Consider the following 57,444-nt stretch of genomic DNA (forward strand, 5'->3'; position numbering starts at 1 on the left):
CTGCATGACGTGAAGCCTGAGATATACGACATTGATGTCGCAAGCGAGGCCGCATCACTTGAGCGGCAATTCGACTATTTCGTGCCATCGGGCAGGTATTGGGAGCAAATCGACCGGTTTGAGGCGGATGTCATCGCAAAGATTGATGCAACTTGGCTGCGCGCCTTTGATGAAACTCTCTGAGGGCTCGGCATTTTTTTTCAGTCGCGACTTTCAACCGACAAAGCATAGTCCGCACTTGTCTTTTTGAACGCTAGATGTGTAAACGGGAGAACCTCGTTCGTTAACGCACAGATGTGAGTCAGTTATGAATATAGAAAATTGGGACGAAATCCGCACCGCATTTCAAGTTGCCAAAATGGGCACAGTATCTGGCGCTGCGCAGGTTTTGGGGGTGCATCACGCCACTGTCATTCGTCATATCGACTCGCTGGAACAAACGCTTGGGGTGAAGCTGTTCCAACGTCACGCACGTGGTTACACATCGACCGAAGCTGGTACGGATTTGTTGAAAGTGGCTCAGGCCACTGATGATCAGTTTTCTCAACTGGTCAATCGGATCAAAGGGCGTGGCGAAGATGTGAGCGGCGAGTTGATCATTACATCCTTGCCTCTTATCTCGCGTCTAATTGCGCCTGTTTTGGCTGATTTTCAGGCGCTGCATCCCAAGTTGGTCGTGCGGTATTTGACCGGTGAACGGGTGTTTCGCTTGGAATACGGCGAAGCGCATGTCGCGATCCGCACCGGTGCAGCCCCCCAAGAGCCCGATAATGTTGTGCAACCTTTTGGCACGCAGAAATTTGGGCTTTTCGTCCACACGTCCTATGTAGATCGGTTTGGGATGCCTGCGCCGGAAAACTTGCTGACAGATATGCGGTTTGTTGGATTCGACGACTTGACGCATCGCGCGCCTCACATGGTTTGGATGCGCGACAATGTTTCACCAGAGCAAATCAGTTTTCGTGTCTCTAGCTTAGAGGCAAGCCTAGAGGCTGTCTTGGCTGGGGCCGGCGCAGGGTTCGTCAGTCATGATATTGCAGCAGCAGACGATGATCTTATTCGGATTTTCCCGACGCAAGCAGATTGGCAAGCGCCCAATTGGATTGTGACGCACGTCGATTTGCACCGAACCCCCAAAGTGCAGGCGATGCTGAGCTATCTTAAAGAACGCGCAAAGGAATGGAATTTTGACTGACGCTGCAAGCCGCCTAGAGCGCCGCAACGGACATCTGGCGATGCTCGTTTTTTCCTTTCTTGTCGCGGGCAGTTTCTCGTTGGGCGGCTTAGCTATGAAAACGGACACGATTTCACCGATTGCCTTCAACAGCATGCGGTTCGTGATTGCGACCTGTGCTGTTGGCGTTTTGGCGATGGCCACGGGTGGCATTCCGCGTTTCGCGCTTCGAGCGCCCTGGCGCTACGCTATCTTGGGCGGGTTGTTCGCGCTTTACTTTATTATGATGTTTATCGGTTTGGAAACAGCTGCGCCCATTTCGATTTCCGCGCTGTTCACCTTAACGCCTTTGATGTCAGCGGTCTTTGGCTATTTCATCATGCGCCAAATCACCACCAAGCGCATCGCTTTCGCTTTGGCCGTCGGGGCCTCTGGCGCGCTTTGGGTGATTTTCCGAGCTGACATTTCCGCTCTTTTGGCGTTTGAAGTCGGGCGTGGTGAGATGATCTATTTTATTGGCGTGGTTGGACATGCGCTTTACACGCCGCTTGTGCCGCGTCTGAATAGAGGCGAGCGTACTTTTGTTTTCATCTTCCTTATCTTGATCGCGACCACACTTGTCGCACTCGCCTTTGGTGCATCTGACATTATGACGACGAATTGGACCAGTCTGCCTGGTATCGTTTGGATCGCCATGGGATATACAGCGATTATCGCCACCACCTTTACCGCGACTTTGCTGACATTCGCCTCGGTACGTTTGGACAGCGCTAAGGTTATGGCTTACACGTATCTGACGCCATCATGGGTGATCCTATGGGAAATCGCACTGGGCAACGGCGTGCCGCCTGCTTTGATTTTCGGTGGCATCGGTTTGACGATACTCGCGTTGTATTTGCTGTTGAAGCATGAAGAATAAGACGCGCCAAGCGTGAATTGACGTCTGACCTCACCCGCCTCGCTATGTGGGGTGCGTGTCGTCAGTCTCGTTCAATTCGGCTTCTAAAAACCGCTCAAGCCCATCCAAATCCAGTGCTTCGAACTGACCAAAGCCCTGCATCCAGATCGACGCAGCACGCATGGCGTCGGGTTCAAGTTTGCACCATTTCACCCGCCCACGTTTTTCTTGCGCGATCAGCCCTGCGCGCATCAGTAGCGTCAGATGCTTGCTGACAGCTGCCAAAGACATCTCGAACGGTTCTGCTACATCTGTGACGGCCATGTCGTCTTCCAACAGCATCTCAAGGATCGCGCGCCGTGTGGGGTCGGCGAGGGCAGCAAAGACAAGATCAAGGGATTTGGCGTGATGGGGTTGGGTCATAGCGTCAGCGTTAAAAGGGTGGAGGCCTTTGGTCAACCATTTGGTTGAATATAGTAAAGGGGCTTGAAATGCGCCTCTTGCGCCCAGTTATGGTCAAAGTGTTGCAATGGTAAAAAGTCATTTTCGTTTAATATCAAATTGTTACGTTGTTTTTGAAAAGCCTAATCCCGTATTGACTCACGCAGACCTGCACCATAGTTTGCCGGCAACTGACCAGAGGGGCTTTGACGATGACAGACCCGCATGATCCGAAGCGGCTTAAAGCCTTGGATGAGCGGATCGCGACATTGAAAAAGGCGCAAGAGCCAACAAGCTCCCGCGGTGAAGAACACTTTTCTCAGGCCAATATGGCATGGCGGATGGTGATAGAATTGGTGGCCGGTCTGTTGATCGGTTTCGGCATGGGATGGGGCTTGGATAAGCTTTTTGGCACAACGCCCATCTTTATCGTGCTGATGGTTGGATTTGGACTGGCTGCGGGCGTCAAAACGATGATGCGCACAGCCCAGACGATCCAAGCGGAACAAGAGGCGGAAGCCTCTAAACTGAATGCGCAGGCAACTGCGGTAGATGATAACGCGGCAAAAGCCGCAGGTGACGAGAGGGATTGAACATGGCGACCGAAGCACATGGTACTGAGAGCAGCCTTGCATTCCACCCGATGGATCAGTTCAGAATTACGCCGCTTTTCGGAGATGGCGATGTTCACTGGTACACGGTAACCAACGCGACCCTCTGGATGGGCCTTGCGGTTCTCGGTGTGGTTTTGCTTTTGGTTGTTGGTTCACGCGGCCGGTCAATTGTGCCTTCTAAAGGCCAATCCCTTGCCGAACTCACATACGGTTTCGTTTACAAAATGCTCGAAGATGTGGGCGGCAAAGACTCCGTGCGCTACTTCCCGTACGTGATGACACTGTTTTGCTTCATCGCATTCTCAAACATCTTGGGCCTTTTGCCTTTGTCCTTCACGCCAACGACCCACATCGCGGTCACAGGTGTTCTGGCGCTGCTCGTGTTCGTTTTTGTCACGGTTCTTGGCTTTGTCAAAAATGGTGCGAAATTCCTTGAACTGTTCTGGGTCAAATCCGCGCCGCTCGCGCTGCGTCCTGTTCTGGCCGTGATCGAGCTTATCTCATATTTCGTGCGTCCTGTTAGCCACTCCATTCGTTTGGCTGGCAACATGATGGCTGGTCACGCTGTGATCAAAGTTTTCGCGACATTCGCGGCCATCAAACTTATCGCACCCGTTTCTATCGCGGCCATTACAGCCATGTATGGTCTCGAACTTCTCGTAGCCTTCATTCAGGCCTACGTGTTCACCATTCTAACCTGCGTGTACCTTAAAGACGCGCTGCATCCGTCACACTAATCGGATCAGGTTCGAACTCTAACTACTTTTCAGCCAATTCCAACGTAAGGAGATACCCCCATGGAAGGCAATATCGCAGAACTCGGCAAATACATCGGTGTAGGTCTCACAGCAATCGGCATGGGTGGCGCAGCTATCGGTGTTGGTAATGTTGCTGGCAACTACCTCGCGGGCGCATTGCGCAACCCATCCGCTGCTGCTTCACAAACTGCTACACTCTTCATCGGCATGGCGTTTGCCGAAGCTTTGGGGATTTTCTCTTTCCTCGTTGCTCTCTTGTTGATGTTCGCAGTCTAAGTCAGACTCACACATCCTTACGGCGGGGTGGGTCTTAACTGATCCACCCTAGCGTAATTTGGCTCCTTCCGATCCTCGGAAGGAATTATCCAGAGCCAGGAGGACACCATGGCGACAGAGACACATGGGGCAACTGAAGCAGTGGCGATGCCGCAGCTTGATTTTGCTACTTTCCCGAACCAGATTTTCTGGCTTCTTGTCACGCTCGTCGTGATCTATTTCGTGCTGTCTAAAATTGCACTGCCGCGCATCTCTTCGGTGCTTGCAGAACGCTCTGGCACGATCATGAACGACATTTCTGCTGCTGAAGAGCTCAAGCTCAAGGCCCAAGATGCAGAAAACGCATATAACAAAGCGCTCGCCGAGGCCAAAGCCGAAGCCCAGCGTATTTCAGGCGAAGCCAACGCAGCTATTCAAGCTGATTTGGACGTCGCTTTGGCAAAAGCTGACGCAGAGATCGCAGTGAAAGCTGCTGAATCCGAGGCGATGATCGCAGAGATCCGCGACAATGCCGCAGACAGCGTTAAAGTGGTTGCCAAAGACACGGCCAAAGAACTTGTTGCAGCATTTGGCGGCAAAGCCGATGCTAAGACACTGACCGCCGCGATCAACGCGCGCTTGAAAGGGTAAGATCATGAAAACACTTCTCGCCCTCACCGCCGCTGTTGTTGCGACACCTGCTTTCGCTGCAGATGGTCCATTCTTGTCCTTTAGCAACACGAACTTCATCGTCTTGCTTGGTTTCCTCGTCTTTATCGGTGTTTTGGTTTACGCAAAAGTGCCCTCCATGCTTGGTGGTCTTTTGGATAAACGCGCTGAAGGCATCTCGACCGAGCTTGAAGAAGCCCGTGCACTGCGCGAAGAAGCCCAAACAATTTTGGCATCCTACGAGCGCAAGCAACGCGAAGTTCAAGAGCAAGCTGACGCGATTGTGGCACAAGCCAAAATCGATGCAGAGGCCGCAGCCGTCAAAGCGAAAGAGGTCATCCAGACGTCTATTGCGCGCCGACTTGCTTCTGCTCAAGATCAGATCGCATCTGCGCAAGCTGCAGCCGTCCGTGACGTGCGCAACACTGCGGTCACCGTGGCCGTCGCCGCAGCAAAAGACGTGATTGCAAAACAGATGACCGCAGCAGACGCAAACAAATTGATTGATGACGCGATTGGCGATGTAACTGAAAAGTTGCATTAAGCTTCTGTCTCAAAATCGAATTTTAAAGCCCTGCGGTGACGCGGGGCTTTTTCTTTTGAGCAGCGATGAGATTAAGAGACTGTTACAAATCAAGGCCGTCCGTGCCGAGGTGGGGCCTTAGCGCTTTTGTTCGTGATCAAATCGTAATTGCGCGATTGCCTCGTTCTTTTCGAACTTTTGTTGATCTTTCAGCGCCTGCTCCACATAATTCAGATGCGACACCACAGCAGAGCGGGCTGCTTCTGGATCACGCCTTTGCACTGCATCATTGATAAGCCGATGTTGATCTAGCAAATCGACGCGATTGGTGCGTTGTTTGAACATAACAGAGCGATTGTAGAACACGCCCTCGCGCAGCAAATCAAACATAGATCGCATCATATGCAGCATCACGACGTTGTGGCTGGCTTCAATTATGGACAAATGAAACTCGGCATCTAGGCGGGCTTCGTCCGAAGGGTTGCGTTTTGGATGAGCCGCTTCCATTTTTTCGAAAATCGTATTGATGACCTTAAGGTCTGTTTCAGACCCTAAAGTTGCGGCACGTTCTGCGGCCAAGCCTTCCATATCGCGACGAAAGGCGATGTAGTCGAACACAGCTTCGTCGTGATCGCCAAAGAGTGTCACCAAAGCGGGTGAAAAGGCAGAGCCCAAAACATCGGCGACAAACACTCCAGCTCCAGCGCGCGTTTCCAGCAGGCCTTTGGTGCTCAGCTCACCAATCGCTTCGCGGAGTGACGGGCGCGATACGTTTAGACGTTCGGCCAAATCGCGCTCTGCTGGCAGTCTCTCACCCGGTCTTAGAATCCCGCGTAAAATCAGCAATTCAATTTGCTTGACCACACTTTGTGCCAGCTTTTCAGATTGTATTTTTTGAAAAGGCATGATGTCTCCGCCGGCTGATCGATATGATTGGTCAATTTATATGACCAAGTCGTGCTGCTGGCCATGAAAAAAGGCCGGACAAGGAGCCGGCCTTTTAAAAGAGTAGGAAAGTGACTTACGCAGCGGGCGTGATAATGATCTCAACGCGGCGGTTTTGTGCGCGGCCTTCTGGTGTAAGGTTGGTTGTCACGGGCGCGTCTTCTCCACGTCCGTAAGCGTTCACACGGTAGGCTTCGACGCCGTTTGCCCGCAGAATTGTAGATACGGCTGAGGCGCGACGTGTGGACAGCTCTTGGTTGTAGCCTGCATCGCCCGTGTTATCGGTATGGCCAATGACCTGAACTGTCGTCGATGGGTAATCTTGCAAATTGCGAGCAAGCGCACCGAGATCAGATTGAAGCCCCGCACGCACAACGGCACTGTCGGTGGCGAATAAGATGTCCTGTGGCAAGGTCACAACCAGTTCTGAACCGGTATTGACGATTTGAACGTCATCATTGCCAAGGTCTTGGCGCAGGTCAGCGGCCTGTTGATCAAGCGTACCGCCGATACCAGCGCCGATAGCGCCGCCAATCACGGCGCCCACGGCGGCTTTGCCAAGCTTGCCGTCACTCTGTGATAGGCCAACGATGCCACCGAGAACCGCGCCCGCGACGGCGCCTTGGCGGGCTTTGGAGTCCGGGTCGCTCATATTACTGCTGTCCATACATCCGGCTAAAGCGACGGCTGCGACAAGGGGAAAGGCGATAAGGGTGCGGGTCTTCATGAGACTACCTTTTTGTTAAACTGCTTTTATGCATCTTTTATCTTACGTCTGGCGGGATGCGCAGCGCCATAACGCATGCAGTGAAAAACTGGCGGAAAAGTGCTTATGAGTTTGTCTAAGGCCTGGCCTCAGATCGCACGGTTTCATAGGCCAAGAGAGCGCGTTTGACCGGCGTGCCCCAGTGATACCCTCCCAAATCGCCAGACTTGCGCAACACGCGGTGGCAGGGGATCAGCCAACTGATTGGATTGCGCCCGACGGCTGTCCCAACTGCGCGCACGGCTTTCGGATTTCCGATGGCCGTGGCGATATCGCCATAGGTGGTGACCTCGCCGGATGGGATCGACAACAGCGCTTCCCAGACTTTGATTTGAAACGGGCCACCGATCAATTGAAGCTGCGCTGTGCCACCTGAAAGGGCCGCGTCTACAAAAGGGCGCACTTCGTCGATATTTTCGACAAAGGTTGCATTTGGCCATCGCCCACTCAGATCGGCAAAGCTCGCCGCGCGCCCGATTTCAGATGTAAATCCTAGGCCACATAAGCCCCGTGGTGTGGCCATGGCCAAAGCTTCGCCAAAAGGTGTCTCAAGCCACGCAAAAGAAATGTGTAAGCCTGCGCCCTTGCGAGCATAATCGCCCGGAGACATGGCTTCCCAACGTAAAAACAAATCATGCAGCCTGCCTGTGGACGTCAGGCCAACGTCACTCGCCACGTCTAGCAAAGTGTGACGCGTTTTCATTAATGTTTTGGCATGGTCCAAGGTCAAATATTGCTGATAACGTTTGGGCGAGACGCCAGCCCATTTCGAAAACACTTTTTGAAAATGCTGCGAACTCATTCCTAGATCCGTGGCCAGCCCCTCTAACGTTACAGGGGCTTTCGCCTGATCGATGTGCGAGATTGCACGACGAATGACCTGATAGTGGTAACGATCTTCAACAGTCATTTTGGTCCCCATGTGTTTAAGGGGATACTCACACGAAATGCGGCCGTGAGGCGACCCGAAACTTGATCAAAGAGTAAATGCGCTAAGCCTCCGTGGTCTCAGCCGCGTTTGCTGAGAAGTCTTGTGGCGCGCATGCGGTGAATAGATCAAGGCAGTATTCGCTGCGATAGCTGATTTGGTGTGCATTTTATAAAAACCCGAGCCTTGCCGTTAAGGTCACAAAAAGGCATTAAGCGAACTATGGTTAAACAACTCGATTATCACACGATCTTTGAAATATTTTCACGCTTTCGCGCAGCCGAGGCCGAGCCAAAAGGCGAGCTTGATCATACCAACGCCTATACATTGGTTGTGGCGGTGGCCCTGTCTGCGCAGGCCACTGATGTGGGGGTGAACAAGGCCACCAAAGAGCTGTTCAAGATTGCTGATACTCCGCAAAAGATGCTTGATCTTGGGATCGAAGGGCTGACAGAACATATCAAAACCATTGGGTTGTTTCGCCAAAAAGCCAAGAATGTAATGAAAACTGCACAGATCTTGGTCGATGATTTTGACGGCATCGTGCCCTCGTCGCGCGCCGCTTTGGAAAGCCTTCCGGGTGTGGGACGCAAAACTGCGAATGTCGTGCTGAATATGTGGTGGCATGTGCCAACGCAGGCCGTCGATACGCATATCTTGCGTTTTGGCAATCGCTCTGGTGTGGCTGTCGGCAAAGACGTCGTCGCGGTTGAGCGTGCCATCGAAGACCATATTCCCGCTGAATTTCAACAACACGCACATCACTGGATGATCCTGCACGGTCGTTACACCTGCAAGGCGCGTAAACCTTTGTGTAGCACCTGTCTGATACGAGACATCTGCGCCTTTGAGGAGAAGAATTTTGACTAAAACCTACCAAGTTGTCGGCATCGGCAACGCGATCGTGGATGTGATTACGCAAGCGGATGATAGCTTTTTAGAGCTCATGGGCATCGAAAAGGGCATCATGCAACTGGTGGAACAATCGCGTGGCGAGATGCTGTACGGAGCGATGGAAAACCGTGTGCAAACGCCCGGTGGCTCTGTCGCCAACACTTTGGCAGGCTTGGGCAATCTTGGGTTAATAACAGGTTTCATAGGTCGTGTGCATGACGATGCTTTGGGGCGATTCTATGCGCAAGAGATGGAAAATGATGGCACGGCTTTCGTGAACCCGCCAGTTGCAGGCGGCGAGTTGCCGACATCGCGATCCATGATTTTCGTGTCTCCTGACGGGGAACGCTCTATGAACACCTATCTTGGGATTTCTTCTGAGATTTCGTCAGCCGATGTGAACGCAGATGCTGCCTCTGACACAGAAATTATGTTTCTCGAGGGATATCTTTACGACAAAGACATGGGTAAGGCGGCGTTTGATCAAGCGGCTAAATTGACCCATGCGGCTGGTGGCAAGGTTGGCATTTCTTTGTCTGATCCGTTCTGTGTTGATCGCCATCGTGATGATTTCAGACAGTTCGTCAAAGAGATGGATTTTGTGATCGGCAATGAACACGAATGGGAAAGCCTGTATCAAACCGACCTGTCTTCTGCGCTTGAAATTGCGGCGGCTGAATGCGGCTTGGTGGTTTGTACGCGCGGCGGAGGTGGTGTTGTGCTGGTGCAAGGGGATGAGCAGATTGTCGTGCCTGTCGAACGTGTGCAACCTGTTGATACGACCGGCGCGGGCGACCAGTTTGCGACAGGGTTTTTATACGGCTATGCCACGGGGCAAAGTTTGGAAATCTCTGGCAAAATGGGCTGTGTCGCCGCGGCTGAAGTCATCTCGCATATTGGCCCCCGTCCAGAGGCCGATCTTAAGGCCCTTTTCAAAGACGCTGGGCTGCTCTAGGTTCCCGGTGAACGCGATCAATTAAGATAGGATTATGTGATGGACGGAGCTATGGCAGCCGCATTTTTGTTGTTTGGTAGCCTTGATATGGTCCTGAACGATTGTGGATCTGGATCTGGTTCTGGGTGCTTGGCTCAATCTGACGAAGCCTCACGTCTTTCTATCTCAACAGGATTGGTTGAGTTTAACAAAGACTATGTGTCGCATGAAGCCTATTTTCGGTATGACTTTGGCAAAAAATACGGACCGTTTCAGCCCATCATAGGGGCCTCTTTTACAGGTCAAGGTGCGGTTTGGGCCGGTGCTGGCGCCGCTTATACCAAAGAGCTGGCTGACACAGGCATTTATGCCCAACTTCACTTGATGGGTGGCCTTTTTGACAAGGGCGATGGCGTAGACATTGGCGGTAATATCCATTTCCGCTCAGGTGTTGAGCTTGGTTATGAGGCGGACAATGGATGGCGCTACGCCCTGTCCTATGACCACCGCTCAAATGCAGAGCTGTTGGAGGTGAACCCCGGCCTTGAGACGTTGCAATTTCGCGTGTCTGTGCCGTTTAACTAAGCCTGCAAATAGACATTAAAAAAGGCGCGTTGAGATCAGTCTCACGCGCCTTTTCCTATATGCCTTGAGGCTAAGTTGACGCTAATGCGCCTCTGCCCAGTTGTTGCCAATGCCTGCATCAACTTCAATCGGTACATCCAGTTTCACAGCGGGTTCCGAGGCGTTTTCCATCACGTCTTTCACGGCTTCAATCACTGGATCGCAGGCGTCTTCATCCACTTCAAAGATCAATTCATCGTGGACCTGCAACAGCATTTTGGCGGGCAGGTCTTTGATGGCTTCGGGCATTCGGATCATAGCCCGGCGAATGATATCGGCAGCGGTGCCTTGGATCGGCGCATTGATTGCGGCGCGTTTGGCAAAGCCCGCTTGCGGACCTTTGGCGGCAATCTCAGGCGTATGGATTTTGCGACCGAACAGCGTTTGAACGTATTTATGCTCTTTCGCAAAAGCGACCGTTTCATCCATGTATTCTTTGATGCCGGGAAAGCGCTCAAAATAACGATCGATAAAGCCTTGAGCCTCTTTGCGTGGAATGCGCAGATTGCGCGCAAGGCCAAAGCCAGAGATGCCGTAAATGACACCAAAGTTGATGGCTTTCGCTTGACGGCGCACCATCGGGTCCATGCCTTCCATTGGCACATTGAACATCTCAGACGCGGTCATGGCGTGAATGTCGTGACCGTCGCGGAAGGCTTGCTTGAGGCTGTCTATCTTGGCGACATGGGCCAAGATACGCAACTCGATCTGGCTGTAATCCAGTGAGATTAGTTTCTTGCCTGCATCAGCCACGAAGGCCTCGCGAATTTTACGCCCCTCATCTGAACGTACAGGGATATTTTGCAGGTTCGGATCAGACGACGACATGCGGCCAGTGACTGCGCCTGTTTGAATATACGACGTATGCACGCGCCCTGTGTCTGGGTTGATAAAGGTTTGCAGCGCGTCCGTGTAGGTCGATTTCAACTTGGACAATTGACGCCAATCCATCACGCGGGCTGGCAATTCATGGCCCTCGGATGCGAGGTCTTCAAGAATGTCGACACCTGTGGCATAGGCACCGGTTTTGCCTTTTTTACCACCGGGCAATTCCATTTTGTCGAACAGAATTTCACCGAGCTGCTTGGGCGAGCCAACGTTAAACGGCTGACCTGCAAGCTCTTGAATTTCCGCCTCAAGCCCTGCCATTTTTTGGGCAAAGGTGTTTGACATGCGCGATAGGACATCACGGTCAACCTTGATGCCATTGCGTTCCATTTGGGTCAGCACAGGTGACAAGGGGCGTTCCAGCGTCTCATAGACTGTGGTGACCTGTTCGATATGCAGCTTGGGCTTGAACACCTGCCACAGGCGCAGGGTGATATCTGCATCTTCGGCGGCATATTTGATCGCTTTGCTAAGCTCCACTTTGTCAAAGGTGATCATGGATTTGCCTGAGCCCAACAGTTCTTTGGTTGGAATCGGCGTATGGTCGAGATAGCGCTCAGACAGGGCATCCATACCGTGATTGTGCAGCCCTGCGTGCAAGGCGTAAGACATCAACATGGTGTCATCGTAAGGCGCGACAGTGACGCCGTAGCGCGCGAAAATCTTGGCATCGTATTTCATGTTCTGGCCGATTTTCACGATGCTTGGGTCTTGCAACATGGGGCGCAGGGTATCGATCACCAGATCAAGCGGCAGCTGACCCTCGACCAAGCTGTCGCCGCCAAACAGATCGTCATCCCCTGCTTTATGCGCGAGGGGAATGTAGCAGGCTTGGCCCGCCTCGATACATAAAGAGATCCCGACCAGATCGACCTGCATCGCGTCCAAGCCCATGGTCTCGGTGTCGACGGCGACATAGCCACGCTCATAGATGGCCTCGATCCAGCGCTCCAACGCGCCGATGGTGCGGACATGCTCATAGGCATCCAAATCAAACGGTTTGGCCGCAGGTTGCGCTGATTGTTGTATTGCGTTTGCGCTTGTGTTTGCTGAGGCTGGCGCATCCGGTATTGCCGGTGCCTCAACGCCAAAACGCTCGGTCGCGCGTTTGACAATGGTACGAAATTCCATTTTGGCCAAAAATGCGACCAAATCGTCGACATTCGGCTCTTTGACCTCAAGGCTTTCCAGCGAGAAATCCAGCTTCATTTCACAATCCAGTTTTACCAGATCACGTGAAATGCGGATCAGCTCTGCGTTGTTTTGCAGACTTTCGCGGCGTTTGGGCTGTTTGATCTCATCTGTGCGCGACAATAGCGTTTCAAGATCACCGTACTCATTAATCAAAAGCGCGGCCGTTTTGATGCCAATGCCGGGCGCGCCGGGTACGTTATCAACGCTGTCGCCTGCGAGCGCCTGAACATCAACAACGCGGTTGGGGCCAACGCCGAATTTTTCTTCCACGCCCTCGGAATCGATGCGTTTGTTTTTCATCGGGTCGAGCATTTCAACGCCCCCGCCGATCAGCTGCATCAAGTCTTTGTCTGACGAAATAATGGTGACGCGCCCGCCCGCATCGCGCGCATTGCACGCAAGTGTTGCGATGATGTCGTCGGCTTCAAAACCTTCGACCTCGATGCACGCAATATTAAAAGCGCGCGTGGCGTCACGGGTCAGCGAAAACTGGGGGCGCAAATCTTCGGGGGCTGGCGGACGGTTGGCCTTGTATTGCGGGTAGATTTTGTTGCGAAACGTGTCGCCGGAGTGGTCGAAAATCACAGCCGCATGTGTTGGCGCATCGGGGCCAGTGTTGGCCTCGATATAGCGGTACAACATGTTCGAAAAGCCGGACACCGCGCCCACTGGCAGGCCGTCAGATTTGCGTGTCAAAGGTGGCAATGCGTGATAGGCGCGGAAAATAAAGGCGGAGCCGTCAATAAGGTGAAGGTGATGTCCCTTGCCGAAAGTCATATGCATGCCGCCTTTGTGTAAATCTGCCCCGCTTTGATAACACGAAGGGGTCCCCCACCTGCAAGCTGTGATCGTGTTAAAGCGCCAAGCTTGCGCAGTGTTTTTTGGGGTCGATGCGTCATGTGGTCAAACATGACAAAACAGCCGGCGTCAGCGCGGCTGTTTTGAAAAAATCTAACCCATGGTGGAAGGGCGAAAAAGCGTGGCTTAAGCCTCGCTTTCCAATTTCGATGAGGTGTGGACGAATTTTTTATCGCAGTAGCCGCATTCAACGAATCCTGTGTCATGCGGAATCACCAACCAAACACGCGGGTGGCCTAAAGCGCCTTCGGAGCCATCACAGGCCACTTTCCAAGTGGATACGATTTCGGTTTCTGGGGCATCGGTGGTCATGTTTGTCGCTCACTTTTGGCTGAGTGCATTCCTTGTTCTATATGCACAAGGGGTGCGCAGGCGGTCACTGTTGCCGAACTTGTTTAGACGGCTTATGTCAACGACATATGATAGCGATCCGCGCGCCACGGGCAAGGGGGTGCGATAAGATCAGCGCAGGAAACCCCCGCGCGAAAGGGAGAGACGATGACAAGCAATGCTATTGAGATCAGAGGCCTGCGCAAAACCTATCGTGGTCAAGGTGCAGCACCTGCCAAAGAGGCGCTCAAAGGCATCGATCTGGACATTCCCAAAGGGTCTATTTTTGGACTATTGGGGCCAAATGGAGCCGGAAAATCCACTTTGATCAATATTCTGGCCGGGCTTGTGGTCAAAACATCTGGCCAAGCCAAGATTTGGGGCTTTGACCAAGACGTCAATCCGCGTCAATCGCGTGCGGCCATTGGCGTGATGCCGCAAGAATTGAATCTTGATCCGTTTTTCACCCCGCGCGGTGCGTTGGAAGTGCAGGCAGGCCTTTACGGCGTGCCGAAAAAAGATCGCCGATCTGATGAGATTCTCGAGATGGTCGGGTTGAGTGACAAGGCCGAGGCCTATGCGCGCACCTTGTCGGGGGGGATGCGGCGTCGTCTTTTGTTGGGCAAAGCGCTTGTGCACAACCCGCAAGTTTTGGTGCTGGATGAACCGACTGCAGGGGTGGATATCGAGCTGCGTCACATGTTGTGGACCAATGTGCGTCGCTTGAACGAAACTTACGGCACCACGATTATTTTGACGACGCATTACTTGGAAGAAGCACAAGAAATGTGTGACGAAATTGCGATCATCAACCACGGCGAAGTTGTCGCGCGCGATACCACAAAGAACCTGATCGGGGCGATGGATGCAAAGACTTTGGTGATTGAGCCTGAGGGCGGCGTGCCTGAATCGTTTGATTTGCCCGACGGGGTCACCTTGGATCGCAAGGTTGACGGATCTCTGTCCTTTTCCTATTCGCGCTCCAAAACCTCGGCCAACGTGATTTTGGATGCGGTGAAGGCGGCGGGCATTGTCATTGACGATGTGCGCACGGTTGACCCGGATCTAGAGGATGTCTTTGTGGATTTGACCTCTGGAAAGTAACGCGCGAGCACACCCATTTTGAGAGTTGTTCAAGCAAAAGCCCCACTGATCTCAGCGGGGCTTTTGTTTACTTTGGTTGGGTGTGTCTAGCTTGCAGTCAATGGGCCACATGTTTCGCCGCCCAACAGATGCACGTGGAAATGTGGCACTTCTTGGTGACTGTCAGGGCCAGAGTTGGTGATTAAGCGATAGCCATTGCCGCCATGTGCCTCGGATGTGCCTGTCTGCTTGGCGATGAGGGCAACAGATTTGAAAAAATCGAGCTGTTCTGCATCGCTTGCGGTGGTAACGAAGTGGTCATAACAGCGATATGGACCTTTCGGGATCACCAAAATATGTACGCGTTTTTGTGGTGAAATGTCAGGAAAGGCGATGGTGTGATCGCTTTCAAACACAGGTTTGGACGGGATTTCACCGCGCAAAATTTTAGCGAAAATGTTTTGATCATCATAGATATAGGCCATGGGCAGTCCTTTGGCTTAGTCGTAAAATAAATAGTCTGTGTTGGCGATTTTTAAGGCGTCTTCATACGATATTTTCAAGAATCGCGCGATGGGGCCTGCGTTTTCTTCTGGCGTTTTTGTTTGCGAAATACGCTCATGGTTCTCAAAATCTGCGTCGCGAATGCCATCATATTCATGATTGATGTCGGATTTAAGTGTTGGAAGCAGTTTTTCGAGCGCATCATGGGGTGTTTGGTCGCCTGCAAGCCCCACGCGTTTGGCGTGCCCTTCAAGATATTCGTCGGTAAACTCGCATTCGATTTCCAACAATCGCGTGCCAGAACGGTCACTGTAAAAATCTTTGATCAGATCCAACCCGTCAGAATCCAAACACACCACCAAGCGATCAGTTTCAAAGTAATCGAACAACATGCGCACCCACGCGCGCCGGTGGCGTGTGCGTTTTTCAAGACTTTTCTCGATCCCACCTAAATCGGGCAGGGGGGTGCTTTCTTCATTAAACAGATATTCGATGCAGGGCACATCGCTGTGTTCTTTGATTTCGGCCACAAGCCGTTTGGCAACATGCCATTTCTTGCAGACAATCATCAACAATTCGCGGTCACGCCCGAGCGAACTTTCGGTTTCCCAAAATCGCTGTGCGAAACGTCGACCATTGCGTCCCCGTCCGGTGAGAAACTTATACAAAGAACGCCCTTCACCAGATATTTGAAACTCCACGCCTTTGGCCGCGAACAAATCGCCAAGCCTCTTTTTGAGTTCAGTGGCTTCTGGGGAAATTTTACGTGCGAATAGAAAGTCTTGTGTGACCAGTAAATCATAATGGTCATTGTAGAAAACCACGGGCATGCCGTAATCGGTAAACATCAAAAAGGTCAGCGTGCGCGCCTGAATTTCGGTTTCGGGCACCAAATGCCTGACCAAAGTTTGAAAGAATGTCTCGTCGGGAATCCATGTGGTGCGGAAGAACCTCATCACATCGGTACGTTTGCGAGTGAATTCTAAGATCCACTCAATCGTCCGTCTGCGCAAGCACCACCACTGCGATCCGATTTGAACTTGAATGTCGGCAGGGATCTCGCGTTGAAGCCCAAGACGGCGCTGCAGCCAAAAGCTTTGGTAGAAGAGCCATTTTTGTGTGCGTTCATTGAACCAGTGACGAAAAATAAGGCGCTCTTCTTTGATCCCCGTTTTGATCCATTCTGATTCGAAGAAATCAAAACTCTCAATATAGTCCACGTCCTCTTGGTCCAAAAAGTTATGCATGTATTCTGCTGTTTTCACAGACATGCAGTCTCCAGAGACCATATAAAAATGCGTCGCGCGTGGAAATGCCTTTTCTGCGGCCTCGACCGCGTACAAGGACGCTTGAACAAGAGACCATTCGCCCCAACCACATTTGATGCGTTTGGTGGCATATGCGACGTTTGGGTTGTCTTTTAAACCTTCGCGAATCTTCTCAAAAGGAGCACGGCCACTGCGAGCATCAAAGTGGATTGAGATGTAATCCCCTGCCGCAGTCAGTCTGCGGGCTTGATCTATGATCGCTTCTGGGTCTTTGTGGCACAGAAGAATGAATGCAATTCGTGCCATTATGGAAACCGTATCCTCATTTTTGCCGCATTATTGATTATAATCGTAACCAGTTATTGAATAAACAAGCCTAATTTGCTTTTAAAGTGCAAAACGTTGCTTGTGTGCAGTCTTGAGGAGAACGGGTCAATATGGGCTTTCCAGGAACTTGGATGACCGAGAGTGAAAGCGTGGTGTACCGCGTTGTTCCAAAATGTGCGTGTTCGACCATTGGTCAGATCATGTTTTATTCAGATCATGGCGAATTTTTCGACGGCGATATCCATGACAGCAAAGATCGTATGCATAAATGGTCGCAAGAAGACAGCCAGCCTTTGATCGAAGCGAACGCGCAGGGACATAAGTCTTACGCCTTCACCTGCGTGCGCAATCCATATACGCGCGTGCTGTCGTCATTCTTTGACAAAATCTGTGGCATTCAACGCAATGGCAGACGCTACCGTGGCAACATGGTGCCGCAGCTTGTGCAAAAATACGGCATCGAAGTGGGCGGGGACGACGGCAAACAAGAGTTCGACCAAATCGCATCGTTCCGTCGGTTCTTATTGTTCGTGCGTGACACCATTCGGTTTCGTCGCCCTATGGACCCCGACATCCATTGGTCAGCGATGTCTGGCCATGTGTCGACATTCATCGTCAATGGCGGGCGCTACGACAAAATCGTCTATACCGAGACGTTCAATGATGGAATGCAAGAGGTTTTGGATGCAATCCAGACGCCGCATAAAGTGGATCTGACCAATATTCCACGCTTTAACGAATCCGAGGGACATGGCCCCAAACGTCTTCACCCTGTTGAAGACTACTTTGATGATCTGTCCAAACATTTGATTTGGGAAATCTACAAACGCGATTTCCAACTGTTCAAATATGATTTTGAAAATCCGGCCAACAAATTTCCGATTGCTGAAATTGATCTGGATGAGGTTCACGCCAAACTTGGTGATTGATCCAACCGCGATATGATTTCGAAAAGCGTTGCCCCGAACGGGCGACGCTTTTTGGCATTAAGGGCTTTCGCTTGTTGAGGTCGTGTCGAGGCTGAAAAACTGACCAGAGGACCACAGGCCAATGTGTGGCGTGCCCTCTATTGTGTGCTCAACGGCCAATTCGGCCAAACGAAAAAAGCTTTTTCGGTCAATGAGTGCATCAAGTCCGGACCGGATTTCGACATATGGCGCAGGTTCACCCGAAGCACGGGTTTCAACACGCAAAGGGTGCTGCGCGTCTAAAACCGCCTCATCGCCCATCGAAGTGTGAAAGGTTAAAACCTGTTCCGTGCCCGTGCCTGCCACGTCAAAATCTATCGCCAAAAACGGTGCGTCCTCGACCGTGATCCCGACTTTTTCGGCAGGCGTGACCAAGAAATAGTTATCGCCTTCTTTCTTTAACACGGTCGAGAACAGGCGCGCCAATCGCACCCGTCCAATCGGCGTGCCAAGGTAAAACCACGTGCCGTCACGTTTGATTTGAATATCCAGATCAACACAAAATGGCGGATTCCAAAGATCCACGGGGGGCAATCCACGGCCCTTTGCGGCGCTGATTGCGGCCGCGATGCTATCTGCTGAGACACTCACGATAAGTTCACCTTAAATCACTCCATTATCGGCACCATAACACTATTGTCTGTTTGTGCTTTGGCTCAGACCTGTTTCTAATAGTGCACGTAATTCTAGGATAGGTGAAGACATGTCGCAAAATGATCTTGTGGTTGAGATCGAGCAGCTTGGGGCCAAATTGGCGCAGGCCAAAGCCTCGGTGACACGGCGTTTTATCGGCCAAGAGCAGGTCGTCGATCTGGTGTTTTCTGCACTGCTGTGCGGAGGCCATGCGCTTTTGCTTGGGCTGCCTGGTTTGGGCAAAACCCGACTGGTCGACACTTTATCAACGGTTATGGGCCTCAAAGGCGCGCGGGTGCAATTTACCCCCGATTTGATGCCTGCCGATATTTTGGGCTCAGAGGTTTTGGAAACCGCATCAGACGGTACGCGGGCCTTTCGCTTTGTCAAAGGCCCGGTGTTTTGCCAACTTTTGTTGGCCGATGAAATCAACCGCGCCTCACCGCGCACGCAATCGGCGCTGCTGCAAGCGATGCAGGAAAAATCCGTGACCATCGCGGGCCAAGCCCATGATTTGGAACCGCCTTTTCATGTGCTTGCGACACAAAACCCGTTGGAACAAGAAGGCACCTATCCGCTGCCTGAGGCCCAGTTGGACCGGTTCTTGGTGCAAGTGGATGTGGACTATCCTGATCGCGACACAGAGCGTGCAATTCTATTGGCCACCACGGGCGAGGTCGAAGAGGAAGCTCATGAAGTTCTAAGCGCCGCTGATTTGATTGCTGCGCAGGCCTTGTTGCGCAAAATGCCGGTGGGTGAAAACGTGGTCGAAATGATTCTTGATCTGGTGCGCTCTTGTCGCCCTGATACGCCTGATGCCTCAGACGCGATTTCAAACTCTGTCGCTTGGGGTCCAGGCCCGCGCGCGGCGCAGGCGTTGATGTTGACGGTACGCGCACGAGCCTTGTTGGATGGTCGTTTGGCACCGTCCCCTGATGATGTTCTGGCTTTGGCGCGCCCTGTGTTGAGCCACCGTATGGCGCTGACCTTCGCGGCGCGCGCACGCGGGGAAACCCTTGGACCTTTGATCGATGCCGCGGCACTTTCTGCCTTGAAAAACAGAGCCGCCGCGTGAGCAATCCACGGCTCTCTCCCAGCCACTTAAGGGCGCAGGCCGAACAGCTCGCAGGCCCGATGCCGGCGCTTTTGGCCAAGGCCGATGAGCTTGCGCGCACCCTGATGATGGGCGGGCATGGCAGACGGCGTGCTGGCAACGGGTCTGAGTTTTGGCAGTATCGCCCAGCCCAAGCGGGCGATCCCGCACGTTCGATTGATTGGCGTCGATCAGGACAATCGGACGGTTTTTTTGTGCGCGAACAAGAATGGCAGGCTGCGCAATCCGTGCATTTTTGGTGTGATCAATCCGCGTCGATGCAGTTTTCATCGTTGAAAGACCAAGTCAGCAAGATGGATCGCGCGGCATTATTGACGCTGGCGCTATCGATTTTGCTGATGAATGGCGGCGAACGGGTGGCTTTGGATGGTATGGGCAGGCCCCCAGGCAATGGCGCCCAGCAATTGCGGCGGATCGCGCAGGTGTTATGTGACACGCAGAGCGATGAATTCGGTGTAGCGGATGGGGCCGATTACCTGCCACAATCGCGTGCTGTTCTGATGTCCGATTTCTTGGGGCCGATGGAGGCTATCGAGCGTGTCGTTGGCGCGGCGGCGGATCGCGGTATTTTTGGCGTATTATTTCAAATTCTCGACCCCGTTGAAGAAACCTTTCCGTTTCAAGGCCGTACTGTTTTTACTTCAATGGGGGGCGGACTGTCGCATGAAACCCTGCGGGCAGGTGATTTGAAAGCACGCTATCTTGATAGATTGGCTGAGCGCAAAGATGAATTGCAAAATTTGGCACGGCAAGCTGGTTGGCGATATGAGTGCCATCACACAGATACACCCGTACAGGTTGCTTTGGTCTGGTTGTTCCAAGCCTTAGATGGGGGCGCAAACTGATGTGGATCGTAGGGCCAATCGGATTTGCGACGCCTTGGTTGCTGTGGGGCCTGTTGGTCTTGCCGCTGCTGTGGCTGTTGTTGCGTGCTGTGCCGCCTGCGCCCAAGCGTCTGCGGTTTTCGGGGGTGACTTTGTTGCTTGGGTTGAAGGATACCGATGCCCAAGCTACGGCCACGCCGTGGTGGTTGATGCTGTTGCGCATGGGGGCGATTGCCGCGCTGATTTTGGCCTTTTCTGGTCCCGTTTTAAACCCAAGGATAGAAGAGGCTGACACCGGCCCGATGATTTTGATGGTGGATGGCACTTGGGCGGAGGCGCCGATTTGGGCGACGCAAATAGCACGCATTGATGATATTTTAGAACGTGCTGAACGCAATGACCGTCTTGTGGCATTTGTCGTGGCGACGGATTTGCCCAGCGGAGGTTTGAGCTTTAAGTCCGCGCGCGATTGGCGTGCCGCCTTGGCGGGCCTTCAGCCTGCGGCCCATGCACCTGATGCGGCGAAATTGACCCAAGCGATAGCTGCGCTGGACCGTGCGGCCAACACGACTTGGCTATCCAGCGGTGCAGATTTTGATGGACGTTCAGAGGTTCTAGAGGCTTTACAAGACAAGGGCATTGTCCGTGTTCTGGCGTTGCAAAGACCCATTTTTGCCCTTGGACCTGTCAGCAGAACCGAGCAAGGCGTATCATCTGTTGTGCATCGTATCGGCGGTTTGGGCAAGGCGGATGTCACAGTCGCGGCCATAGGGCCTGATCCGTCCGGCATCGAGCGGGTCTTGGGGCAGACCAATCTTTCAATCGAGGTGGGTGAGACTGTGGTAAATATCGCGTTGCGCTCGGAATTGCGCAATCGTGTGACGCGGTTCGAAATTGAAAACATCCGCTCTGCGGGGGCCGTGCAACTGGTTGCCGATAGTTTGAAACGCCCCGAAGTCGCGCTGATTTCGGGCGAAGATGACAGAAGCAACGCGCAGCTGTTGTCGCATTTGCATTACCTGCGTGCCGCCTTTGGGGCGACCTCTGATGTGATCGAGGGCGAATTCAGCGATCTGATTGCCGCCAACCCAGATGTGATCGTTTTGGCTGACGTGGCGCGTCTTGCTGGCGGCGAGGCGGCTGATTTGTTGGAATGGACGCAAAAAGGCGGCGTTTTGTTACGTTTTTCAGGTCCAAAATTGGCTGCATCAGATGTGGCGCGTGAAGGCGTTGACCCTTTGTTGCCAGTCCGTTTGCGCGCAGGCGGGCGCTCTGTCGGTGGAGCGATGACTTGGGGCGATCCCAAAGGTTTGCGCCCCTTTGCCGAGACTTCGCCGTTTTACGGTCTTGAGATACCAAATGACGTGACCGTCTCGTCGCAAGTCATGGCGCAACCCGACCCAGAATTGGCGACGCGCGTGATTGCGACTTTGGCTGATGGTACGCCTTTGGTGACGCGCAAAGCGGTTGGTCAGGGGCAAGTCGTGTTGTTCCATGTTACGGCCAATGCGCAATGGTCCACTTTGCCATTGTCTGGGCTGTTTGTGTCTATGCTGCAAAGATTGACTTCCGTTTCAAGTGGTGGCGAGACTGAGGTGAACGACCTGTCTGGGCAAACCTTGACGCCTGTCACGGTTTTAAACGGGTTCGGGCAATTGCTGGATGCTGGGTTGCAGTCTCCCGTCGATGGCGATGTTTTTGCTGCTGCCCATGCCTCCAAGGAAACGCCCGCAGGTGTTTACCAAACGCAACAAGGTGCTGTGGCCCTAAATGTTTTTGGACACGAAAGCGTGCTTGCGCCTGCAGTCTGGCCCAGCACTGTACAAATGCTTGGGATGCAAGACGCGAGCGAGGTCAGCTTGAAACCCGTATTGTTAATGGCTGCTTTAATGGCACTCGCTTTGGATTTGATCGCGACCTTGATGCTCTCGGGGCGTGTTACGTTTGGTCGTGCCATTCCCGCAATCGGCTGTTTGATTTTGACGCTGGGTGTCGCGGGGCCGCAGTCGGCTCGTGCGCAAGACGATGCGGATAGATTCCTGCGTCTGGCCAGTTCGGAATTGACGTTGGCCTATGTGATAACCGGTGATGAAGCCATCGACACGGTATCGCAGCAAGGATTGTTGGGCTTGTCGAAAGTTTTGGCCAATCGCACATCTGTAGAACCCTCAGCCCCGATGGGGGTGGATTTAGAGGTCGATCCTCTCGGTGTTTTTCCGATGTTGTATTGGCCTATGACGGAGGCGCAATCTCCTTTGTCGGCGGACAGTTATGCCAAGCTCAACGCCTATATGCGTGCGGGCGGTATGATCTTTTTTGACACCCGAGATGGCGATATTTCAGCCTTTGGGCGCGAGACAGCATTGGGCACCAAGTTGCGCAATATCGCCTATGCGTTAGATGTGCCGCCGCTAGAGCCTGTTCCGCAAGACCATGTGCTGACGCGCACATTTTATTTACTGGAAGGTTTCCCGGGGCGTTTCGATGGCGCTGATGTTTGGGTGCAAGAATCAGCAACGGATACTGCCCAGATCGAAGGTATGCCGTTTCGCAATCTCAACGACAATGTCAGTCCGGTGATCATCGGCGCAAATGACTGGGCTTCGGCTTGGGCTGTGGGTGATGACGGGCGTGCTTTGCGACCTGTCGGCAGCGGATATGCTGGCGAACAACAGCGTGAAATGGCCTATCGTTTTGGTGTGAACTTAATTCTTTATGTGCTCACCGGCAGCTACAAATCAGATCAGGTGCATGTGCCTGCGCTTTTGGAAAGATTGGGCGAATGACTCTGGATATGACATTTGCGCCCTATGTGCCTTGGCCGTTTTTAGCAGGTGTTTCTGCCGTTTTGGGTGTGGTTCTGATTATTGCGGCCTTGCGTGGATTTAAGGGCTGGCCGTTGCGCGCGCTTGCCTTTGGTGCAGTGCTTTTTGCCTTGGCGAACCCATCGATCTTGCGCGAAGAGCGCGCGCCTTTGACCGATATCATCGTGCTTTTGGTCGATAAAACCGCCTCGCAAAACTTGTCTGCACGTGCGGATCAAACAGAGGCAGCGCAAGCGCGTCTAGAGGCGCAAATAGCAAGGATGCCCAACACTGAACTGCGGATTGTCTCTGTGGCGGATGCCGCAGACAATCAAGGATCTTTGCTGATGACGCGGCTGCGCAGCGTGATAGCCGATGAGCCTCAGGGGCGTTTGGCTGGTGTTTTCGTGATCACAGACGGCCAGATACATGACGCAGGGCTTGCACCGGATTTGCCAGCGCCCTTGCATGTGCTGCTGACCGGGACATCCAATGATTGGGATCGTAGGCTTATCGTTGAAAACGCGCCAGCATTTGCCATTTTGGACGAAGAAATCACCCTGACGCTAAAAGTCGAAGACCAAGGGGCCGTGCCAGTAGGACTGTCCGCGACATCGCCTTTGATCGTGTCGATCGATGGCGGTGAAGACATTGTTTTGGAAATGCCCGTGGGGCGCGCGGTGCAAGTGCCGCTTAAATTGCCTCATGGCGGCATGAATGTTTTACAATTTTCTGTGCCAATGGCCGAGGGTGAGCTGACAGATCGCAACAATTCATCGGTGATACAGATCAACGGCGTGCGTGATCGCCTGCGGGTGCTATTGGTGTCAGGCGAGCCGCACAACGGTGAGCGCACTTGGCGCAACTTGCTCAAATCAGATACTTCGGTTGATTTGGTTCATTTCACGATCTTACGTCCGCCTGAAAAACAAGATGGGGTGCCCGTGACGGAATTGTCGTTGATCTCCTTTCCGACGCGTGAGTTGTTCTTGGAAAAAATAGACGACTTTGATTTGATCATTTTCGACCGCTACAAACGACGCGGCATTCTTTATGCCAATTATTTTGAAAACATCGCCCGCTATGTCGAAGATGGCGGCGCAGTGTTGTTTTCTGCTGGGCCTGATTTTGCTTCGGCTGACAGTTTATATCGGTCCGCTTTGGCGCGTGTCATCCCGACACAGCCGACGGGGCGGGTGTTTGATCAGGCCTATAGGCCACAAATATCAGAGCTCGGTCTGCGCCATCCTGTGACCCAAGGGCTGGGTGGCGTCACGCGGCCAGATGTTACACCTGATTGGGGGCGTTGGTTCCGTCAAATTGATCTCGATCCCGCTGCGACCACAGGCGATGTTATCATGACGGGCAATGAAGGACGGCCATTATTGGTGGTGGATCATGTGGGCGAAGGACGTGTGGCGGTCTTGGCTTCGGATCATGCGTGGCTGTGGACGCGGGGGATTGAGGGCGGTGGTCCTCAACTGGAACTCTTGCGACGTCTTGCCCATTGGATGATGAAAGAACCCGAACTGGAAGAGGAATCCCTGTCAGCCAGCGCCACAGGCAATGAGATCACAGTGACGCGCCGCACTTTGACCGAGGCGCCGCGCAGCGTGACAATCACCGCGCCAGATGGGACGCAACAGATCGTTGAAATGACACAAGCCCGTCCGGGGCTGTTTCAAACGGTCATCACGGGTGATGATATTGGGCTTTACGGTCTCGAACAGGATGGCCTGTCGGCTGTCGTGGTTCTGGGGCCTGCCGCGCCAAAAGAATTTGAGCAAACCATCGCAACAGGTGCGTTGATGGAAACTGCTGTGGGTCAGACGCGCGGCGGTGTGTTCGCATTGTCTGATGGGATGCCTGATTTGCGCCGTGTTTCTATCGGGCGCGCCGCTGCGGGACGGACTTGGATGGGCATCACGCCGCGGGCGGCCTACACTGCCGTGTCGAGTTCTAAAATGCCATTGATACCTGCGTGGCTTTGGATGGTCGCACTGTCGGGATGGATCATATTTATGTGGCTGCGTGAAGGCCGCAGGTGACACAAAAAATGACCAATTGACGTTATCAAGATCTTATCGCAGCCATCAGGCAGCGGTTGTTTGGCTAGGTTTCGTCTTGCAATAGTACGGCGCGCGAAGCCGATGTGAATTCACGGCGTACCAAAATGATCACGGTGATAAATATCGCAACAATGAGACCCACGGGCCCTAAAAACCATCCCAATGATCCAAGGGCATAATAGATGCAGCGCAAGCCACGATTAAACGCGCGCGCGGCTGCGATGTTCAGTTCTCCCGCCTTTTTCGCGCGTGGCAGGGCTTCTTTGGCATCCACTTCATTGGGGACAGAGGCCATGACAACGCCACAGTACCCAAACAAACGATTGGCCCAAATGAATTTCAAAAAGGCGCTGGTGATAAAGATAAGCGCCACAAGAATTTTAACTTCCCAAATAATTTCAGGCACATCAATCGTCAGGTCTTGGGCCACGCCGCGCAGACGGTCAGGATTGGAAATCGCGGCCAGCCCTCCCCCGATCGCGATCATACTGGCTGAGGCAAAAAAGGCGGAGTTTTGACGCAGGGTGTCCAGAACCGTCGCGTCAAAAATCCGCGGCTGGCGTGTGATCATCTGAACCATCCATTTGCGCCTGTAATCCGCCATTATGACAGAGGTTGAAATACGCGATTTCGGCGGGTTTTCAATGATATGCCCCAGGACAACCCAAGTCAGTAACAAAAAGCCAACAGCGATGCCGTCGAGCAGGGTGAAATAGCTCAATTGGTTCAGTAATTCCATGAGCCGAAATATACCTGTTTGAGTTTAGCTTGTCATACCGAAAAATTGGTTATAAAAACTTACCAATAGAAATGACATCGCGGAGTCGTCCATGCAAATGCCTGCCCCAAACACCGACGTGTTGTCCCGAAAACCCGAACTGGTTTCGAAACTCCGTGCCGTTTTGGGGGGGCAAGCCGTCATCGATGCGCCTGAAGAGGTGAAAGCCTATGAATGCGATGCGCTGGCGGCTTACCGATGCCCGCCTCTTGTCGCGGTACTGCCTAGCACGACCGAAGAGGTGGCGCAGGTGCTGCGCATTTGTTTTGAGATGGGCGTGCCTGTTGTGCCGCGCGGTGCGGGGACGTCACTGGCGGGCGGGGCCTTGCCAACGTCAGATTGTGTCATCTTGGGCGTGGCGCGGATGCGTGATGTCTTGGAGGTCGATTTTCCCAATCGGGTGATTAAGGTTCAAACGGGCATCACAAACCTGTCGGTCACAGGCGAAGTGGAAAGCGACGGTTTCTTTTACGCACCTGATCCCTCAAGCCAATTGGCCTGCGCCATCGCGGGTAATATCGCGATGAATTCGGGTGGGGCGCATTGTTTGAAATACGGCGTGACCACGAATAACCTATTGGGTGTCAAAATGGTTCTTGCAGATGGCGAAATCGTCGACATTGGTGGCGATCATATGGATGCCAGCGGTTTGGATTTGCTCGGGGTGATTTGCGGCTCGGAAGGCCAGCTTGGGATCGTAACAGAAGCAACCCTGCGCATTTTGCCCAAGCCTGAGGGCGCGCGCCCTGTGTTGATTGGCTTTGATAACAATGAAGTCGCAGGCACTTGCGTGTCTGACATCATAAAATCGGGGCTTATTCCTGTGGCAATCGAATTCATGGACCGTCCATGTATTCGCGCCACCGAGGATTTCGCCAAAGCGGGATACCCCGATTGCGAAGCCTTGTTGATCATCGAAGTCGAAGGCTCTGACGCCGAAATCGACGACCAATTGGCGCGTATTGTGACGATCGCCGAACGACACAATCCCGTTGAAATTCGCGAAAGCACATCGCCAGAAGAAAGCGCGCGAATTTGGTTGGGGCGCAAATCGGCCTTTGGCGCAATGGGGCAGCTTGGTGATTATATGTGTCTTGATGGCACGATCCCCGTGGGCGAACTGCCTTATGTTTTGAAACGCATTGGTGAGCTGTCGAAAGACTATGGCTTGGGTGTCGGCAACGTATTCCATGCGGGCGATGGCAATATGCACCCGCTGATTTTGTACAACGCCAACAAAGAGGGCGATCTAGAGAAATGCGAAGCCTTGGGCGCGGACATCTTGCGGCTTTGCGTTGATGTCGGCGGCTGTCTGACCGGCGAGCATGGTGTGGGCATCGAAAAACGCGATCTGATGACCCATCAATACACGCTGGATGATTTAGAGGCGCAAATGAATGTGAAAGACGTGTTTGATCCAAGCTGGATGTTGAACCCTGCGAAAGTGTTTCCCCTTGCGGCGTCTACAACGCGCAGGGGGCAGTTATGAGCATTTTGGGCGCGAATAATCCCGCTGTCGCAGCATGGGAAGCTCAACTGGCAGAGCAGGTGCGCGCGGGCGATACGCATTTGATCACAGGTGCCGGGTCAAGCCGGATTGGTTTGGCAACAGGTGTCGCATTGAAAGCCCCTGACCAAGCGTGGGATTATGACGCCAGTGCTTTGACCTTGACCACATCTGCGGGTGTGCCGGTTGATGTGATCCAATCGATCTTGGCCAAAGAAGGTCAAAGGCTTGGGTTTGAGCCGCCCAATTTGGCCCCGATGTTGGGGCGCGATTGCGCAGGCACAATAGGTGGGCTTGTGGCCACCAATGCCTCTGGTCCCAGCCGAGTGACGGTTGGCGCATGTCGTGATTTCTGCCTTGGGGTCGGATTTGTCGACGGGCAGGGGCGCGTGATCAAAAACGGTGGACGTGTGATGAAAAACGTCACGGGGCTGGATTTGGTCAAGCTGATGGCAGGCAGCCATGGCACGCTTGGGCTGATCACGGAAGTGAGCCTTAAAACGCAGCCTATTCCTGAAATGATCGTGACGCTTGTGGTTGAGGGCTTGTCTGAAGGTGAGGCCGTGGCCGCGATGTCTGCCGCTTTGGGAACACCTTATAGTGTGACCGGTGCCGCGCATCTGCGGGCAGATAAAAATGGCGCCCCCGCGCGCACGCTGATCCGCATCGAAGGATTTGAGCATTCGGTGACCTATCGCACGAAAGCCTTGCAGAATGCGCTGGCAGGATTTGGGGCAAGTGATGTGATCTGGGATGCCGGCGAGAACGCAACGCTTTGGGCCTCCATCCGCGATGTTGCGCGTTTTCAGGATGCTATGGGCGATGTTTGGCGGTTGTCAGTCAAACCCTCTGATGCGCCAAAACTGGTCGAGGCCGTACTGCCCGAAGATGTCATATATGATTGGGGCGGCGGGCGGCTTTGGCTTTTGACCAAACCTGACACAGATGTGCGCGCATATATGAAGGCAGGGCATGCCACGTTGGTGCGCGCCAGTGATGCGACCAAACAAGCTCTTGGCGTGTTCCAGCCTGAGAATGCTGTGGTTACCAAGATAAGTGCCGGATTGCGGGGCAAATTTGATCCGATGCAAAAATTCAATCGCGGGATGATGAGCTGATGCAAACAAACTTTACACCTGAGCAACTGACGGATTCGGCCACGGCGCGTTCGAACGAGATTTTGCGGGCCTGTGTGCATTGTGGGTTTTGCACTGCGACCTGTCCGACCTATGCGGTTTTGGGCGATGAATTGGACAGCCCACGAGGGCGTATTTATCTGATCAAAGGCATGTTGGAAAACGATCGCCCCGCGGATGAAAAGACGGTCAAACATATCGATCGCTGTCTGTCGTGCCTGTCTTGTATGACAACCTGCCCCTCAGGGGTTCACTACATGCACCTGATCGATCACGCGCGGGTTCACATTGAGAAAACCTATAAGCGTCCGTTGATGGATCGATTGCTGCGTTGGACGCTTGCGAAAATTCTGCCCTATCCGGGGCGGTTTCGATTGGCTTTGTTGGGCGCTAAAATCGGGCGACCGTTTCGCCATATGATCCCTGATCCACGATTGCGTGCGATGTTGGACATGGCGCCGAAAACCATTCCGCCGGTGTCGCGTAACGATGATCCGCAAGTGTTCTCTGCTGTTGGACCGCGCAAAATGCGTGTGGCCTTGATGACGGGCTGTGCACAAAAGGCTTTGGACACCAATATCAACGACGCCACGATCAGCCTTTTGACGCGACATGGTTGTGAGGTGGTTGTAGCCAATGGAGCAGGATGCTGCGGTGCCCTTACGCACCATATGGGACGTGAATCTGAAGCGCACGCATCTGCTGCGCGTAATATCCGTGCATGGATGGCCGAGAAGAACGGTGAAGGTCTGGACGCGATTGTGATCAACACCTCTGGCTGTGGTACGACCGTGAAAGACTATGGTCACATGATGCGGGACACGGAATTAGCAAATGATTCGTTAACGGTTTCGCATTTGGCAAAAGATGTGACAGAGATTTTGATAAAATTGGATTTACCCACCGGCAAACAAGACATGATTGTGGCATATCATGCGGCCTGTTCGCTTCAACATGGGCAACAGATCAAATCTGATCCAAAAACTTTGCTTAAACGGGTGGGGTTCACCGTTGTCGAACCCAAAAATAGCCACCTTTGTTGCGGATCAGCGGGCACATATAACCTTTTACAGCCTGAAATCTCACAAAAATTGAAAAAAATGAAGGTCGATAGTTTAGAGGTGAAGACCCCAGATGTAGTGGCAGCGGGCAATATTGGCTGCATCATGCAGATAGGATCAGGCACTCAATTGCCGGTTGTTCACACTGTTGAGCTGTTGGATTGGGCCACAGGGGGGAAAAAATCACCAAAATTGTCCACGAATCGGACATAATCGTGCCCTGAACTGCCGTTAATCATTAGTCCAGAAATAGGACTTGGGGACGAATATGAAAAACTTACTGACCATCCTCTTTCTGATCTGCATTGCAGGTCAGGCACAAGCGGATAGCCAGCTGAAAGCGTTTCGAACCGGTGACGATAGTCGCGGGTGGGAAGCCGTTGGTCGTCTTGATTTCGCGGGACGTAGCTTTTGCACTGGATCACTGATCTCGCCATCGTTGGTTTTGACCGCAGCGCATTGTTTGTATGACATCGATACAAAGAAACTGCACAAGTCGAAAGCCATTCAGTTTCGTGCAGGATGGCGAGACGGGCATGCTCAAGCTTACCGCAGCGTCGCGCGTTATTTCGTTCACCCAGATTTCGCGTTGAACAACGGCAGTCGGCATGATCGATTGACCAGTGATATCGCATTAATCGAACTGGACCGTCCAGTGAATGACACGTCGGTGTTGCCCTTTCCAACATCCCATCGTCCCAATAAAGGTCAAGCTGTAGGCGTTGTGTCCTATGCGCATGACCGTGCCAATAGTCCGTCTTTGCAAGAGACGTGCCATGTTTTGGCGCGCCAAGGTGGTGTCTTAGTGACCTCTTGCGATGTGGATTACGGATCTTCTGGTGCGCCGATCTTTTCGATGACAAACGGCAAGCCGAAAATTGTTTCTGTTGTCTCTGCAAAGGCAAACTTTCGCGGACAAAAAGTATCGGTGGGAACCTCTTTGGATGGGCCGCTGGAAGACCTTCTGGCCATGGCCAAAACAGGGCGCAAGTTCTTTAAGAAAGCGGAAGCCGATCCTATAGAAGACGAATTGAGCAATGTTGAAATCGTCGTTGGACGGATCGAAGACTAGCCCCTTGAAAGGCTGAACCTCTATTCCCAAGTAAATTGTGTCGGACGCTGCATAGCGGGTCCGACACAAGCCTGTCCCCAAAGGGAAGGCATTTATTTGGATCGCTCAATGGAGGATACCCATGCGAAATTTTGACCTGACACCGCTGCACCGTGCAACTGTTGGCTTTGATCAAATCACGGACCTGATGGACCGTGTGATCCGCCAAGATGTGTCACAACCCAGCTACCCCCCTTATAATATTGAAAAATCCGGAGACGACGCCTGGCGCATCTCGCTGGCCGTCGCTGGATTTTCGACGGATGACATCGTGATCGAGCAGCGTGAAAACGCGTTGATCATCGCGGCACGCAAGCCCGATGATGAGGCAGAGGCGGGTAAAACGTATCTGCACCGCGGGATCGCAACGCGGGCGTTCGAACGTCGGTTCCATTTGGCAGACCATGTGAAAGTGACGCAAGCGTCCCACGCCAATGGAATGCTACATGTCGATCTGTTGCGCGAAGTGCCCGAAGCACTGAAACCACGCCGGATCGCGATCGCTTCAAACAAAGACGTTGAAACGCAGGTCGTTGAGACAGTCGAGGTTTAAGCCGACTAAACGTCTAAAATAGAAAACGCCCGAGATACACTCTCGGGCGTTTTTGATTTTGGTGTGGTGAAGCCCTAAGCTTACATCTGACTTACATTTTGCCGATGGACCAGAAGAAGGTCTCGCCTGAGCTGTCATCCACACCATCGTTGTCGGTGGACACGAACATTTCGCCCTCTGCGTCGATCGCCAAGCCTTCGATCTTGTCCACAACGTAGCCGTTGTACGATTTGAGGTCTGGGATCAGATCACGCACCTCTTCTTTGGATACAGTCGGCAGGTCGCCACCAAGGGGCGCAGGCACCATATCAGCCGCAGGGATGCGGAAAATTTTCTTGATCACAGCATTAGCGCCGATTTGATTGTCGCGCTCAATGACATAGAAATAATCGTCTGCCGCAACGATTTCAGACAGACCAACCCAACCGGTTGCAGGTTCGGCTTTCTGATACCGTACAGCACCCCATTCTTGCGTCTCGATGTTGTAAGACACGAGCTTTACTGTGTTTTTAGGGTCGTCTTCCCATTCGCGCTGCATGGGCATCCAAAGCGTGTCACCAACCTTTGTAATCCCTTCAAAACCATAACGCGTTTCAACGCTCATCAATTCAGCAGGCAGACCGATTTCTGCTTCGATTTCGCCATCTGCGTTCACGTTGTAAAGCGCATGTGGGATAACGCGATCTGTGCGACCTTCTGAGGCGACCCAGAACCCGCCTTTGCCGTCCAGTGTGATGCCTTCCATATCAAGCTTTTGCGCGACATGGCCTGCGCGTGTCACGGGCAAAGCGTCAGTGATGCGGGCGGGTGTTTGTGTCGCGTCGATGGTAAAGATCGTTGGCTGGTAGCCGTAAAAACTGTCGTTCACAGCGTAGATCTTGCCCGCAACGTCCGCGTCGCCAACCATGCCTGAAATAGCCCCCCAACCGATGAGCGTGTCAGTGCCTTCAGATGTCAGTGTCGGGTACTGCGCAGCTGCGTCGGAGAGTTCATAGACCATCACATGCGACCGCACGCCACCGTCCTCGATCAAATCGGCCTCATTCGCGGTCACGAACAAGTTGCGTGATGGAATGGCGATTACGCCCTCTGGGGCGATGCCGGATGGCAAAAGCTGTGTGAACACTGGCTTTGTGGCATCTGTGACGTCGTAAACAGAAACTGTAGAGGCACGTTCTGCCAAGATGAAAGCGTAGGTTGTGTCGCCGAATGTGCCAACTTCCATGCCCTCGGGTTCTGCACCTTTGGCGTCTGAACGTTTGTCAGGATAGTGACCGGCTTGGATGATGGCTGTTTCAAAATCGGAACCGGATTCAAACACTTCAGTGCCGTCTTTGTGGAACACAGTGATGGAACGCGAACCGCCATCCATGTCGCCTTCATTGGCAATCATGATGTGGTGGTCATCAAGCCACTGCATGCCGTCAGGTTCACGCAAACGGCCCATTTGGCTTTGGTCAAATATCAAAGCGGCGCGCTCGTCGACAGTGTCGATGCGTGTCAAATCAACCGCGCCAGCAGAGAAGTGGTTGATCACATCGCCAGCGGCGTTCAAGATCACGATGTGGTTGTTTTCCTGCAGCGTCACTGCGATTTCGCCAAGGCTGTTGATGTCAACGAATTCTGGTTCGGGGTCTTCTGGGGAAATCTCTGCAAGGCCAGTGATATCGATTTTTTGCAAGCTGTCACAGAGCAAGGCTTCGTCTTTCACGCCAACATTGACCATGAAGCCCGCAGGCAATTGACCAACGCGGCCATCTCCGAGGTCTTCGTCACGTTCATTCTCGATGGCAACGGACACAAGATCGCCAGCGTGAGAATGTGCGGTGGAATCTGGCTGACCGCCAAGATCACACATGCCAGTGATGGATCCGTCTTTCAAATCGATAGACAGCAGCTTGCCGGATGGCGCGGTGTAGGTTGGGGATGTGTTCACAGCCACAAATGCGGTGTTGCCGATCACAGTCACAGACGTAGGTTCGCCGCCCACATCCACATTGCCTTTGGCTTTCGGATTTTTGGGGTCCGTCAGATCGATCAGACCAACAACGCCAAGTGGGCTATCGGTGTAGATGACAGTCATGCCGTCTTCTGACGCGCCGATGATTTCAGCAGATGTAGCGCGGTTTGTATCTTCGCCAGCGGCCATATTGCCGATGGTTTCAAATGACGCGATGCGATTGAATGTCATGTCGGCATGTGCGGCGCCAGCGGTCAACGCCAGAGCGGATGCAGCAACGAGCAGGTTCGATTTCATTTGGGAATCCCCTTGTCCATAAGATGGGATTGGTGTGATCGTTAAGGTTAACGAGAGCGCGATGGTTTTGTTTCAAATTTGTGAAGTGGGTATTTAAGTCAGTATGATTGACATAAATATCTGCATCGTGCATCTGTGGCACTTAGAGGGAGAGAGCCATGAACCACACCGATCTATTTGCCCATCGCGCACAGGGCATGAAAGCCTCAGAAATCCGTGAGTTGCTCAAGCTGTTGGATCAACCTGACATCATTTCCTTTGCGGGCGGCATTCCTGATCCGGCGTATTTCCCGCGCGACGCCTTTGCTGAGGCGATGCAATTTGCCTTGTCCGAGGCCACAGCTGGCACCGCTTTGCAATATGCTGCGTCTGAAGGCTATGTGCCCTTGCGCGCGTGGATCGCGGATCACATGGCCAAGCTTGGCGTGATTTGCGAGATCGACAATATTTTGATCACCGCAGGATCACAGCAGGCTTTGGATTATCTGGGCAAGCTCTACCTTGATAAAAACGATACCGCTTTGGTGGAATGGCCGACCTATTTGGGCGCGCTGGGCGCGTTTAATGCCTATGAGCCAAAGTTTGATCGTCTGAACGCAGGTGAAAATCGCACAGAGATAGAGATTGCTGATGATGCAAAATCGCAGGGCGGGCGGGTGAAGTTTTCCTATCTGTCGCCTGATTTTGCCAATCCAACGGGCAAGACTCTGACGCGCACAGAGCGCCTGTCGGTTCTGACGCAAGCCGAGGCGCTTGATATCGCCGTGATCGAAGACGGCGCTTATCAATCGCTGCGCTATATGGGCGAAGACATTCCGTCGATCCTTGCGCTTGAAATGGCTGAAAAAGGCGAAATTAATGCCTGCCGCACCATTTATTGCGGCTCATTTTCAAAAACGCTGGCACCGGGACTGCGTGTGGGCTGGGTTGTTGCTGCTAAACCGGTGATTGCGCAGATGGTTCTGCTTAAGCAAGCGGCGGATTTGCAGACTGCGACGATCAACCAAATCGCGGTCAATCATGTGGCGCGTGCTGTTTTCGATCCGCATGTTGCGGGACTGCGTAAGGTTTACGGCGCGCGTTTGAATGCGATGCTGTCAGCTTTGAAAACGCATATGCCGCAAGGGGTCACATGGACCTCGCCCGAAGGCGGCATGTTTGTTTGGGTCACCTTGCCGACATCGATGAGTGGCAAAGACCTGCTTGAAAAGGCACTGATGCAAAAGGTGGCTTTCGTGCCGGGTGCTGCCTTTTATGCCGATGGGGCGACGACCAACACCATCCGTTTGAACTTTTCTATGTCTGATGAGGGCGTGATAGATAAAGGCATTGCGCGACTGGCGAATGTGATCCGAGCTACATCAACGGCTTGAACCTCTACGCTTTGGTATGGGTTTTGCACTATAAGTCTTGCCAACCATGAAGGATGGGGTGGGGGTGATCCATATGAATACGCATTTTTTGACGGTCGCAGTCCTGCCGATCTGTGTGCTGGCCATTTTGGCGATTGCTTTGCCATTATGGATCACACCGCGTGATACGCGGTCGCAGCGACGTTTGATGATCAGTGTGGGTCTATCCGCATTCATTCTTTTGATCATTGGCGCTGTGTTTATGGCGGTTCTATATGCCGCTTAGGGCACGGATGTTGGGCATGTTGCTTTCAATACCCCTGTCCCCGCGGCGCTGTATTTTCTCAAACGGTCAGCTTCGACGGCATTGGTCTGGGGGCCGCTTTTGGCTTTGGCATGGTTTAGCATGGCGCAAAAAATTGAACACCTCAAAGGCAAGGACGGTGTGCGTGTCGGGTTGGGACACAAGACCGACAGGCAGGCTACCAAATAGCGATGTACCAAGATTGCCCCCAGAATAAATTCCACAAAAGCCTCTCGTGCTTTGTTTCGCAAAACGGTACTCTGAAGGTAAGCTTGGCATCGCCCAAGATGTTGCTCAATGGATCACAATGCTCAGTTTTTTAAAATTCTTTGTCATCGGATTTGTCGGACTGACCGTTTTATACGGCCTGTTGTCGATTTACGTGCGCTCGCTTGTCCGCGAACGTCTTGAACAAGACTGGGAAGATGAGGGTTCCATCGGCGCGCGCGATGACTATGTACAAAAGGGACTTGACGATTACGCGCACTCCCTGCGCCCCAAGTTACTGCTTGGCGTTTATATCCTTCCGCTGATCACCTTTTGCGTGATCTTCTATATGACAAATTTCATGTGAGGCCGACCAATGCGCTATGTTAAATGGACCCTGATTGCTTTGATCGTGCTTATCGTAGGCAGTTTTGTGCACTACACTTTGCCACAGCATGATATCGTGCGTGTGGTCGGCACCAATACGGAACGTACCATTATTCCCACCAATCGCGCGATGTTTTGGTCGTCAGGCGAACCCACACGCGACGTGCAATTTATTCAAACGGTCAAAGCCAACGGCAAGACCATGGAATACCGCAACGAGGATACGGGCTGGGGATGGCCGCCTTATTTCAAATTCGACACATCTAGCCTGTATACAGAAGCCTCGGACGCAGAATCAGACAAAGCCGCCCCAGAATGGTATTCGATCACCCACTATGGTTGGCGCAATGAGGTGCTGTCGATCTTCCCCAATGCCATTGCAATCAAACCTGTTGCAGGACCTGATGCAAAGATCGTGCCTTGGGTGAACATTATCATTCTGGTGTTCTTGGCTATCGTGATTTTGCTTATTTGGCGCATGTGGGTGCAGTTCCGCGAACGCACGATTGACCCACTGGTCGAGGACGCGGGCGAAGCTTGGGACGCTGTGGACGACAAAGCAGATGCGTTCAAAGACAGCGCACGCGATAAAGCGCGCGGTATCAAGGGGTGGTTTGCAGGGCTGCGCAAGTAAAGCGCGACCTTGGCGCTAATGGGCTTAAACACCTATTTCAGATGATATCGCAAAGCCGCACTGATTAGCAGCGCGATCTTGTCAGTTGGCAAAGTCTCACCTGCTGAAAAGACAACCGCGCGGTTTCCGTCATAAGTGAAATCATTACCGAACAGCGCGCGAAAATCAGAGATCACTGTCGTCTGGCAATGGCACAACATCGCAAAGCCGCCAGTTTTGGGCAAACCAAGCCGCAGTGTTGTGCCCGATTTTGTCGCAGCGGTGAGATAGGCAGGCTGACCCCATTTGAGGGTCTCTTCAAGAGGACCTACGTCAGGATTGCACGCGGCCACCTCAAAAATCAGCTGGCGCAAGGCCAAAAGACCCGCGCGTTCAGCCGGTGGGAAGCTGGCAAAGACTTGCGCCGCTGCCGGATTGGAAATGTGAAAGGTTTGAGACTGCGATGCCTCACTCCCCATAAGGCACCCAAATCGTTTTGACCTCAACCGATTGCGCCAACCAATCACGGGCAGCATAGCTGCGCGTTTGGCCGTTGTTCACCCAAGTGCGTTTAAGATTGCCCGCGCTCTCATGCTCGATGGTCTTGGAAATGTCAGCGCTGGAAAAGCTCCACACCGCATCAATGTCTAAATGCCCCGCCAATGTCTTGGCCAAGTCCTCATGCGACCCCGTGAGAATATTCACCACACCGGCTGGCAGATCAGAGGTGTCCAGAACTTGGTAGAAATCCGTCGCAGCAAGGGGATAAGCGTCACTGGCCACAGCCACAACACGGTTGCCCATAGCAATCGCAGGGGCGATGAGATCGACCAATCCACCCAAAGGACGATCATCGCAAAATGCGCCGATCACGCCGACAGCTTCGTTCATGGCCAAAGCCACGCCGCGCATCGGTACGGGTTTTGCAGCGCCATCGAGCTTATCGCACCATGCGGCAAAGGTGAATAATGTGTCTATGGCCTCAGACACTTCTGTTTGCGCTTTGCTTGCTGTCGTTCCGGTCAAGGCCTGAATGCGCGCCGCAAATTCATCTGCGCGCGCCGACAGATTTTCGCCAATGTAGTACAAAATTTGCGCCCGCAAATGCGCTGTCGCGTTTGACCAAGCTGTGGCGCCGCGGGCGGCCTCGACGGCGTTGCGGATGTCTTTGCGTGATCCAATGGCGGCATGGCCCAAGAGCTTGCCCTTGGGGGAATAGACCGCCTTGGAATACCCGCTGTCTGGGCGTGCTTGTTTGCCGCCGATGTACATTTTCGCGGTGCGGTCTAGCCCTTCAACGTCGATGTCTTCGGGTTTGCCATAGGTTTTTGCAGGCTTTACCGCCACGGATTTTCCGACTGGTTTGGTGTAGGCTTGCAAGCCTTCCCAGCCACCTTCGCGCCCAAAGCCGCTTTCGCGTACGCCGCCAAAACCTGCGGCTGCGTCCAGCATGTTCGCACCATTCACCCAGACCACGCCAGCGGTCAATTTGGGCGCGATATCCAAGGCAAGATTGATGTTTTCAGTCCAAACACTTGCCGCCAATCCAAAGCGCGTATTGTTGGCGATCTGCACGGCTTCTGCTTGTGTGCGAAAGGTGGTGGAGACCAGCACAGGGCCAAAGATTTCTTCCTGCATCAGTTGCGCGGAACTGTGCATCCCTGTGATCAAAGTTGGTGGGTAAAAACAGCCGTTGGGGGCAGGTACAGGCTGATGCACCGTGCCCTCATGCCCGCCCTGTGCCACCAGCGCTGTGATCCGCGCCAATTGCACAGGATCGACGATTGCGCCGACATCGATGCTTTTGTCCAAAGGATCGCCGATCCGCAGTTTTGCCATCCGAGCGATCAAGCGAGCGTGGAAGTCTTCGGCGATGCTTTCTTGCACCAAAAGGCGTGAGCCCGCACAGCAGACTTGGCCTTGATTGAAAAAGATTGCATCCACCAATCCCTCAACGGCGCTGTCCATATCGGCGTCTTCGAACACCACGTAAGGACTTTTGCCGCCCAATTCCAACGTCAGCGCCTTGCCTGAACCGGCTGTGGTTTCGCGAATGCGGCGGCCCACGCCCGTTGATCCTGTGAAGGCAATTTTGTCGATCCTGTCATGGGTAACAATCATTTCGCCCACTGTGCCATCACCAGTGACAATGTTCACAACGCCTTTGGGCAAGCCAGCTTCATTGCAAATCTGCGCAAACAAAAGCGCTGTCAGGGGCGTGTACTCTGCGGGCTTCAAGACAACCGTGTTGCCCATGGCAATCGCAGGCGCGATTTTCCAAGCCAGCATCAACAGCGGAAAGTTCCACGGGATGATCTGCCCGCATACGCCTAAGGCTTCGCGATTGGGCAATTCTTCGTCCATGAGTTGCGCCATGCCTGCGTGGTAATAGAAATGCCGTGCGACCAGCGGGATATCCACATCGCGGGCTTCGCGAATGGGTTTGCCGTTGTCCAAAGTTTCGAGCACGGAAAGCAGCCGTGCATGTTTTTGCACCAAGCGCGCCAAGGCATACAAGTACTTTGCCCGCGCTTTGCCACCAATCTTGGTCCATTTACCCTGCGCTTTGCGCGCCGCCGCGACTGCCATATCGACATCGCTTTGCGTGGCTTGGCTGACCTGTGCCAGCACCTCGCCGGTGGCTGGGTTTTTGCTGTCAAAAGTCGCAGCAGGGTCTGTCATTTTGCCATCAATAAAGTGACCAAAACGATCGCCATTATCAACCAGCCAACGCAGGGCCTCGGCCGCACTTTCAGGGGCTGTGCCGTAATCCATGGTCTCGAATATGTCTTTTACTGTCATCTGGGGCCTCAATGGCTGTCGTGTTTATCTTTGTTTTGGGGCGGCACGGCTCTTTTTAACCAGTGCGTCAACCAATGGCATGTCGATGTGCGGCCGAATAGCGGCCTGTCACATGATGTTCTAACTGCCGTTCAATATCGCCCAAAAGGCTTGAGGCACCAAAGCGGAACATATGGGGCTGTAGCCAGTGATCCCCAAGCTCTTCTTTGATCAAGCTTAGGTAAACCAATGAAGCCTTGGCCTTGGAGATACCGCCGGCAGGTTTGTAGCCAACGCGGAACCCTGTGCGCGCATGGAAATCGCGGATGGTGCGGATCATGGTCAAAGACACAGGCAGGGTCGCGTTGACGCTTTCTTTACCCGTTGATGTTTTGATGAAATCTGCGCCCGCCATCATGCACACGTAAGATGCGCGCGCGACGTTGCGTAGGGATCCAAGTTCACCTGTGGCCAAAATCGCTTTGATATGGGCCTCTCCGCAAGCTGCACGAAAGGCGCAGATTTCATCGTAAAGGGCTTGCCAGTTGCCAGTCAAAACATGGCGACGCGAAATTACGATATCGATCTCGCGCGCACCTGCTTTGACGCTTTCCTCGATCTCTCTTACTCGCAAATGAAACGGCGACAGACCTGCAGGAAAACCGGTGGACACAGCAGCCACGGGAATGCCCGTGCCATCCAAAGCCTCGACTGCGGTTTCAACCATATCGTGATAGACGCAAACCGCGCCGGTGGTGATGCGGTCCATTCCCAGCGCGTCCAAGATATCGCGGCGCACGGGATTGGCGGCTTTCGCGCACAGGCGTTTGACGCGCCCCGATGTGTCATCGCCGGCCAAAGTTGTCAGGTCAATCATGGTGATCGCCTTGAGCAGCCAAGCCGCTTGGTGATCTTTCTTTACCGAACGTCGTGCGGGCAGGGTGGCGCAGCGGCGCTCAATGGCGGATGTATTCGCTTGCGTGCCAAGCGCCCAATCCAAATCCAGCGGCACGCCCGCGTTGCGCGGCTCATGCACTTGCGGTAGATGCGCGTTCAGTTGCGTTTTGGTCACTTCTGTTGTTGTCATCGGTGCGGGCCCCGTCCGTCTGTCTGTCTACCTGTCTGCGCGCCTAGGCTGGCATGATGCGCGAGCTTTGGCAATGTTTGACCTGTTGGTCAAATGCTTTGGGCGAAAATGATCGCAACGTCACAGCAAGACGCGCATTTTAGGCAAGTTTAGGTGACAGGCCGCCTCAAACAAAGTAAAGCCTCGGATCAGAGAGCTAAAAACCACAGGTGACTTATGTCTAACCCAACGTCCTTTGATCGGTCTATCAAAATTGCGCCCTCAATCTTGGCTGCCGATTTCGCCAACTTTGGTCAAGAAATCGAAGCCGTCGAGGCCCAAGGCGCGGACTGGATCCATGTCGATGTGATGGACGGCCATTTCGTGCCCAACATCACCTTTGGTCCCGCGATGTGCAAAGCGATCCGTCCACACATCAAAACTGTGATGGACGTGCATTTGATGATCGCACCCGTTGATCCGTTTATTGATGCTTTTGCTGAGGCTGGCGCAGATTACATCACGGCGCATTTGGAAGCTGGCCCGCATATTCACCGCACGTTGCAAGCCATTCGTGGGGCAGGGGCCAAAGCGGGTCTCGCGCTCAACCCCGGCACGCCGGTAGAGGATATCGCCTATCTTTTGGATATGGTCGATCTCGTGTGCATTATGACAGTGAACCCTGGATTTGGAGGACAAAAGTTCATCCATTCGCAAGTCGAAAAGGTCCGTACTTTGCGTGCCATGATCGGAGATCGTCCCATTCATATTGAAATCGATGGTGGCGTTGATCCGACAACAGCCCCTCTTGTGGCGGCTGCTGGTGCAGATGTCTTGGTGGCAGGATCTGCGGCTTTCAAAGGTGGATCTGTCGAAAACCCGACACCGTATGGCACCAATATCGCTGCTATTCGAAAAGCGGCCGAACAGGCATTGTAAGTAAGCGTGCCGCCGGTGCGTTTTATCCTGTGACGCGGTTACGCAGCCCGATTGAGTTATCCGTCAGTGCTGGGTGTCACTTCTTCTTGGGTCGTAGGTAAGATAAAGGCCACATTGTCTTTCGCAGCCAAAGCGGCGATGTCGTCTTCGTAGTTTAAGGACAAATCATACACTGTTTCGGCTGTCCATCCGGGCACATTGCATGAGGCATTCATGAGGCTTTCATCCGCATATTTATCTAAAAACGCCAAAACAGCACGTTCATATTGAGCAGGGGATGTCAGGGTATGATTGCGCATGAACGAGCGAAATCTTTTAATGCCTTCGGGTTGCAACGACTCTGAGATCGCCGCAAATCCGCCAAATATGGGGGTGTCGTCCGAGACGTTGGCAACTTGACGGATAACGCGAGGCCAAATCAACGGCGTATCTTCCTCGCACCACAGGGTGATTTGCGCTTTGGGCAGTGCCTGTTGCAATTGCTCAACTGGGGCCAACCACGACAAAGTCATAGGATCGTTGGATTTCAAAAACCAATTCAAAGACGCAGGTGTGGAGGGGGCTGTCAACGCGGCGTTGATCAAAAATGCCGGATTCCGAATGGCCATCGTGATGTGCACTTCGTGCTGGGAAAACAGCTCTGCAACCCGTGTGACAGACGCACCGATGCCAGTATATAGCTGCCCGCCTTTGAACATCATATTACGATCGCTGGCCCAGTCTTCATTGATCATGATCAAATTTTGAGCGTCAGACTTGTCACCCAAAATTTGAGCCAAAACGGCATCTTCCTCGGATAGGATCGGTGGCAAGCCATCAAGTCGCGCCAATTCTGCAGCAATAATGGGTCGATAATGGGTTGGGCTAGGGGCTGCGATGTTCAAGCGTCCGAATGCGCGCGCTCCGGCCTTTATTGCAGCAACGAGACGCGGTGTGCGCGTGTGATGGGCGCCAATATGTAGCGTGATCCGCATTGTAATCCTTATGTTCCGAGCCGCAATTGTAAGCGTTTTTGCGCATCTTTTTTAATGCGCTGTTTCACCACGCTCAACCGTGAAGAAGAATTTTTCGTCATGATCTGCCTGAACGACATCATCCGGCACACTTTCTGGTCCCATTAAAAAGATGTTCGCGCCGAAATGATGATGCATGCGGGCCAGTTTTTCCATGCGCTCACCCGTCAGCTCGTCGTAAAATTTCGAATAGTTTTCGGTCGCACGCAATGCGTCAATCTTTTCACGGTGCGCCGTGACGCATGCCTCATGCTGGGCGCGAATGTCAGGGTCGGCCAGCATTTTGTCGTATTCAACTTGCAACTTGGGGATCATGCGCTGGATCGACCGTTCTTCGACGTAGTTGTTATTCATACGAAACCAATAGGCGAGGCCTTGGTCGCGGTCGACGTGGTTCACACGGCCTCGATCGCGTTTGACCAAAAAGCTCTCAGCTGAGCGCACGGCGTAGTGGTTGAGTTGGACCATATCATAGCCGTAAGTGTCTGCGTTCGAGCGCCATGCGTTGCGATATTCTTCGCGTGGCATGGGCTTGCCTGAGCCATTATACCACCGGATTTTGTCCCAGATTTGTGGTTTTAATCCTTTGGGGCGGTGCACGCCGAGCTTTTTGAACAAGCCGACATTTTTGAACAGGGTTTTAAAACCCCATGCTTGGTGTGGCTTGTTGGCAAATTCGGGCGCGCAACTGGTGAACTGATCCAGCAAAAATGCGTCTTCATATTCATGCACATCGTTGTTGCCAAACAGGCGCCATGTACATGAAATCAGGTTCGCATCGGGCAGGGCGTCGAATAAGGCAGGCAGGGTGCCATCGCCGATTTTGATGTCGATAAACTCATCCACATCCATGGAAATCGCCCAGTCGGATTTTTTATAGACGTCTTCTTTTTCCGCCTGTTGTAACGCGTGATGTTGTGGCTTGAGGCCCGTGCCATGAAACGCGTTGTCGCGGTGTTGCAAAAAACCCTTTTCCTGTAGCAATTCCAACAGGGTATCCGTTCCGTCCGTGCAGTCATTGGTGTAGACTAAAAATCCTGTCACCCCGATGGCACGGTGATAGGCGATCCATTCCAAGATGAACGGTCCTTCGTTTTTCATGCAGGTCACGATGGCCACTGAATTGTCGCCCTTCGGCGGCTTGGCAACGTCTTCTTTTGGCATTGAGACGGGCTTGTAACCCCATTCTTTGTCGGCCATCTCGATCAATTGAGGGTTTTCAATCAAAGAGGCTTTGGGAACAATTTTAGACACTGTTTTGGCCACATGACGCAGACCCATGTAGCGGAAAAACGGATAGCCCACTTTGGCGTCAGCGCCACCGATGCGGATGAGGCGAAACACTGCGTTGTCGGGCAGTTTGGCGGGGACAGCACACCAGCGTCCACGTTTCTTTTTCGCGTCAAACTGGACGCAGATGTGATCAGCGAAGCGTATAGCGTCATGGTCACGCGCGCGCCAAGGATAGCACTGATGACCCACCAGTTGCACCACACCGTTTTCGGCCGTCTGCGCCAGATCAAACACCGTTGTATTGCCGCTGCGCGGGATCAGATCGTAAACTTCGATGTTGGCGACAGCGCGCGCTGTTTCCAAATATCTGCGCCGCAGTATTTCGTAGATCAAGACATCGGCCAATGGCGACGACCATGGTTCTGGATCCGGGATGGCCATGCGGTCTTTTCCGGGCGCGCCTGGGGTGGCGAAGGGATGGTTTTCTGAGGGGGATTTGCGATTGCCCAAGGGGACTGTGCACTCCACGACAAGTACACGTAAATCTGCTTGCATCGCAGCCAAACCGACCTCAAGCCCCCCATAAAAATCGGGATCACTGTTCGGAGCTGCTCTGTTTAAAATCACCGCCCCAGTCAGGCCTTGGTGTTTGACGTGAAAGGCCAACCATTCCAGTACGACCTCAGCAGTCTCGCCATTGCGTGTCGCTAAAGCCACATCGCGTCCTGCCATCAGCTCGGGTTGTGCTGGCGCAGGCGTGATCTTGCGAGGAGTTCCAGCCAAAATCGCCGTGATGGTATCTGATTTTGGCGTGCCGACGATCCATGGCGCATTGCCGACAGATCGAAATTCGCCGTCGTCAAAGATATCTGTCGCAACAGGTTTGGGCAAAAGGCTTGTGTGGTCAAAGAACAGTTCAGCTTTGCCATTGGGCGCGGCGATTGCGTCCAAGAGAGTGATGTTCTCAAAGACCTGCGCTTCGATACACTGCGTGATAAGTTCAGCCATTTTGGTCCTCAGAAACAAGAGATTTAAGTCGTGAAATATGAGCAGAAAGTTGCATCTGTGTTGGCGGCGTCGAGCCTGCCAGCAATTCAAGTTGCCACATGAATTCTATGACGGGGCGTTTGGATACAAGCGACGCGAGGGCTGCGCGGTGGTGCGCAACACTTGCGGCGTGTAACGGATCAAACTGAGCGAGTGCGTCACGTGCGGCTTGTGCGGCCGCCTGCATCGGCGCGATGCGCAGGTCTTCAACAGTGTTGAAATTGCGCTCGGCCCAATAGCCCGCAGCTATGGGTTTATCCATATGATTGGGCAGGCCGCGTGCGGATTTCAGCACAAATTCTTCGACAGAGCGGATCGAATAATGATTGAGCCACGCCCGCTCGCCTTGATGTGGAACGCCATATAGGTTGATGCGCGATTGCTGTGCGGCGAATTCTGGCGGCAAGCGCTTGCCTGACGCCGTCGACCACTGCGCGTCTTTGCCTTTGGGGCGATGAATGCCCAATTCGCGAAAGGCCTGCGGTCTGTGCAGTGTTTTGAAAAAATGCGCCAAAGGCAGGTTGATGCCATCAGGGGCTGCACGCGTGAACCGCGTCGTCACAGGTTGATCGATATAAGTGCTTTGGCCTGAGTGGCCGAATAAATGCCAGCGCAGGGGGACGGCATCGGCAGTCCCGATCAGCTGATCTATCTGCAAGCCATCTAAAACGAGGTATTCGTCTACGTCAAAGAACAAGGCTATATCCGCAGATTTATACCGATCATGTCGGGTCAAAAGCTTTACAGCTTGCCATTGGATCGACGCGTCGCCTTCGGGGTCAAACGGAACATGGGTCACAAGACCAGTCGCCTGTAGCGCGTTCAGAAGCGCGTCAGTGCCGTCCGTGCAATCGTGTGAAGCAATGAGGAAGTGATCGAAACCCACCGCTTGGTGATGAGCAATCCAATCCAAAAGCCAAGGCCCCTCGTTGCGGATACAGGTGATCCCAACTGTGCTCACGTCAAACCTACCTTTGGCCAAAAGCTCACCCGTGGCCCCTTAAGAGGGCTGGTGGTGGATAATGATTGAATACTTGCTCTTGATCAGGCTTTTTGCCCGAAATATTTACAAAATCATTTCATGCCCCCCCTGTGAAGTCAAGGCAACGCCTCTTGTCTTGTGGGCTTCGCTTTGCGCAAATATATATGTTCTTGTTGGCATTTTTGTGCAATAAGACGAAAACATTATGAGGCAAATGAACATGACAGTTTCATCGCATGCGCAAGGCGCAAAACTTCCAGTCATCGGTGCGCTTTGGATGGAAGGCAAGCTAAGTTTTTTAGAACAGCTTTGTTTGAAATCTTTTCTGGATGCCGGTCATAAGGTTGTTCTTTACCATTACGGTCCGCTCGAAAATGTGCCCGAAGGAATCGAGCTTGGCGATGCCAATGAGTTCCTGCCGCAATCCAATTTCTTGACGCATGAACGCACCGGCAGCCCCGCCCTGCACTCAGATCTTTTTCGTTACAAAATGCTTGAGAAAAGCGACAACGTTATTTGGGCCGATACCGACGCCTATTGTATGCGCCCGTTTGTAACCGAAACCGGCCATTTTCACGGCTGGGAGTCTGGTTCTCATATCAACGGCGGTGTGCTTGGCTTGCCGAAAGATAGTGATACGCTCAAAGAGCTTTTGGCGTTTACCTCTGATGAATTTTCCATCCCGACTTATTACGGTGATGAATATACGAAAGAGCTGGAAGAGAAAAAAGCTGCAGGCACGCCTGTGCATGCATCTGAGCAGCCATGGGGCGTTTGGGGGCCGCATGCTGTGACGCATTTCTTGCATAAAACAGGCGAAAGCAAGCATTCCTTTGCGCAAGATGTTCTATATCCATTCACGTTCAAAGACCGCAGAATGATGTTGAAACGCAACTTTGACGTATCGCCTTATGTGACAGAAAACACCATGTCTGTGCATCTTTACGGCCGCCGGATGCGTAAGCGTTTGGTCGAACGTGAAGGCGGTGCGCCACACCCCAAAAGTCTGCTGGGCAGCTTGTTGATTAAACACGGTATCGACCCGGAAAAAGCACCCCTTCCGCCACGCCAAGTGCAAGACGTGCCCGAGTTGCATGACGCCGAGTTTCAGGCCCAAATCGGCCTTGAAGGCTTGAAGGAAAGTTTAAACTTTGGACAAATCGCGAAGAAATACTCTGTCGAGCGCCGTTTTGTTCGCCAGTGTCGTGATAAAATCAGAGATAACGCAGCATCCTTGTTTAAGGAATAAATGAAAATGTCTGTTTTTGATGAGATGTTGAGGAATTATCCTCATCGGCGTCATTTTCTACAGACGATCAATCTTCCGACGCAAACCCCAAAGGGCGGCGATTTTTTATATATGAAAAATCATAAAGCTGCTTGCACGACTGTCCTTGCGACCTTGATGCATAATCTTGAACGGGCTCAAGGGGGAAGCGTGACTTTGTCGATGGACGCAGTGCACGCCCCCTCTAAGTCGTTGTTGCTCACGGGGGCGCGCGGACTATCTGAGGCGCGCGTCATTGCAGCTGTCAATGATCCGAAGGTTTTTAAGTTTACAGTGGTGCGTGATCCTGTTTCGCGCACCGTTTCGGCTTATGCAGATAAAGTGCTAGGTGGCCAAAGCCAAAAGACGCGTTTGATGACCTATCTGGGCAGACCACATGACAGTAACATTACGCTAAAACAGTTCATTGCTCTGCTTGCGAATGATGAGGGCGCCCGTGAGCTGGATCGTCATTGGCGCTCGCAGCGAAAAGAAATTTCATATGATCAAATTGACTTTGATTACATCGGAACTGTCGACACACTTAAACAATCGATGGATCATATTGTGAAACGTATTTTCGGGATAGAAGCACTTGGAAATAGCGTAGATACAGGCGGTGATTTTGGCCGCAGAACGGAATTACAAAAGATGTTAGAGACGTTGAGTGCGAGAGATATCAAAAACCTTGAAATGGCGTTCGAGCCAGATTTTGAAATGTATGAAATGGTAAACCAAACATTTGCAAAGGCCCTGATGTGATGGATGCTGAGACCACTCATACCAAATCAGATTGGCGCCAATCCCTGCGTGCAATAGGGGATGCGCGCGGTTTTTACGAAGAGCTTGGGCCCAAGCACACGGCCCTTTACGTTGAAAACGGCGATACCCTTATTGTTACGTTTGAAAATCTCGACCATGTATTCGAGAACAGCGATGAAAAAATGCCATGGGGGTTTGATTTCGTCGAGAAGCGCGGTTGGTCCATGCTTGGTATGATGGCCCATGATTGGACATGGTACCGTGATGAGGCTGTCTATGAGTTCTTCGACCGTTTGCGTGATGAAGGTTTTTTTGATGGCTTCAAGCGCGTGGTGTTCTACGGCGCCTCAATGGGCGGATATGCGGCCGCAGCATTTTCGGCGGCCTGCCCAGGGGCAACGGTGGTCGTGATTTCCCCGCAGGCCACATTGTCTCGTGAAGATGCCAGTTGGGAAACACGTTACCGCAAAGCATGGAAACGCGACTTTTCGACCCGCTATGGCTTTGCGCCCGCGATGACGGGAACGGCTGAAAAGGTGTTCTTATTCTATGACCCCCTTTCGCCGCTGGATGCCATGCATGCGGCCCTGTTCAGAGGGAAAAATGTTGTTAAGTTTAAGTGTCGTTATTTTGGGCATCGCATCGCGTCGATGTGGACGCGCATCGGCGTTTTAAAACCGATTGTTGAGCAATCCATTGCAGGGACATTGACGGAACCAGATTTTTACAAAATGCTACGTGGACGACGCGAAGATACACGGTTCCAACGCGAGATGCTTGAGCGGCTTGAAAAAAAAGGGCGTCCTTGGCTTATCGCAACCTATTGTGAGGCCGTTCTTGCGCGGCGTGGCGGGCCTAAGTTTCGAAAGGCGATGAGGGTGGCGCATAAAAAAATGAGTGGCTGATAAAGTCACTTGGTGTGAAATGGGTGAGTGGTGCTAGACAATTACAAAGCGTATATTCGGCGCAATCCTGACGCGCCAGATGTCAAAACAACCCGCGCCAGTATTTTGACGGCGCGACTTCGAGCTGCCATTTTACGCGGAGATCTCAAACCTGGTCAAAAGGTCAATTTGGATCGATTGCGTGAAGAGTATAATGTTTCTTTGTCACCGTTGCGTGAAGCCATTTCACGCCTATCCATCGATGGTTTGGTCCATACCCAAGATCAGCGTGGCTCGACAATCGCGCCGCTAACCCTTTGTGAATTGTCAGAAATCGGGCGATTGCGCCGTGAAGTCGATGTGCTTGCACTGCGTACTGCAATGGCGCGTGGAGGGACAGCATGGCGTTCAGAGTTGCGGGCGACAGCTGTTGAACTGCATACCGCATCACAATCCACGGAGGCAGACCATTTCGACGAAATCTGGTCTATCGCCCATACGGATTTCCACAAAGCGCTGGTCAACGGCAGTCATATGCCAATGCTGATTGCCTTTTGTATGAATTTGCATGACCTACACGATCGATATCGACGCCAGCTGTCGCCGCCGATCAGATCCTACAGCGACCTGTGGCGCGAACATGCAGAAATCGCGTCTTGTATCCTGAACGGAGACACTGATGTGGCGGCTCTTGCACTGCAAAGGCATTTCGATAAAGAAATAGCATCTCTTGCCGAACAGCTTGAAAGCGCGGCATAAAGAGTGCGGCTATAATCGGCACGACATTTTTAAAAGGGCTATCCAAATGACCAAAAAGATTTTCATCCTGAATGGGCCAAATCTAAATCTTTTGGGCAAACGCCAACCTGAAATTTACGGTCATGATACGCTTGAGGATGTCGCGACCAACTGCGCCGCCTTGGGGGCTGAGCTTGGTCTGGAAATCGATTTGAAACAATCGAATTTTGAAGGCGGTATCGTTGAAATGATCCACGACGCGCGCGAACAGGCCGCGGGCATTATCATCAATCCGGGTGCTTACACACATACATCCGTCGCGATTTTGGATGCGCTCAACACATTTGATGGTCCTGTTTTTGAAGTGCATATTTCGAACGTGCACAAACGCGAATCCTTTCGCCATCATTCCTATGTCTCACTGCGTGCTGACGGGGTGATGGCTGGATTTGGTGTTCAGGGCTATGAGTTAGCTCTGCGCCGCATGGCTGTCGTGCTGGGCTGATAGTATTGCCTTAGCGTGTCAGGCGCATCGCAAGCCCAGACAAAATGCTCGGGGCAATCGCGATCAATATGACAATGCGTGCCAGATGGTGCAGGGCGATATAGGCGACATCACCGTTCATCGCGATGGCGACCAATGACATCTCGGTCAGGCCGCCCGGCGCATAGGCCAGCAAAACCTGTTGGGTCGTTTGGCCAAACATGCTGTGTAATGCGACAGCAAACCCCAAAGACATAGCCAGCATCACAGTTGTGGCGATAGCACTCAGCACCAGTGTTTCGACGATGAGCTTTGAAGGTGCCCCCATAAAACGACAGCCCATCATTGTGCCCAAAATGATTTGCGAACAGATCACCAAAATGGGGGGCGGCGCTGAGTGTGAAATTCCTGTCATATGTGCGATAGCGGATAAAATCAGAGGGCCTAAAAGTGGCGCTGCAGGCAATTTCAAAGCTTTGCCCAATATCCAGCCGAGCACGGCGCAGCTTAGTAGAATGGCCCCAGCTTTAAAATCAAACGCAACCTCTGTCCCGCTGTTTACGGCTGCGCTGGCCACGTCATAGCCTAAAACAAGTCGAAAGTAGACAGCGATGAAGGACACCGTGACGACTATACGCGCGGCGTGTGACAAGATGATCCGCTTTTCATCGCCTCCAAGTTCGCCACCTATAATGGTCATTTCGTTCAAACCGCCTGGCATGGCAGAGAAAAACGCGGTCACAGGATCAAGTCGCCCGATTTTGATGTAAAGCGGGACCACCACTGCGGCAGCAACGGCGATGTAAATGATCAAGCCGATCAGCGAGAACGCCCATTCTTGCAAATGCGAAAAGGTCTGCGTGTCAAAGCCCGCGCCCAACATGACACCAATCACAGGCATGACGTAGGGACGCAAAGCGCCAGGTCCGTGCAAGGGCACTTTCGCGATGACGGCCAAAAAACTGGCGAACATCGCCCCCAGCATCCATGGCAAAGGCAGGCCCATAAGCGAAAACCCAAGGCCACCCGTCATGCCAATGACCAAAGCCAATGCAATTGGGGCTGTTTTAGGGGGCAGAGTGTGGTTGAGTTTCACATTGGGACCGGATGTTGTTTTTGAGATGTTTATACGCCTGCGCGTTGGAAATGCGAGTTAAAACCCCCTTTTGTATCAGTGGATGCGCTGGGTGGTTGGTGAGTATTCTGGGTGAGAGAGCACAAATACGACCAGCTGAGAGCTAAATTTTGTGGGGCATCTTGCGTAATGCGTCCTTTTATTTGTGGTTATTAACGTAAAAAACCATTATTTGACCACAACCTGTCCTCAACGGAGACTGTTTCAGTGCTCGATATTACTCATGTCAAAACTGTTCTTGCGGATCACTATGACCTTGCGCCTTCGCCAGAATTGGCCGCAAGCATGCAAGATATCTATGACAAAATGTCCCGTGTTGTGTCGCCCGTCGATTGGGCCATTTACGCCCCATACGTCAAAGCGATCAATGAGTTAAAGGTCAAACGCAACGCGGTGATCTTGGGCCACAACTACATGACACCTGAAATTTTTCACGGCGTGTCTGACTTTGTGGGCGACAGCTTACAGCTTGCGATCAAAGCCACCGAAGTTGAAGCTGACGTGATCGTGCAGGCTGGCGTGCACTTTATGGCCGAAACTTCAAAAATTCTCAGCCCTGACAAAATCGTGCTGATGCCTGACATGGAGGCTGGGTGTTCCTTGGCCGAAAGCATCACGGCAGAGGGTGTTGAACAGATGCGCGCCAAATACCCCGGTGCACCTGTGGTGTCTTATGTGAACACCACCGCCGAAGTGAAGGCCGCCTCTGACATTTGTTGTACCTCGTCCAACGCGGTGCAAATCGTTGATGCGATGGAAAGTGATACGGTCATCATGACCCCCGATCAATTCCTTGCGCAGAACGTGGCAAACCTGTCCAAGAAAAAGGTCGTCTTCTGGGAAGGCTCGTGCATCGTGCATGAATTGTACAAAGCCGAAGACCTGCGTGCCTACCGCGAAAATGACCCTGAAATGAAAATCATTGCGCACCCTGAGTGTACGCCTGAAGTGGTCGCCGAAGCTGATTTCACCGGTTCCACCAGCGGTATCATCAAGTGGGTCCATGACAATAAGCCTGCCAAGGCGATGTTGATCACGGAATGCTCTATGGCGTCTAACATTTCCGATGAGCTGCCAGAGGTCGAATTCGCCAAGCCCTGTAACGCCTGTCCGTTCATGAAAAAAATCACGCTAGAGAAGATTTTATACGCGCTGCACACGATGGAAGGTCAGGTCGAGATCGATCCAGATATGGCCGAGAAAGCCAAGCTGTCTGTGACGCGGATGATTGATTTGTCTCGCAAGCTGGGTCTGTGAGCCTCGCCATGAAAGAGATCACAACGGATCGAATCGTCATTGTTGGCGCGGGTCTTGGCGCTCTTTATGCAGCTTTGAAATTGGCGCCACGGCCCGTTGTGATGATTTCCCCCGAAGTCTTGGGCGAGGGCGCAAGCTCTGCTTGGGCGCAAGGCGGCGTTGCAGCGGCGATGGATCCTTTGGATGACCCCAAAAACCACGCCGCCGATACTGTGAAAGCTGGCGCAGGGACCGTAGATGCGGATGTGGCTGATCTGGTGACACGCCACGCGCGCGACTATATTTTGGACCTCACCCGCATGGGCGCGCCCTTTGATCGTACAGCTGATGGCGGCTATGTCATGTCGCGCGAGGCAGCCCATAGTTTTGCCCGCGTCGTGCGGGTCAAAGGCGACCAAGCGGGCGCCGAGATTATGAAGGCCCTGATCGAACAGGTGCGCGAGACGCCATCCATTCAAGTGCTGGAGGGCACGATGGCAACGGGTCTGGACACCGAAGGCGGCAAGGTGACAGGCATCGCGATTCAAGATTCTGCCACTGGGCGCTCTGCGCCGGTCATGTTGCGTGGGGCAGCTTATCTTTTGGCGGGCGGTGGCTCTGGTGGGCTCTACGCGATCACCACCAATCCGCCGCGCATTCGCGGGCAAGTGATTGGCATGGCGGCGCGTGCGGGCGCTGAAATCACCGATGCTGAATTTGTGCAATTCCATCCAACAGCGATGGATGTGGGCGAAGATCCCGCGCCTTTGGCGACCGAAGCCCTGCGCGGCGAAGGCGCTATTTTGATCAACAAAGACGGTGTGCGGTTCATGCAAGCCGTGCACCCCGATGCAGAACTTGCGCCACGCGATGTTGTGGCGCGGGCGATTTTCTCGCAATGGCAAGCGGGCATGCGTCCTATGTTGGACACGCGTGACGTTTTGGGCGAGCGGATCAAAACGCAGTTTCCCGCCGTGGCTGAAGCCTGCGCACGCAATGGTATTGACCCTGCGCTTGAGCCCATTCCCGTGGCCGCCGCTGCACATTACCACATGGGCGGTATCGCCACCGATACCGATGGGCGCGCCAGCCTTGAGGGCCTGTGGGTTTGTGGTGAAGCGTCGTCAACGGGGTTGCATGGGGCGAACCGTTTGGCCTCTAACGGCTTGCTTGAAGCCTTGGTTTACGCGCGCATTTGTGCCGACGATATCATCGCTGCGGTACCTGTATCAAAGAACGCTGCTATCGATACGCCGCTGGACATTCAGTTTGAACAGGGCGGCGTTGCCCCTGATCCTGACGCAGTCATGAGCCTGCGCCAAACAATGACCTCGCTGGTTGGCGTTGTGCGTGATGAAGCGGGACTAAAAGAAGCTTTGCGCAAAATTGACGCGCTTGAGGCAGCTCATTCTGATAGCCCCTCGTTCATGAACATGTGCGCCACGGCCACATTGATTGCGGGCTGTGCGCTGTTGCGTCGGGAAAGTCGCGGGGCGCATGAGCGTTCTGATTTCCCTGATACGGATGCGGGCGAGGGCCTTCGCTCCAAGGCTCAATTGACAGATATGCTCGCGTTGCGGGCCAAGATTGCTAAGGACACAGTATGAGTTTTTCCACCGTTCCCGATCTCGTGCTTGAACCGATGGTGCGCAGTGCTTTGCTTGAAGATCTGGGGTCTTACGGCGATGTCACCACCCGCGCGGTGATCCCTGCCAGCACGCAATATGATGCGCGCATCAATGCCCGCGAAGACGCGGTTGTCTCAGGCATGCAGGTGGCCGCTTTGGCGTTTCGCTTGGTCGATCCAAGCCTTGAGATTGGGGTGCATATCGCCGATGGGCAGGCTTGCACAAAGGGCGACACTTTGATGACGATCAAGGGTGCTGCAGCCTCGATCCTGTCGGGTGAACGCGTGGCGTTGAATTACGCGGGGCGGCTTACAGGAATCGCGACCAAAACCGCAGGCTTTGTGGCCGAGGCCAAAGGCACCAAAGCCCGCATCACCTGTACACGCAAAACCACGCCGAACATGCGCTTGGTCGAAAAACTGGCGGTGCTGCACGGGGGCGGGTTCAATCACCGCTATTCCCTGTCTGACGCCATCTTGATCAAAGACAACCATATCGCCGCCGCCGGTGGGGTGCGCAACGTTTTGGAAGCCTCTAAAGCCCATGCCAGCCACATGATGGCCGTTGAAATCGAAGTGGACCGCTTGGATCAATTGGCGCAAGTGCTAGAGGTCGGCGGCGCAAGCGTTGTGTTGCTTGATAATATGGACAACGACACCCTGCGCGAAGCTGTGGCGATGGTTGCAGGCCGGATGCTGACCGAGGCCAGCGGCAATGTTACCCTTGATCGTATCGCGTCAATTGCGGCGACTGGGGTGGATTACATTTCCTCTGGCGCGCTCACGCATTCTGCGCGCACGGTTGATCTTGGGCTCGACTTCTAATCCGCACGTTAAGACATCATCAGCCTTAACAATACGCCATGGAAGCTGCGGTACTGACGTAAGTGAGCGCTGCGATAAAAAAGGCCCACCAAAAAGGTGGGCCAAATTAATTTCAGCGTTTAAATAAACCGAAATTATTGCGGAACTTCGCCTGTTAGACCTTCAACATAGAAGTTCATTCCAGCCAATGTGCCGTCATCGGCCACTTCGCCCTCAGCCAAGAACGGCGTGCCGTCTTGTTTGTTCAAGGGGCCAGTGAAGGGGTGATAAGTGCCTGCAACGATTGCGTCTTTCAAAGCCAAGGCTTCGGCTTTCACGTCGGCTGGAACCGCGTCAGTGATTTCGCCGATGCCTACCATGCCAGTTGAGATGCCGTCCCAAGTGTTCACTGTTTCCCAAGTGCCATCCATGACCGCTTGTGTGCGTTCGATGTAATAGGGCGCCCAGTTGTCGATGATGGACGAGACGCGTGGTGCTGGTGCAAAATCATACATGTCAGAAGCTTGGCCAAAACCAATAGCGCCAGCTTCTTTGGCGGCGGCCAATGGCGCTGTTGAATCTGTATGTTGCAAGATCACGTCTGCGCCTTGTTCAAGCAAAGCTTTGGCTGCGTCTGCTTCCTTGGCTGGGTTCATCCATTCGTAGATCCAGATAACTTTAAATTCGACATCAGGATTTACTTTTTTCGCGTGAATGAAGGCAGAGTTGATACCGCGGACAACTTCTGGGATTGGAACAGAACCGATATACCCAATGATGTTGGATTTGGTCATGCGGCCCGCAATAGTCCCTTGGATTGCACGGCCTTCATAAAAGCGTGCCGAATAAGTGGCGACATTTTCGGCAGATTTATAGCCAGTTGCGTGCTCAAATTTTACGTCTGGGAATTTGGCCGCAACGTTAAGTGTCGGATCCATAAAGCCGAAAGACGTCGTGAAAATGATGTCTGTGCCAGTGAGCGCCATTTGCGTCATCACGCGTTCTGCATCTGGGCCTTCGGGCACATTTTCTACGAACACAGTTTCGACTTTGTCGCCGAAGTGTTTTTCAAGTTCTAAGCGCCCATGATCGTGACCCTGTGTCCAGCCGCCGTCATTGATTGGGCCGACGTAAACGAAACCCACTTTGGTTTTGTCGTCTGCAAAAGCAGCACCAGCAAGGCCGACGGCCAAAGCGGTGGTCGCGAGAATTTTTTTGAACATACGTTCTCTCCCAGATTTTTGGGGACTGATGCCCCATTTAAAATGCGAGCCTTGCGGCTCATTTAAGTCCCAGACCTTAGTGGGCCTGAAATATTTTACCCAGCATAGCAGGCCCGTTTGAGGCCCCTTTGCTGCGGGCAGAAATCACCACCAAAACAACAATCGTCGCCACAAAAGGCGCAGACGACAGCAGCAATAGATCAAGACCAGACGCATAGTTGGTCAGAACGCCGATCAATAACAGCACAAGCCCTGTGCCGATGAATTGCGCAAATGTCTTGAGAGTTGGTTTAACATCCAAGGTTTTTTTCCACGAGCCTGCCGCTACGGCAATCGCAAGAAATATCACGCCGGACAGCATTACCAAATAGGGCAGCACCAACAACAAAGGCACGTTTGCCGCTTGCAAGTTCAACTGCAAAGCCGTCAACCCGCCGAATAGGTAAGCGCCAAACAAAACGCGCCCTGGTTTCCATGAGGCAAAGACAACAATCGCCAGCGCGATCCAGCCAATGCCAGCGGTGATTCCGTCCGTCCATTGTGGCACGCGGATCAGCGAAATATAGGCCCCGCCTAATCCTGCCAAAGCGCCACCAAATCCAATCGCCATGACGCGGACCAAGCGTACTTTGTACCCCAAGGCATGGGCCGCATCGTGGTTTTCGCCCACTGCACGTAAAATCAATCCGCCACGGGTGAATTTTAAAAACGCCCAGATGGCGATGGTGAGCAGGATCGAAATATAGACCATCGCGTCATGCTGAAACATTGCGGGTCCAAAAAACGGGATATGTTCCAGAACAGGGATCGCCATCTTGGCGACAGCGGGCGGGCTTTCACCCACATATGGCTGTCCTATAAAGGACGCGAGGCCCACGCCCACGAGTGTCAAAGCCAAGCCGCTTGGCACTTGGGTTGCGTATAAAAACTGGGTCAAAAGCGCAAACAGCATTGAGAGCAGCGCGCCGCCCACGGCTGCGCCAATAAACCCCATGACGGCCGATCCGCTTTCCACTGCGACAGCAAAGCCGCAGATTGCACCGATGATCATCATGCCTTCAACACCGAGGTTCAGCACGCCCGCGCGTTCGGTGATCATTTCGCCCAAGGCCGCTAATAAAATTGGCGTTGAGGCGACCATCAAAGACGCGAAAAATGCGACCAGTGAGATTGATCCGAGATCCATTACACGGCCTCCTTTTTGCGCCAAACGACTTTGTAGTTCACGAAAATATCCATGGCCAATAGGGTCATCAACAACATCCCTTGGAACACTTGAATCGAGGCTGAGGGCAGCGAGAGCATGAACTGTGCCAGCTCACCACCGATGAATGTCAGCGCCAGAAGCAGCCCCGCCAACAAAATGCCAATCGGGTTGAGACGCCCTAAAAAGGCAACGATGATCGCGGTGAAACCGTAGCCCGTGTTGAATGATGTGGTGATTTGACCTGCCGGCCCCGTGACCTCAAACAGTCCTGCAAGCCCTGCCAAAGCGCCGGATGTGCCAAGGCAAAAGATGATCAGCCGATTGGCGTTGATGCCAGCAAACCCCGCGGCGCGCGTGCTTTCGCCGGTGACGCGAATTTGGAACCCAAGCATGTGCTTGCTGAGCAAAACATAGGCGGCAACAACGGCAGCAAAAGCGGCCATCACGCCCCAATGCGCCCCCG

General features: G+C 53.0%; 56 protein-coding genes (2 of these 56 running past the window's edge). 35 read left to right on the plus strand and 21 right to left on the minus strand.

Translation table 11 applies throughout. The annotated features are described in order from the left end of the window. The 3 genes from KO497_RS02895 to KO497_RS02905 all read left to right on the plus strand — a co-directional run. On the plus strand, positions 1–183 hold the 3' portion of the coding sequence (locus tag KO497_RS02895; RefSeq protein ID WP_215942461.1) for a hypothetical protein. Its footprint begins 537 nt before the window's first position; the window shows 183 of its 720 coding nt (coding positions 538–720); the start codon falls outside the window, past its left edge; its stop codon occupies positions 181–183. A gap of 130 nt (positions 184–313) precedes the next feature. Then, on the plus strand, positions 314–1,195 hold the full coding sequence (locus tag KO497_RS02900) for a LysR family transcriptional regulator (RefSeq protein ID WP_215942556.1): 882 nt from the start codon (positions 314–316) through the stop codon (positions 1,193–1,195). A gap of 40 nt (positions 1,196–1,235) precedes the next feature. Then, on the plus strand, positions 1,236–2,093 hold the full coding sequence (locus tag KO497_RS02905) for a DMT family transporter (RefSeq protein ID WP_215942557.1): 858 nt from the start codon (positions 1,236–1,238) through the stop codon (positions 2,091–2,093). A gap of 42 nt (positions 2,094–2,135) precedes the next feature. Here the strand turns inward: KO497_RS02905 and KO497_RS02910 are convergent, their stop codons facing one another. Next, positions 2,136–2,495: an ArsR/SmtB family transcription factor gene (locus KO497_RS02910; protein WP_215942462.1), complete on the minus strand. Its 360-nt coding sequence runs from the start codon at positions 2,493–2,495 to the stop codon at positions 2,136–2,138. Between the two features lie 230 nt (positions 2,496–2,725). Here KO497_RS02910 and KO497_RS02915 point away from each other — a divergent pair, with 230 nt between their 5' ends. The 5 genes from KO497_RS02915 to KO497_RS02935 all read left to right on the plus strand — a co-directional run bounded on the left by KO497_RS02915 (position 2,726) and on the right by KO497_RS02935 (position 5,353). Then, complete coding sequence (locus KO497_RS02915; protein ID WP_215942463.1) at positions 2,726–3,106, plus strand: AtpZ/AtpI family protein; 381 nt, start codon at positions 2,726–2,728, stop codon at positions 3,104–3,106. Between the two features lie 2 nt (positions 3,107–3,108). Then, on the plus strand, positions 3,109–3,864 hold the full coding sequence (locus KO497_RS02920; RefSeq protein ID WP_215942464.1) for a F0F1 ATP synthase subunit A: 756 nt from the start codon (positions 3,109–3,111) through the stop codon (positions 3,862–3,864). A 60-nt stretch (positions 3,865–3,924) separates the two neighbouring features. Further along, complete coding sequence (locus KO497_RS02925; protein ID WP_123792676.1) at positions 3,925–4,161, plus strand: F0F1 ATP synthase subunit C; 237 nt, start codon at positions 3,925–3,927, stop codon at positions 4,159–4,161. 108 nt (positions 4,162–4,269) lie between these two features. After that, positions 4,270–4,791: a F0F1 ATP synthase subunit B' gene (locus tag KO497_RS02930; protein WP_215942465.1), complete on the plus strand. Its 522-nt coding sequence runs from the start codon at positions 4,270–4,272 to the stop codon at positions 4,789–4,791. Between the two features lie 4 nt (positions 4,792–4,795). After that, positions 4,796–5,353 (plus strand): F0F1 ATP synthase subunit B, encoded by a 558-nt coding sequence (locus tag KO497_RS02935; RefSeq protein WP_215942466.1) that lies wholly within the window; start codon positions 4,796–4,798, stop codon positions 5,351–5,353. A 117-nt stretch (positions 5,354–5,470) separates the two neighbouring features. On the opposite strand, the gene KO497_RS02940 is transcribed toward KO497_RS02935, so the two are convergent. The 3 genes from KO497_RS02940 to KO497_RS02950 form a co-directional block, all read right to left on the minus strand. Next, a complete protein-coding gene (locus KO497_RS02940; RefSeq protein ID WP_215942467.1) occupies positions 5,471–6,238 on the minus strand; it encodes a FadR/GntR family transcriptional regulator in 768 nt (255 codons plus the stop codon). A gap of 115 nt (positions 6,239–6,353) precedes the next feature. After that, positions 6,354–7,004, minus strand: coding sequence for an OmpA family protein (locus KO497_RS02945; RefSeq protein WP_215942468.1), 651 nt, complete (start codon positions 7,002–7,004; stop codon positions 6,354–6,356). Positions 7,005–7,119: 115 nt separating this feature from the next. Beyond that, entirely contained in the window at positions 7,120–7,953 is an 834-nt protein-coding gene (locus KO497_RS02950) for a methylated-DNA--[protein]-cysteine S-methyltransferase (RefSeq protein WP_215942469.1), read from the minus strand. A gap of 240 nt (positions 7,954–8,193) precedes the next feature. On the opposite strand from KO497_RS02950, the gene nth reads away from it, so the two are divergent. Genes nth through KO497_RS02965 form a run of 3 tightly spaced genes read left to right on the plus strand, consistent with a single transcriptional unit; the run spans position 8,194 to position 10,384 of the window. After that, positions 8,194–8,841 (plus strand): endonuclease III, encoded by a 648-nt coding sequence (nth, locus tag KO497_RS02955; RefSeq protein ID WP_215942470.1) that lies wholly within the window; start codon positions 8,194–8,196, stop codon positions 8,839–8,841. Next, positions 8,834–9,820, plus strand: coding sequence for an adenosine kinase (locus KO497_RS02960; RefSeq protein ID WP_215942471.1), 987 nt, complete (start codon positions 8,834–8,836; stop codon positions 9,818–9,820). The genes nth and KO497_RS02960 overlap by 8 nt, the downstream gene beginning before the upstream one ends. A 51-nt stretch (positions 9,821–9,871) precedes the next feature. Next, a complete protein-coding gene (locus tag KO497_RS02965) occupies positions 9,872–10,384 on the plus strand; it encodes an acyloxyacyl hydrolase (RefSeq protein ID WP_252729485.1) in 513 nt (170 codons plus the stop codon). 81 nt (positions 10,385–10,465) lie between these two features. Here the strand turns inward: KO497_RS02965 and polA are convergent, their stop codons facing one another. After that, positions 10,466–13,282, minus strand: coding sequence for a DNA polymerase I (gene polA / locus KO497_RS02970; RefSeq protein WP_215942473.1), 2,817 nt, complete (start codon positions 13,280–13,282; stop codon positions 10,466–10,468). 207 nt (positions 13,283–13,489) lie between these two features. Then, entirely contained in the window at positions 13,490–13,675 is a 186-nt protein-coding gene (locus tag KO497_RS02975) for a zinc-finger domain-containing protein (protein ID WP_215942474.1), read from the minus strand. 186 nt (positions 13,676–13,861) lie between these two features. Here KO497_RS02975 and KO497_RS02980 point away from each other — a divergent pair, with 186 nt between their 5' ends. Next, positions 13,862–14,797, plus strand: a complete 936-nt coding sequence (locus KO497_RS02980; RefSeq protein WP_215942475.1) for an ABC transporter ATP-binding protein — start codon at positions 13,862–13,864, stop codon at positions 14,795–14,797. An 86-nt stretch (positions 14,798–14,883) separates the two neighbouring features. Here the strand turns inward: KO497_RS02980 and KO497_RS02985 are convergent, their stop codons facing one another. Beyond that, complete coding sequence (locus tag KO497_RS02985; RefSeq protein WP_215942476.1) at positions 14,884–15,261, minus strand: HIT domain-containing protein; 378 nt, start codon at positions 15,259–15,261, stop codon at positions 14,884–14,886. A gap of 15 nt (positions 15,262–15,276) precedes the next feature. After that, a complete protein-coding gene (locus KO497_RS02990; RefSeq protein WP_215942477.1) occupies positions 15,277–16,854 on the minus strand; it encodes a DUF5928 domain-containing protein in 1,578 nt (525 codons plus the stop codon). 131 nt (positions 16,855–16,985) lie between these two features. Here KO497_RS02990 and KO497_RS02995 point away from each other — a divergent pair, with 131 nt between their 5' ends. Further along, entirely contained in the window at positions 16,986–17,804 is an 819-nt protein-coding gene (locus KO497_RS02995; protein ID WP_215942478.1) for a sulfotransferase family protein, read from the plus strand. A gap of 57 nt (positions 17,805–17,861) precedes the next feature. Here the strand turns inward: KO497_RS02995 and KO497_RS03000 are convergent, their stop codons facing one another. Next, complete coding sequence (locus KO497_RS03000) at positions 17,862–18,434, minus strand: DUF1285 domain-containing protein (protein ID WP_215942479.1); 573 nt, start codon at positions 18,432–18,434, stop codon at positions 17,862–17,864. A 112-nt stretch (positions 18,435–18,546) separates the two neighbouring features. Between KO497_RS03000 and KO497_RS03005 the strand changes: the two genes are divergently transcribed. Genes KO497_RS03005 through KO497_RS03020 form a run of 4 tightly spaced genes read left to right on the plus strand, consistent with a single transcriptional unit; the run spans position 18,547 to position 25,266 of the window. After that, the gene (locus KO497_RS03005; RefSeq protein ID WP_215942480.1) at positions 18,547–19,551 is read left to right on the plus strand and encodes an AAA family ATPase; all 1,005 of its coding nucleotides are present in this window, start codon (positions 18,547–18,549) and stop codon (positions 19,549–19,551) included. Positions 19,552–19,610: 59 nt separating this feature from the next. Then, the gene (locus KO497_RS03010) at positions 19,611–20,435 is read left to right on the plus strand and encodes a DUF58 domain-containing protein (RefSeq protein WP_215942558.1); all 825 of its coding nucleotides are present in this window, start codon (positions 19,611–19,613) and stop codon (positions 20,433–20,435) included. Beyond that, positions 20,435–23,200: a DUF4159 domain-containing protein gene (locus KO497_RS03015; protein WP_215942481.1), complete on the plus strand. Its 2,766-nt coding sequence runs from the start codon at positions 20,435–20,437 to the stop codon at positions 23,198–23,200. The genes KO497_RS03010 and KO497_RS03015 overlap by 1 nt, the downstream gene beginning before the upstream one ends. Continuing rightward, positions 23,197–25,266, plus strand: a complete 2,070-nt coding sequence (locus KO497_RS03020) for a hypothetical protein (protein WP_215942482.1) — start codon at positions 23,197–23,199, stop codon at positions 25,264–25,266. The genes KO497_RS03015 and KO497_RS03020 overlap by 4 nt, the downstream gene beginning before the upstream one ends. A 64-nt stretch (positions 25,267–25,330) precedes the next feature. Here the strand turns inward: KO497_RS03020 and KO497_RS03025 are convergent, their stop codons facing one another. Next, a complete protein-coding gene (locus KO497_RS03025; protein WP_215942483.1) occupies positions 25,331–26,026 on the minus strand; it encodes a DUF599 domain-containing protein in 696 nt (231 codons plus the stop codon). Positions 26,027–26,117: 91 nt separating this feature from the next. Here KO497_RS03025 and KO497_RS03030 point away from each other — a divergent pair, with 91 nt between their 5' ends. The 5 genes from KO497_RS03030 to KO497_RS03050 all read left to right on the plus strand — a co-directional run bounded on the left by KO497_RS03030 (position 26,118) and on the right by KO497_RS03050 (position 31,433). Further along, positions 26,118–27,554 carry an FAD-linked oxidase C-terminal domain-containing protein gene (locus KO497_RS03030; protein ID WP_215942484.1) on the plus strand — a complete coding sequence of 479 codons (1,437 nt, stop codon included), beginning with the start codon at positions 26,118–26,120 and terminating at the stop codon, positions 27,552–27,554. Further along, positions 27,551–28,690 carry an FAD-binding protein gene (locus tag KO497_RS03035; protein ID WP_215942485.1) on the plus strand — a complete coding sequence of 380 codons (1,140 nt, stop codon included), beginning with the start codon at positions 27,551–27,553 and terminating at the stop codon, positions 28,688–28,690. Before KO497_RS03030 ends, KO497_RS03035 begins: the two co-directional genes overlap by 4 nt. Next, positions 28,690–29,982, plus strand: a complete 1,293-nt coding sequence (glcF, locus tag KO497_RS03040; protein ID WP_215942486.1) for a glycolate oxidase subunit GlcF — start codon at positions 28,690–28,692, stop codon at positions 29,980–29,982. The genes KO497_RS03035 and glcF overlap by 1 nt, the downstream gene beginning before the upstream one ends. Before the next feature lie 55 nt (positions 29,983–30,037). After that, the gene (locus KO497_RS03045; protein WP_215942487.1) at positions 30,038–30,841 is read left to right on the plus strand and encodes a trypsin-like serine peptidase; all 804 of its coding nucleotides are present in this window, start codon (positions 30,038–30,040) and stop codon (positions 30,839–30,841) included. 121 nt (positions 30,842–30,962) lie between these two features. Beyond that, positions 30,963–31,433, plus strand: a complete 471-nt coding sequence (locus KO497_RS03050) for an Hsp20 family protein (RefSeq protein WP_215942488.1) — start codon at positions 30,963–30,965, stop codon at positions 31,431–31,433. Positions 31,434–31,524: 91 nt separating this feature from the next. Here the strand turns inward: KO497_RS03050 and KO497_RS03055 are convergent, their stop codons facing one another. After that, positions 31,525–33,690, minus strand: coding sequence for an esterase-like activity of phytase family protein (locus KO497_RS03055; RefSeq protein ID WP_215942489.1), 2,166 nt, complete (start codon positions 33,688–33,690; stop codon positions 31,525–31,527). Between the two features lie 158 nt (positions 33,691–33,848). Between KO497_RS03055 and KO497_RS03060 the strand changes: the two genes are divergently transcribed. The 4 genes from KO497_RS03060 to KO497_RS03075 all read left to right on the plus strand — a co-directional run bounded on the left by KO497_RS03060 (position 33,849) and on the right by KO497_RS03075 (position 36,574). Next, positions 33,849–35,063 carry a PLP-dependent aminotransferase family protein gene (locus KO497_RS03060; protein ID WP_215942490.1) on the plus strand — a complete coding sequence of 405 codons (1,215 nt, stop codon included), beginning with the start codon at positions 33,849–33,851 and terminating at the stop codon, positions 35,061–35,063. A gap of 73 nt (positions 35,064–35,136) precedes the next feature. After that, complete coding sequence (locus tag KO497_RS03065) at positions 35,137–35,328, plus strand: hypothetical protein (RefSeq protein WP_215942491.1); 192 nt, start codon at positions 35,137–35,139, stop codon at positions 35,326–35,328. 253 nt (positions 35,329–35,581) lie between these two features. Beyond that, on the plus strand, positions 35,582–35,920 hold the full coding sequence (locus tag KO497_RS03070; protein ID WP_354668078.1) for a hypothetical protein: 339 nt from the start codon (positions 35,582–35,584) through the stop codon (positions 35,918–35,920). A gap of 9 nt (positions 35,921–35,929) precedes the next feature. Then, positions 35,930–36,574: a DUF1523 family protein gene (locus KO497_RS03075; RefSeq protein ID WP_215942492.1), complete on the plus strand. Its 645-nt coding sequence runs from the start codon at positions 35,930–35,932 to the stop codon at positions 36,572–36,574. A 32-nt stretch (positions 36,575–36,606) separates the two neighbouring features. Here KO497_RS03075 and KO497_RS03080 read toward each other — a convergent pair whose 3' ends face one another. The 3 genes from KO497_RS03080 to deoC all read right to left on the minus strand — a co-directional run bounded on the left by KO497_RS03080 (position 36,607) and on the right by deoC (position 40,421). After that, positions 36,607–37,032: a DUF1801 domain-containing protein gene (locus tag KO497_RS03080; protein ID WP_215942493.1), complete on the minus strand. Its 426-nt coding sequence runs from the start codon at positions 37,030–37,032 to the stop codon at positions 36,607–36,609. Beyond that, a complete protein-coding gene (locus tag KO497_RS03085) occupies positions 37,022–39,355 on the minus strand; it encodes an aldehyde dehydrogenase family protein (protein WP_215942494.1) in 2,334 nt (777 codons plus the stop codon). Before KO497_RS03085 ends, KO497_RS03080 begins: the two co-directional genes overlap by 11 nt. Positions 39,356–39,422: 67 nt before the next feature. Then, entirely contained in the window at positions 39,423–40,421 is a 999-nt protein-coding gene (deoC, locus tag KO497_RS03090) for a deoxyribose-phosphate aldolase (RefSeq protein ID WP_215942495.1), read from the minus strand. Between the two features lie 216 nt (positions 40,422–40,637). Between deoC and rpe the strand changes: the two genes are divergently transcribed. Further along, a complete protein-coding gene (gene rpe / locus KO497_RS03095) occupies positions 40,638–41,339 on the plus strand; it encodes a ribulose-phosphate 3-epimerase (protein WP_215942496.1) in 702 nt (233 codons plus the stop codon). Between the two features lie 56 nt (positions 41,340–41,395). Here rpe and KO497_RS03100 read toward each other — a convergent pair whose 3' ends face one another. Genes KO497_RS03100 through KO497_RS03110 form a run of 3 tightly spaced genes read right to left on the minus strand, consistent with a single transcriptional unit; the run spans position 41,396 to position 45,593 of the window. Next, on the minus strand, positions 41,396–42,313 hold the full coding sequence (locus tag KO497_RS03100; protein WP_215942497.1) for a hypothetical protein: 918 nt from the start codon (positions 42,311–42,313) through the stop codon (positions 41,396–41,398). A 51-nt stretch (positions 42,314–42,364) separates the two neighbouring features. Continuing rightward, the gene (locus KO497_RS03105) at positions 42,365–44,593 is read right to left on the minus strand and encodes a glycosyltransferase family 2 protein (RefSeq protein ID WP_215942498.1); all 2,229 of its coding nucleotides are present in this window, start codon (positions 44,591–44,593) and stop codon (positions 42,365–42,367) included. Beyond that, on the minus strand, positions 44,586–45,593 hold the full coding sequence (locus KO497_RS03110; protein WP_354668079.1) for a glycosyltransferase family 2 protein: 1,008 nt from the start codon (positions 45,591–45,593) through the stop codon (positions 44,586–44,588). Before KO497_RS03110 ends, KO497_RS03105 begins: the two co-directional genes overlap by 8 nt. A gap of 241 nt (positions 45,594–45,834) precedes the next feature. Between KO497_RS03110 and KO497_RS03115 the strand changes: the two genes are divergently transcribed. From KO497_RS03115 to aroQ, 5 genes are all read left to right on the plus strand, one after another. After that, positions 45,835–46,863 (plus strand): hypothetical protein, encoded by a 1,029-nt coding sequence (locus KO497_RS03115; protein WP_252729486.1) that lies wholly within the window; start codon positions 45,835–45,837, stop codon positions 46,861–46,863. 111 nt (positions 46,864–46,974) lie between these two features. Continuing rightward, on the plus strand, positions 46,975–47,643 hold the full coding sequence (locus tag KO497_RS03120) for a sulfotransferase family 2 domain-containing protein (RefSeq protein WP_215942499.1): 669 nt from the start codon (positions 46,975–46,977) through the stop codon (positions 47,641–47,643). Continuing rightward, entirely contained in the window at positions 47,643–48,548 is a 906-nt protein-coding gene (locus tag KO497_RS03125; protein WP_215942500.1) for a phosphoadenosine phosphosulfate reductase, read from the plus strand. The genes KO497_RS03120 and KO497_RS03125 overlap by 1 nt, the downstream gene beginning before the upstream one ends. 30 nt (positions 48,549–48,578) lie before the next feature. Then, on the plus strand, positions 48,579–49,286 hold the full coding sequence (locus tag KO497_RS03130) for a GntR family transcriptional regulator (RefSeq protein WP_215942501.1): 708 nt from the start codon (positions 48,579–48,581) through the stop codon (positions 49,284–49,286). 46 nt (positions 49,287–49,332) lie between these two features. After that, positions 49,333–49,770 (plus strand): type II 3-dehydroquinate dehydratase, encoded by a 438-nt coding sequence (gene aroQ / locus KO497_RS03135; protein WP_215942502.1) that lies wholly within the window; start codon positions 49,333–49,335, stop codon positions 49,768–49,770. Between the two features lie 10 nt (positions 49,771–49,780). Here aroQ and KO497_RS03140 read toward each other — a convergent pair whose 3' ends face one another. Next, positions 49,781–50,845 (minus strand): AbrB family transcriptional regulator, encoded by a 1,065-nt coding sequence (locus KO497_RS03140; RefSeq protein ID WP_354668080.1) that lies wholly within the window; start codon positions 50,843–50,845, stop codon positions 49,781–49,783. A 246-nt stretch (positions 50,846–51,091) separates the two neighbouring features. Between KO497_RS03140 and nadA the strand changes: the two genes are divergently transcribed. Genes nadA through nadC form a run of 3 tightly spaced genes read left to right on the plus strand, consistent with a single transcriptional unit; the run spans position 51,092 to position 54,572 of the window. Next, entirely contained in the window at positions 51,092–52,141 is a 1,050-nt protein-coding gene (gene nadA, locus KO497_RS03145) for a quinolinate synthase NadA (RefSeq protein ID WP_215942503.1), read from the plus strand. Positions 52,142–52,149: 8 nt separating this feature from the next. After that, positions 52,150–53,727, plus strand: a complete 1,578-nt coding sequence (locus tag KO497_RS03150; RefSeq protein ID WP_215942504.1) for an L-aspartate oxidase — start codon at positions 52,150–52,152, stop codon at positions 53,725–53,727. Further along, positions 53,724–54,572 carry a carboxylating nicotinate-nucleotide diphosphorylase gene (gene nadC / locus KO497_RS03155; protein ID WP_215942505.1) on the plus strand — a complete coding sequence of 283 codons (849 nt, stop codon included), beginning with the start codon at positions 53,724–53,726 and terminating at the stop codon, positions 54,570–54,572. Before KO497_RS03150 ends, nadC begins: the two co-directional genes overlap by 4 nt. 134 nt (positions 54,573–54,706) lie before the next feature. Here nadC and KO497_RS03160 read toward each other — a convergent pair whose 3' ends face one another. From KO497_RS03160 to KO497_RS03170, 3 genes are all read right to left on the minus strand, one after another. After that, entirely contained in the window at positions 54,707–55,774 is a 1,068-nt protein-coding gene (locus KO497_RS03160) for a BMP family ABC transporter substrate-binding protein (protein WP_215942506.1), read from the minus strand. 76 nt (positions 55,775–55,850) lie between these two features. Then, on the minus strand, positions 55,851–56,960 hold the full coding sequence (locus KO497_RS03165; protein ID WP_215942507.1) for an ABC transporter permease: 1,110 nt from the start codon (positions 56,958–56,960) through the stop codon (positions 55,851–55,853). Next, a protein-coding gene (locus KO497_RS03170; RefSeq protein WP_215942508.1) for an ABC transporter permease crosses the window boundary here: on the minus strand, positions 56,960–57,444 show its final stretch. 601 nt of this gene lie beyond the right edge of the window; the window shows 485 of its 1,086 coding nt (coding positions 602–1,086); the start codon falls outside the window, past its right edge; its stop codon occupies positions 56,960–56,962. Before KO497_RS03170 ends, KO497_RS03165 begins: the two co-directional genes overlap by 1 nt.

This window comes from Pacificibacter marinus, from assembly GCF_018860665.1.
GTDB classification, from domain to species: domain Bacteria; phylum Pseudomonadota; class Alphaproteobacteria; order Rhodobacterales; family Rhodobacteraceae; genus Celeribacter; species Celeribacter marinus_A.

Coding starts and splice junctions, on each gene's coding strand:
- KO497_RS03020 (WP_215942482.1), top strand. CDS start 23,197: ATGACTCTGGATATGACATTTGCGCCCTATGTGCCTTGGCCGTTTTTA.
- rpe (WP_215942496.1), top strand. CDS start 40,638: ATGTCTAACCCAACGTCCTTTGATCGGTCTATCAAAATTGCGCCCTCA.
- KO497_RS03160 (WP_215942506.1), bottom strand. CDS start 55,774: ATGTTCAAAAAAATTCTCGCGACCACCGCTTTGGCCGTCGGCCTTGCT.
- KO497_RS02950 (WP_215942469.1), bottom strand. CDS start 7,953: ATGACTGTTGAAGATCGTTACCACTATCAGGTCATTCGTCGTGCAATC.
- KO497_RS03115 (WP_252729486.1), top strand. CDS start 45,835: ATGACAGTTTCATCGCATGCGCAAGGCGCAAAACTTCCAGTCATCGGT.
- deoC (WP_215942495.1), bottom strand. CDS start 40,421: ATGACAACAACAGAAGTGACCAAAACGCAACTGAACGCGCATCTACCG.
- KO497_RS03025 (WP_215942483.1), bottom strand. CDS start 26,026: ATGGAATTACTGAACCAATTGAGCTATTTCACCCTGCTCGACGGCATC.
- KO497_RS03035 (WP_215942485.1), top strand. CDS start 27,551: ATGAGCATTTTGGGCGCGAATAATCCCGCTGTCGCAGCATGGGAAGCT.
- KO497_RS03120 (WP_215942499.1), top strand. CDS start 46,975: ATGAAAAATCATAAAGCTGCTTGCACGACTGTCCTTGCGACCTTGATG.
- KO497_RS03055 (WP_215942489.1), bottom strand. CDS start 33,690: ATGAAATCGAACCTGCTCGTTGCTGCATCCGCTCTGGCGTTGACCGCT.
- KO497_RS02910 (WP_215942462.1), bottom strand. CDS start 2,495: ATGACCCAACCCCATCACGCCAAATCCCTTGATCTTGTCTTTGCTGCC.
- KO497_RS03085 (WP_215942494.1), bottom strand. CDS start 39,355: ATGACAGTAAAAGACATATTCGAGACCATGGATTACGGCACAGCCCCT.
- KO497_RS02940 (WP_215942467.1), bottom strand. CDS start 6,238: ATGCCTTTTCAAAAAATACAATCTGAAAAGCTGGCACAAAGTGTGGTC.
- KO497_RS03015 (WP_215942481.1), top strand. CDS start 20,435: ATGTGGATCGTAGGGCCAATCGGATTTGCGACGCCTTGGTTGCTGTGG.
- KO497_RS03030 (WP_215942484.1), top strand. CDS start 26,118: ATGCAAATGCCTGCCCCAAACACCGACGTGTTGTCCCGAAAACCCGAA.
- KO497_RS02965 (WP_252729485.1), top strand. CDS start 9,872: ATGGCAGCCGCATTTTTGTTGTTTGGTAGCCTTGATATGGTCCTGAAC.
- KO497_RS02925 (WP_123792676.1), top strand. CDS start 3,925: ATGGAAGGCAATATCGCAGAACTCGGCAAATACATCGGTGTAGGTCTC.
- KO497_RS02995 (WP_215942478.1), top strand. CDS start 16,986: ATGGGCTTTCCAGGAACTTGGATGACCGAGAGTGAAAGCGTGGTGTAC.
- KO497_RS03080 (WP_215942493.1), bottom strand. CDS start 37,032: ATGGGGAGTGAGGCATCGCAGTCTCAAACCTTTCACATTTCCAATCCG.
- KO497_RS03050 (WP_215942488.1), top strand. CDS start 30,963: ATGCGAAATTTTGACCTGACACCGCTGCACCGTGCAACTGTTGGCTTT.
- nth (WP_215942470.1), top strand. CDS start 8,194: ATGGTTAAACAACTCGATTATCACACGATCTTTGAAATATTTTCACGC.
- glcF (WP_215942486.1), top strand. CDS start 28,690: ATGCAAACAAACTTTACACCTGAGCAACTGACGGATTCGGCCACGGCG.
- KO497_RS02975 (WP_215942474.1), bottom strand. CDS start 13,675: ATGACCACCGATGCCCCAGAAACCGAAATCGTATCCACTTGGAAAGTG.
- KO497_RS03125 (WP_215942500.1), top strand. CDS start 47,643: ATGGATGCTGAGACCACTCATACCAAATCAGATTGGCGCCAATCCCTG.
- KO497_RS03045 (WP_215942487.1), top strand. CDS start 30,038: ATGAAAAACTTACTGACCATCCTCTTTCTGATCTGCATTGCAGGTCAG.
- KO497_RS03005 (WP_215942480.1), top strand. CDS start 18,547: ATGTCGCAAAATGATCTTGTGGTTGAGATCGAGCAGCTTGGGGCCAAA.
- KO497_RS03105 (WP_215942498.1), bottom strand. CDS start 44,593: ATGGCTGAACTTATCACGCAGTGTATCGAAGCGCAGGTCTTTGAGAAC.
- KO497_RS03165 (WP_215942507.1), bottom strand. CDS start 56,960: ATGGATCTCGGATCAATCTCACTGGTCGCATTTTTCGCGTCTTTGATG.
- KO497_RS03075 (WP_215942492.1), top strand. CDS start 35,930: ATGCGCTATGTTAAATGGACCCTGATTGCTTTGATCGTGCTTATCGTA.
- KO497_RS03060 (WP_215942490.1), top strand. CDS start 33,849: ATGAACCACACCGATCTATTTGCCCATCGCGCACAGGGCATGAAAGCC.
- KO497_RS02920 (WP_215942464.1), top strand. CDS start 3,109: ATGGCGACCGAAGCACATGGTACTGAGAGCAGCCTTGCATTCCACCCG.
- aroQ (WP_215942502.1), top strand. CDS start 49,333: ATGACCAAAAAGATTTTCATCCTGAATGGGCCAAATCTAAATCTTTTG.
- KO497_RS03150 (WP_215942504.1), top strand. CDS start 52,150: ATGAAAGAGATCACAACGGATCGAATCGTCATTGTTGGCGCGGGTCTT.
- KO497_RS02990 (WP_215942477.1), bottom strand. CDS start 16,854: ATGGCACGAATTGCATTCATTCTTCTGTGCCACAAAGACCCAGAAGCG.
- KO497_RS02980 (WP_215942475.1), top strand. CDS start 13,862: ATGACAAGCAATGCTATTGAGATCAGAGGCCTGCGCAAAACCTATCGT.
- KO497_RS02930 (WP_215942465.1), top strand. CDS start 4,270: ATGGCGACAGAGACACATGGGGCAACTGAAGCAGTGGCGATGCCGCAG.
- polA (WP_215942473.1), bottom strand. CDS start 13,282: ATGACTTTCGGCAAGGGACATCACCTTCACCTTATTGACGGCTCCGCC.
- KO497_RS03100 (WP_215942497.1), bottom strand. CDS start 42,313: ATGCGGATCACGCTACATATTGGCGCCCATCACACGCGCACACCGCGT.
- KO497_RS02935 (WP_215942466.1), top strand. CDS start 4,796: ATGAAAACACTTCTCGCCCTCACCGCCGCTGTTGTTGCGACACCTGCT.
- KO497_RS03010 (WP_215942558.1), top strand. CDS start 19,611: ATGCCGGCGCTTTTGGCCAAGGCCGATGAGCTTGCGCGCACCCTGATG.
- KO497_RS02985 (WP_215942476.1), bottom strand. CDS start 15,261: ATGGCCTATATCTATGATGATCAAAACATTTTCGCTAAAATTTTGCGC.
- KO497_RS02945 (WP_215942468.1), bottom strand. CDS start 7,004: ATGAAGACCCGCACCCTTATCGCCTTTCCCCTTGTCGCAGCCGTCGCT.
- KO497_RS02915 (WP_215942463.1), top strand. CDS start 2,726: ATGACAGACCCGCATGATCCGAAGCGGCTTAAAGCCTTGGATGAGCGG.
- KO497_RS03065 (WP_215942491.1), top strand. CDS start 35,137: ATGAATACGCATTTTTTGACGGTCGCAGTCCTGCCGATCTGTGTGCTG.
- KO497_RS02905 (WP_215942557.1), top strand. CDS start 1,236: ATGCTCGTTTTTTCCTTTCTTGTCGCGGGCAGTTTCTCGTTGGGCGGC.
- nadC (WP_215942505.1), top strand. CDS start 53,724: ATGAGTTTTTCCACCGTTCCCGATCTCGTGCTTGAACCGATGGTGCGC.